The organism is Gluconobacter kondonii, from assembly GCF_002723995.1.
GTDB classification, from domain to species: domain Bacteria; phylum Pseudomonadota; class Alphaproteobacteria; order Acetobacterales; family Acetobacteraceae; genus Gluconobacter; species Gluconobacter kondonii.
Window position 1 is genome coordinate 286,659 of sequence record NZ_BEWP01000001.1, and the last position, 55,939, is coordinate 342,597.

Below are 55,939 nucleotides of genomic sequence, written 5' to 3' on the forward strand. Positions count from 1 at the left end.
GCGTTGCTAACGGACAAACGCCTCACCTGGCACGGCATCTGGCACGACTTGAAGAAGGGTGCGCGATCCTTCGCCTACCTTCGCCGGACCGGACGCTACTGACACAGGCCATATCCGACCTGCTCCATGCTACGAATCTGTCAGACGGATCTCTGCGCCTGACGGTCACGCGCGGCACCGGACCGCGTGGCCTTGTGCCACCCGCCACGCCGCATCCGACAGTTCTCATTCAGGGCACGGCTTCTACAATGAGTGTGCCTGCTCCGGTCCGGCTGGGTCTCAGCCGCTACCGGCGGGACGGAGCCTCTCCACTGGCGCGTGTCAAATCGCTGGCCTGTCTGCTCTCCGTTATGAGCCGCATGGAAGCCGTCGCAGCAGAACTGGACGATGCGCTTCTTCTGGGAACGACAGGGGCCGTTGCTGAAGCCAGTGCTGCGAACATCCTGTTTTTGCGGGAGGGGCGTTTGCAAACGCCTCTAATCGCTGACGGCGCCCTGCCGGGAACGTCCCGCGCCCGACTTCTGGACGGCGGCTTCTGCATGGAAGGCCGCCTTCTGCCGCAAGACATCAAAACGGTGACGGGGGCTTGGCTGGTCAATGCGTTGTCACTAACCGCCGTTTCAGGCATCGACAGCCATGATCTGTCCCTGCACGCAGAACTGGACCGTCGATTGAGAGCGTTTCTGTTCTCTGCCTGAACCTCCCCCGCTGACTGCTCTTATTTCAGCGCGGCAATCGCTGTCATTTCGACGCGCCATTCCGGAACGGCCAGCTTTGCTTCAACGGTGGCGCGGGCCGGTTTGCTGTCCGTATCCAGCCAAGCATCCCAGGCCCGGTTCATCGCCCCGATTTCCGCAATATCCGTCAGGAAGATCTGCACCGACAGGATCCGGCTCTTATCCGTTCCCAGCGAGGCCAGAAGCGCGTCGATCTGGCGCAGGATATCAACCGTCTGGCCTTCCGTATCGAGGGTGGCGTCGTCCGCGACCTGACCGGCCAGATAGGCTAGTCCGTTATGGACGACGACGCCTGCAAGGCGCTGTTCTTCAAGGTGACGGGAAATATCGGCGTTTTTGCTCACGGTTGCGGACCTTATGAAAGAGGTTACTGAAGAAGCGTCGGGATCATTTCATGCTCAAGGATAGCGTCGAGTGCGCTTTCCTCGTCTTCCGCAACGGCCATGGGTGTGCCGTCGGCAGCATGGATGGCCACGAGCATTTCACCCTCATGCATGACGGATCTGACATAGGCGAGGCGGGACATACCCAGCGTCAGTAACTGCGGCCCCGTGATGCGGCGCAGATCCGCAGGGAGTTTTTCGTCCGAACGATCACCGTTTTCGAAGGGATTGTTCAATTCAGGTTCCTTTTGGAGCCGCAGCGGCTTCTGCCACTCGGCTTTGGGTTCAGTCTGTAAAAATTGTAAGCGCGCGACCGGCCTTATTCGTCGTCGATATCGCGCGCAGGACGCGTCGTGCGCCGGGTCTTCACGACGGGCGGCACCACTTCGTGGTGAACCGTCGGAGCCGGTGCCGGGCTTCGCCGCCCCTGCGAAATCGCAATCCGCTTGACCCGAACTTCGGGCTCTGGACGCAGAAGATCGATATGCAGCAGGCCGTTATCAAGCCACGCTCCGCCGATTTCGATGCCTTCTGCCAGTACGAAGGCTTTGTGGAACTGCCGCGCCGCAATGCCGCGATGCAGAAAAATGCGCCCCTGACTGTCATCGGTCTGACGCCCGCGAATCACAAGCTGGTTGTCTTCCTGCGTGATCTGAAGGTCGTCCATGACAAAGCCCGCAACCGCCAGCGTAATCCGCAGGGCCGTGGAGCTGAGCTGCTCGATATTATAGGGGGGATAGCCGTCGGACGTCGATTTGGCAGCACGCTCAAGCATCTGCTCGAGGTGATCGAAGCCGAGAAACATCGGGGACGTGAACAGGCGACCGGACATAGGGCGAGAGCCTCCTCCATGAGCGAGACGTAAAACAGAGCCAGTCCCATTCTGCGGCAACTGGCTGGTCCTACGATATGGTGACCACCCCTAGGGATGCAAGCTCTGCTCCCGACCAAGCGCATGCAAAACCGACGTTCATGGCATGTTACACTGGCATTTGACGCCCGCGCTCGCTACATCGCAGGGCATGAGCGAATTCGATTTCCTGTCCGGCATCGACGATGTGCCCCCTACCCCGATCCTGATCGCCCCCCAGCCCGTGCTGCGGGAGGTCGCCCGTGAGGTCCGCCCCGAGGATATCGCCTTTATCCGCGATCAGCTTCCGGGCATGTTTTCCGCCATGTACAAGGCCCCCGGCATCGGCCTCGCCGCGCCGCAGGTCGGTCTTGGCATGCGCTTTGCTCTGGTGGACGTGGCCGAGGAAGACGCGCCGCGTGAGCCCATGCTGCTGATCAATCCGGAAATCGTTACGGATTCAGAGCAGATGGCGGCTCGCGAGGAAGGCTGCCTTTCGTTGCCGAACCAGTATGCCGAAGTCGTCCGCCCCGAATCGATCCGTGTGCGCTATCGCAACCTCGCGGGAGAGACGATCGAGCGTGATGCATCCGGCCTGCTCGCCACCTGCATCCAGCATGAGATGGACCATCTCGACGGCATCCTGTTCGTCGATCACCTCTCGACGCTCAAGCGCAACATGATCATGCGTCGCCTGGCCAAAGAGCAGAAGCTCGGAAGGCGCTGACCCACAATGCGGCTGATTTTCATGGGAACGCCGGACTTCTCGGTCCCGGCGCTGCACGCTTTGCTCGACGCTGGTCACGAGGTGGTTGCGGTCTACACCCAACCGCCGCGTCCGGCAGGTCGTGGCAAGGCGCTTCGTCGCTCGCCGGTTCATGAAGCCGCTGAAGCCGCCGGGATCGAAGTGCGGACGCCCGCCCGCGTTCGTCGGGACACGACGGAGCACGCCGCTTTTGCTGCCCTGAATGCCGACGCCGCCGTGGTCGCCGCCTATGGCCTCATTCTGCCCAAAGAGATGCTGGACGCCCCGCGTCTGGGGTGTCTGAACATCCATGCCAGCCTTCTGCCGCGCTGGCGTGGGGCCTCGCCCATCCAGTCCTCCATCCTCGCAGACGACACCCAAAGCGGCGTTTCCATTATGCAGATGGATGAGGGCCTCGACACCGGCGCGGTTCTGCTGGTGGAGGCTACGCCCATTAGCGCGACCGATACCGCCAGCACACTGCATGACCGTTTGTCGGAGATCGGCGGCCGTCTGGTCGTTCGTGCGCTGGCCGAGCGTCCGACACCCGTGCCGCAGCCCACAGACGGCGTGACCTATGCCGAACGCCTGACCCGCGATAATGGCCGTATCGACTGGACGCGCACGGCAGCCGAGATCGATCGCCAGATCCGCGGCCTCACGCCTTGGCCCGGCGCATTTACGACGCTTGACGGTATAGTGCTGAAAATCGGCACGGCCACTCCGCTGCCGGACGCAGTCCCCAACGCCTCCCCCGGCACCACGCTCGACGACGCTTTGACGATCGCCTGTGGCACCGGTGCGATTCGCATCGACCGCGTTCAGAAGCCGGGGCGCAGCATGATGTCCGCCGCCGATTTCCTGCGCGGTCAGCCCGTGCCGAAAGGGATGGGACTTGTCTGACGTACAGGCTCAGGACCATGAGCCTTCTGGCCTGAACCGCTGGGCTTTACGCATCGAATATGACGGCACCGGCTATCTGGGCTGGCAGAAGCAGAATGACGGCGTCTCCATTCAGAGCCTGATCGAAGCTGCCGCCTCGAAACTGGTCCGTAATCGTCCCGTGCCCAGCATCACTGCCGGACGCACGGATGCAGGCGTCCATGCCGCTGGAATGGTCATCCATCTCGACTTCCCGGATGACGCCCCGATCGACGCCCGCCAGATCCGCGACGGTATGGGATATCATCTCAAGCCCCACCGCGTTGTCGTGCTGGAAGCCGCGCAAGTCGGGCCGGAATGGAATGCGCGTTTCTCCGCCACATGGCGCAGCTACCGCTACACAATCCTCAACCGCCCTGCCCGTCCGGGTCTGATGGAAAACCGGGTGTGGCACATCAAGCGCCCGCTGAGTGTGGATCTCATGCAGCAGGCCGCGAACCATCTTCTCGGCCCGCATGATTTTACATCATTCCGCGCTGTCGCCTGTCAGGCCAGAAGCCCAATCCGCACGCTGGATATTCTGACCATCCGTCGCGAGGGCGAACTGGTCATGATCGACACGAAGGCGCGCTCCTTCCTGCATCATCAGGTCCGCAACATGGCCGGAACCCTGATGATGATCGGCGCGGGTCTGTGGCCGGTCGAAAAAATGATTGAGATTCTGGAAGCGAAAGACCGCTGCGCCGCAGGACAGACGGCCCCGCCGGAAGGGCTCTGTCTGATGGATGTCGGCTATCCCGACAATCCGTTCAGCAGGACCTAAAATGAGATCCCGAGCAGATCCACCATCGCATTGTAATGCGGCGGCAGAAGCCACAGAACCCAGAGGAATGCGGCAACCGGCAGGGTCTGAAGAAGCGTCATGACAAAAGCCTGCCACCCCGTCGTCAGAAGCCCGACTTTCGTAACGTACCAGGTCAGCCACAGCGTATAGAGCTGTGCTCCGAAGGCGAGGCCTGCCAGCGCCTGACTGGAGACCGCAGCCCCCGGAATTACGAGATGCAGCACACCCTGCGCCACAATAAGCATGACCAGCGGTAGCCAGCCACACCATAAAGAAGCGGTTGCGTAGCGCGTCCACAGCCCCTTCCGGCTCAGAAAAACCGCGTAAAGCTCTGACACCACAAGCTGCAAAAGCGTACAGACCAGCGGCACCACCGCCCGTACCAGCCCCATGACCCGTTCGGCAGGAGGCAGCATAAAGGCCATCCACACACCGATGAGCGCCAGCGCGATCGTGGGTGCCAAAGCCGCGAACAACGCACCTGCTCCCGGAGCGAAGCAGTTGATCCCTTCGGAGCGCCCGCGCCCCAGAAGCCACACGCCCAGCGGGATGGCCATGTTCCCGGAGGGAGGAAACGAACCCTGCCGTCCGGAATTCACAGCCCGTATCCTTCCATGAACGTCAGATAGATCCGCGTCAGATCCTCCAGCGTTTCAAGTCCCACATGCTCGTCCCGTTTGTGCATGGTCGCCCCCACAAGACCGAACTCCGCAACCTCGCAATAGCGCGAAATGAAGCGTGCATCGGACGTGCCGCCGCCGGTATCGAGCCGGGGCGTACGCCCCGTCACCTGACGCACGGCATCCGACAGGCACGTTACGGCCTCTCCGGGCTGCGTCAGAAAAGCCTCACCGCTGATGGACACTTGCACATCCGCTGAAGGTGCGTGACGCCGGACAACATCCTCGATCCACGCCATTAAAGCGGCCCCGGTGTGCAGGTCATTGAAACGGATGTTCAGCCGCCCGAGGGCCTGCGCCGGAATAATATTGGTCGCGGGATTGCCCACATCGATGCTCGTGACCTGAAGCGAAGACGGGTCAAACCATTCGCTGCCCGTATCCAGTTCCCGCGCCGTCAGTTCGGAAAGCGCTGCCAGAAGACGATGAACCGGGTTATCCGCCAGATGCGGATACGCCACATGCCCCTGAATGCCCTGAACAGTCACGACGGCATTCATGCTGCCACGCCGGCCGATCTTGATGACATCGCCCAGAGCTTCGGGATTCGTGGGTTCACCCAGCAGGCAGAAATCCGGGAGTTCTTCACGTTCCGCCAGCCATTCGATGACTGGCTTTGTCCCGAAATGCGCGGGGCCCTCTTCATCTCCCGTAATCAACAGGGAGATGGAGCCCTTCAGCGGCCCCTGCTTCAGACGCCGGGCCACGGCGGCCACGAAACAGGCCACGCCGCCCTTCATGTCCGCAATGCCGCGTCCATAAAGCCGACCGTCCTGAACCACAGCCGCAAACGGATCATGCGCCCAGCCTTCGCCGGGCGGCACGACATCCGTATGTCCCGCAAAGCAGAGCACGGGATGTCCCGACCCTAGCCGGGCATACAGATTGGGCGTCGGGGCCTCCGCGGGGCCGAAAGGAAGATGGACTGTCTCAAAACCCATCCCCTCCAGCACACCTGCCAGAAGCGCCTGCGCGCCTCCATCGGCCGGGGTCACGGATGGGCAACGCAGCAGATCCCGCGCCAGTGTCACGGGGTCTGTCGGCAGGTGTGATCCGCTCACGACACTCAGTCGCGTAAAAGGTCGTTGATGGATGTCTTGGAGCGCGTCCGCTCATCCACACGCTTGACGATCACCGCACAGGCCAGCGACGGCATGCCCGGCTCTTTCGGCGGCAGCGTGCCCGGAATAACGACGGAATAGGCCGGGACGCGGCCCATGAAAATCTCGCCGGTCGCACGGTCCACGATCTTGGTGGACGCGCCAAGGAATACACCCATCGACAGAACGGAGCCCTTCTCGACCACGACGCCTTCGGCCACTTCAGACCGCGCACCGATGAAGCAGTCGTCCTCAATGATGACCGGAGCGGCCTGCAACGGCTCCAGAACGCCGCCGATCCCTGCACCACCGCTGATGTGGCAATTCTTGCCGATCTGGGCGCAGGAGCCGACTGTCGCCCAAGTATCGATCATTGTGCCGCTGTCGACGCGTGCGCCTACGTTCACGAAGCTCGGCATCAGCACCACATTCGGCGCAATGAAGGCGGAACGACGCACGATCGCACCCGGAACAGCACGGAAACCGGCTTCTGCGAAACGGAACTGGTCCCAGCCGTCAAACTTCAGGGGGACCTTATCGAAGGCCGGTTCGCCGCCGCAACCGCGTTCCATGACGCGGCTATCGTTCAGACGGAACGAGAGCAGGACAGCCTTCTTCAACCATTCGTGAACAACCCAGCCATTTTCGGAAGGCTCGGCGACCCGCAGAGTTCCGGCATCAAGCCCGGACAGGGCTTTTTCCACGACGTCTCGGTCTTCACCTTCCGTACGGGCGCTGAGAGTCGTACGACGCTCCCACAGGGCTTCGATGGCAGTACGAAGAGGTGCATTCGGCATCAGGTCGGTCCGGTCAGAAAAGCAGAAATTCGCCGGAACATGCGGTTCCAGACGGTGCATGTCAACGGATCTTTGCCTCCGTTTCCGACCCGCACACATTCGTACGTTGTTCATGACTTCTTAACCTGCCAAGCTTATGAAAACCGAGGGCTTTGACTGGCTGGCCCGACCAAGAGCTTTCTGCGGGATATGTCACCCTTGCCTGATATGCGTTCCTTGATGTCCCAGTTCATGAATACGTCTGCGTCCGACAGGACTCCGCAGGAACTGCGGAACATGCTGGCCTCCACGCTGGAAAGCCGGGAGCGATGGCGTTCCCTGCTGTATCAGGCTGTGGATATTGTTTTCGAGACCGATAGTCGCGGCCGGATCATTCTCATTTCTCCGGATACCTGGCTCGGACAACCGACCACGGCCCTGATCGGACATCCCTTCAGCGCATTATGCGACTCTGTAGATATTCTACAGCCTCATGCAGGAACGCCCGCTTCCATCACACCCCCACAAGGCCCTCCTCTAACCGTCATCCTGTCCTCCTGTCCGTTTCATGATGACAAAGGGCGGGTTACCGGAACACGCGGCACACTCACGGCGGTTTCGGCGCCTCTTTCCAGCCTTACAAACGAAGCCGCCCCTCTTCCCGAACACGACGGAATTGCCATTCTTGCCGCCGTAACGACGGCTCTCCGCAAAGCCATTGTACCCCGGCTCGCTGCCGCTGCCGCCATGGAGGCTCTGCTTGAACCTCTCGCTGCCGAAGGTGCCCTTCTGGACACGACGACTCCTAATACGCCCCTGTACAGTTCTTCAGGTCTGACAGACGACATTCAGGCCGTTCTCTCTGCAAGCCTTGCGCAAACAGGAACTATCGTTTTCAGAGCCGGCACACGTTATGCCATGATCTGCCGAGAAAACATTCGCAGCCTCGAACAGATGTGTCTGATTGTCTGGCGTGCCACGCCATGGTCATCTCAGGAGAGGCAACTCTGTCAGGCCGTCTGTTCCCTGTTGGCAGGCTTCTGGGAGCTGGACAGCATTCACCGCCGGATCCTGCTCGACTCCGACTATGATATTTCGTCCAATCTGTTGAACTGGCAGGGTTTGAAAGCAGAAATAGAACGCCGCACCCGCCGCCTGGATCAGGAGGTCATGCCTGCAACCCTGATTATTGCGCGCGTCCCCGGCCTGACAGAACTGTCAAAAACACGTGGGTTTGAAGCTGGCGAAGAGGCCCTCAAACAATGCGTGGCACTGCTCCGCAAGGCGGTCCGTCCAACGGATGCGATCGGGCGTATCAGTAATAATATTTTCGGACTTTGGATGGATGGTGGAGACCGCTTCGCAGCCGCCGAACGGGCCGAACGCATGACAGCACACGGTATTCCCATTCTGATCGATCCTCCCGTCCATCTTCCGCTGCAACTCGGGCTCGTCTCCCGCGAAGCCAATGCCGAGGAAACACCTGAAACTCTGCTGGAACGCGGGATGCTAGCGTTACGGGAAGGTGTGGTCGAAAACAGAAAATGGCGCTTCTCACACGAAGCGCCATAATCCTTGACCCAACTAACTGTCAGGCCGATTAAGCCTTGATGAGCGTTCCGGGCCCTGCTCGCGTGAAAAGCTCCAGCAGACAGCTATGCGGCACCCGACCGTCCAGAATGACGGCAGCTTTCGCGCCTTTGCGAACGGCTTCAAGGCAGGTTTCGACCTTCGGAATCATGCCTCCTGAAATCGAACCGTCAGCAATCCGGCGCAGAGCCTCTTCAGCACTCAGTTCCTCAATCAGCTTGCCGTTCTCATCCAACACACCCGGAACATCCGTCAGCATCAACAGACGCGAGGCATGGACCGCACCGGCGATTGCACCTGCTGCCGTATCGGCGTTGATGTTATAGGTTTCTCCGTCCGCACCCACGCCAACCGGGGCAATCACGGGAATCAGCCCGGCTCCGAGCAGCGCATAGAGAACCCGCGGATCAATCTTTTCCGGCTGCCCGACGAAACCGAGATCAATAACCTTTTCGATCTCACTGTCTGGATCGCGCTTTGTCCGTGTGAGGCGCCGTGCCTGAATCAGGCCGCCATCCTTGCCAGAGATACCAACGGCAAGCGCTCCGGCACGATTGATCAGCTCAGCAACCTGTTTGTTGACGCTGCCTGACAGCACCATCTCAATCACATCGACCATTTGTTGGTCCGTGACCCGGAGACCGTCGATAAACTCGGAGCGGATTTTCAGACGATCCAGCATCGCACTGATCTGCGGCCCGCCACCATGCACCACGATCGGGTTGATCCCGACCAGCTTGAGCAGCGCGATATCATAGCCGAACGCATGCGCCAGCTTGCCCTCACCCATGGCATGACCGCCATATTTAACGACAATCGTATCCCCGGCATAACGCCGCAGGAACGGCAGCGCACTCGACAGGATGGCTGCCTGTGCCTGCGCTTCTTCCGCGTTCACGACCGGCGGCACGTCCGGCAGTTTGGAGCTGTGGGTCTTGCTGGTCATGATCCGGACTGTCCTTCCCCTGACGTCTCGAGTGGCACGGCAAAACGGGCTATTTCTGCCCGAAGATCCTCGATCCCGAAACCGGTCTCGCTGCTCGTGGAGATGATGCGCGGATAGGCGGCGGCATGCTTGAGCGCCAACGCTTCGACTTCAGCGGTCTTTGCTGCAAGCGCCTTGGGTCGTACCTGATCGCACTTGGTGAGCACGATCTGGAACACCACGGCAGCACGATCCAGCAATTCCATGACATCCTTGTCGGACGCCTTGAGCTCGATCCGCGCATCCAGAAGCAGAATGACCCGCTCCAGCGTGGTGCGTCCCCGAAGATAGGCGAACATCATGTCCTGCCAGTCTTCCTTGACTGACTTCGCAGCCTTGGCAAACCCGTAACCCGGCATATCCACAAGGGAGATCCGGTCAGCGAGATTGAAGAAATTGAGCTGCTTGGTCCGCCCCGGCTCGGAAGAGGCTCGTGCCAGCGCACGACGCCCCGTCAGCGCATTGATGAGGCTCGATTTGCCAACATTGGAGCGTCCGGCAAAAGCCACTTCGGGCCGACCGATGGGAGGAAGTTGGTCGATCCTCTGCGATCCGAAGAAGAATTCACATTCTCCCGCGAACAGAAGCCGTCCATCCTCGATCTGGGCCTCGGTCGGAGGCCCGGGTATTTCTTTCATCATGCCTCAGGTCCGGGACACCGGAACGGGGAGAGCGGTCCGGCGCTGTATGAACATCTGCTGCGCGACCGTCAGCAGGTTGTTCCATGTGTAGTAGACCAGAAGGCTGGCCGGGAAGCCGGACATGAAGAACACATAAGCCAGCGGCATGAACTGCATCACGCGTGCCTGCGCCGGATCAAGACTTGCCGTCGAACTGGTCTGGCGCTGCAGCAGCCAGAACGTCAGGCCGAGCGCCGCACCCCAGATGCTGACATGCAGAAATGAAGAATAATGCGTCGGATCGAAGGGCAGCAGGCCGAACAGGTTAAAGACGTTCGTCGGATCCGGCATCGACAGATCGCGGATCCAGCCGAAGAAGGGCGCATGACGGGCATCAATGCTGATGTTCAGGATTTTGTAGAGGCAAAAGAAGATCGGAGCCTGGATCAGCATCGGCAGACAGCCGCTGGCCGGGCTGACCTTTTCTTCACGATACAACGCCATGACCTTCTGGTTCATGGCCATCGGATCGTCCTTGTTCTTCTCCCGGATTTCCTTGACCTTGGGTGCCAGCAGACGCATCCGCGCCGAAGACTGGGCCGCCTTGGAGGCCAGCGGGAAGAGAACGATCTTAACGATCAGCGTCAGCGCCATCAGCGCGAGACCGAAATTGCCGATATGCAGATACAACCAGTGCAGAAGCGTCAGCAGCGGACGGGTCAGGAAGCTGAACCAGCCGAAGTCGATCGCCTTGTCCAGATCAGGAATCCCAAGCTGCTTGCTGTAAGCCTGCAACAGGCTGAGGACCTTGGCCCCGGCGAAAACATGACTTTTCTCGGTGATGGAGCCGTTCGGCATGATCTGCTGGGGAGCCTGTGTGGACATCCCAACCTGATAGGATGCCGGCGCACCCGGGACGTAAGCGAAGCTCGCCGTAACGGGCGTGCCGTCCGCAGGAGCCACGGCCGTCAGCCAGAACTTGTCACTGATACCATCCCAGCCACTTGTCCCCGTCGAGGACCAGGAGACATGGTCCGGATGGTCGGCGCCCTTGCGCAGGTTCTTATAGCTCTCGTCCTGCATCCGGCCACCGACGACCGCGATCGGACCTTCATGCGCGGTGAAAGCCCCTTCCGGCGCGTCATAGTCCCGCTGGACGCGCTGGAACGGAACAAGCGCCACGGGCTGCCCGGAGTGGTTCTCGACCGTCTGGTTGACCGCAAACATGTAGTGGTCGTCCAGCCCGATCTGGATGGAGAACACCAACCCCTGCCCGTTATCCCAGTGCAGCGTCACCGGATGGTCCGGCGTCAGCGTCTCGTCCGTGCTGTCCCAGACCGTATTTAGGTCCGGCACGCGTGCGTTGGAGCCGGGAGCATTCGTCCAGCCGATGACAACGAAATTCGGATGGGCACTTCCCGCCTTGTCCAGCAACCGCACGAGCGGGCTGTTTTTGGCAAGCATCTCGCGATATTTCGTGAGGATCAGATCATCCAGAACAGCGCCCTTCAGATTGACGGATCCCTGCACGTCCGGCCCGGATAGTGGGATACGCCGTGCGGCAACCTGCGTCTCCGCAGATGTTTCAGGCGCAGCAGCAGGAGCGCTGGACTGAACCTGCGCAGCGGGCGCATGAGGGACGGAATGGGGATCGTCCTGATGGGGCTTCGGCATGAAATAGTCGAAACCGATCAGAATAAGGGCCGAGAGAAGTGTGGCCGCAATAATGCGCTTGATGTCCATCGGGCGGATGCCGGTCTTTCGTCTCACTGAATGGGGCTTGCGCTTCAAGTGGCCGAAAACCGCATCCAAAACAATAGGTGGCGGGTGTTTTTAATGCCGGTGTGGCTTTGGAGGCAGATCCGTACCCCCTTCCGACCAGGGATGGCAGCGCCCGATCCGGCGCATGGCCAGCCAGCCACCACGAATGGGGCCATGCTCGCGGATCACCGTCAGCGCGTAAGTGCTGCATGTCGGATCGAACCGGCAGTTGGTGCCGATAAATGGACTGATGAAGAGCTTGTAGGCGTCAATGAGCGACAGCATCAGGACCGTGACGGTTTTCCTGATGAGGGACGCAATCATTTCGCCCGATTCCGGGCGTGGTTGAAATTTCCAGAAGGTTTTTCCCGGAAATTGGCATCCAGACCTTTGCGAAGGGCCTGCCGCAGATCGTCTTTGAGGAGGGAGAACTCGCGCCCCCGGGTCTTGTCCCGCCCGATGAGGACGAAATCGCCGGAAGGCAGGCCGTCTTCCCGTGCGACGAGGCGAAGAGCCTCGCGGAGACGACGGCGGGTGCGGTTACGGATGACAGAATTACCGACTTTTTTCGTGACCGTGAAACCAACGCGGGTTTCGGTCGCTGTGTCATCCGGCAGGATCTGCACAACCATACCGGGAGTGGCGACCTTGCGCCCTTTCCCGGCTACACGCAGAAACTGCGGCCGTTTTTTAAGACGGCTCGGTGTATGGGTCGTACCGATCTGGGTCGAACTCAGGCGGAGAGCTTCTTGCGACCCTTGGTGCGACGGTTGGCCAGTACGCGGCGGCCGCCGACGGTTTCGCTACGCGTACGGAAACCGTGACGACGCTTGCGAACCAGCTTGGAGGGTTGATACGTGCGCTTCATGACGTTGATCCTTAAAAACCAGGCGGACGCCTCAACTGCTGGACATCCGCGTCGATCGGGCGCACGAAACGCCCGGTGATTGAGACCCGGGCTTGTAAGCACGCAGGCCCTTCATGTCAATGCCAGAGCTACAGGAACTTGAACCTATGACCGAGTCCAGCAACACCCCGCTTTCTGGCACAGCGTTTCAGGACGCCGCCACCTTTCGCCACGACTTGCGCAACGCTCTGGCCCCTGCCCTGCTCTGTGCCGATATTCTCAGCAACCACAAGGACGGGACCGTCCAGCAAAACGCACAAACCATTATCGAGGCACTGGAAAAAGCCCTGAAGCTTCTGAAAAACTCTACTTTTTCTCGATAAGCTCGATTTTATAGCCGTCGGGGTCTTCAACAAAGGCGATGATGATCGTTCCGAATTTCAGCGGCCCGGCCTCTCGCGTCACTTTGCCGCCACCGATACGGACCGTTTCAACAAGAGCTGCCACGTCCGGAACGCCAATCGCGAAATGTCCGAAGCCGGTTCCGACTTCGTAGTCGGATTCCTGATCCCAGTTATAGGTGAGTTCGATTTCGGCCTGCCCGTGTTCGTTATCATCGAATCCGATGAAAACAAGCGTGTAGCGCCCTTCCCGGACCTCCTTGCGACGAAGCTCCTTCATGCCAAGGAGCTTGTAGAATGCCAGACTCCGGTCGATATCCCGGATTCTCACCATCGTATGCAGAAACGTACTCATCACTTGTCCTTCAGATCTTCCGGTGTCAGCCCATACAGAAACAGCCCGTAACGATCCGCCAGCTTCACGCAGCCGTCAGGGTCCGTCATGAGCGTTACTCCCGGCTGGAACGCAACGCCCCGCAATCCGTTCCGGGCTGCGTTTTCCAGTGTCTCCGGCCCGATCGTCGGCATATCCGCTCGAAGATCCTGTCCGGTTTTGGGCATCTTTACCAGAACGCCACCACTTCCTGCCTGCATCAGGCGTCCGCAGCGCCCCAGCATAGCGTCGGTGCCCTCCAGAGCCTCGACCGCCAAAACAAGCCCGTTCTGGACCACACATCCCTGACCGATATCAAGGACAGCCATCGCTTTGAGGACATCGACGCCACGCGCAATGTCCTGTCGGGCCTGTGCGTCAGGCAGAACACGTCCCAGTGTCCCTGAACGACCCGTAGCATGTTCGAGAAATTCGTGCGCGCCCCGGACAAGAAATCCTTCTTCGCCCAGGACACGGACGATTGCGCCGAGAAGCCCGTCATCGCCGGAAAAAATCGCCCGCCCGAGACGTGCTAGAATGCGCGCGCCCTCAGCGTCGGGACGCAGATCCCGCCATGCAGGGCGACGGACCGGTCCGATCAGGACCAGTTCGCGACAGTTGTTTTTCTTGAGAGCGCCGAGAATATCGCCTGCAGCAGCAAGGCGAATGATCTCGTGCGGGTAAGGATCAAGCAGCCCGCGATCGGCGAAATCACGGAAGCCAATGACGAAAACCTTGCGCCCCTTGGCAATGGCAGCAGCGGCGACCTGCGAGGGGAGCGGTCCCGAGCCAGCCAGAATGCCGATGCAGCCCCGATCGCCCACGCTCAGGCGCCTTCGGTTTCGGACTGCCCTTCCTGACGCGCAACCCGTGTCAGGCCACGACGACTTGGCGCTTCCATGAAGTCCAGCATCTCAGCAATGCGCGGGAGATGCCCGTATTCTGCCCTGACTTCAGCAATACGGCTTTCAAGAACAGCTTCCGTCGCAGCATGACGAGGGTAAAGCGTGCGGAACGCACGGCGCATAGCCTGCATTTCCTCAGGACCAACGCCCGAACGTTTCAGGCCGATCCAGTTCAACCCGACCAGACGAGCGCGATTGCCCAGAACGCTTCCGTAAGGAATGACGTCCATTTCCACACCGCAGACGCCACCGACGACAGCCCCGCGCCCGATGCGGACGAACTGGTGCAATGCCGCCGATCCCATAACCTTGGCATCATCATCGATCTCAACATGGCCGCCCATGACGACGTTGTTGACGATGATGACACGGTCGCCGAGGACGCAGTCATGCGCCACATGGGAGTTGGCCATGATCAGACAGTTAGCGCCGATGCGCGTAAGAGCATGACCCTGCGCCGTACCACGATGGATCGTCACATTTTCACGGATGACCGTATTGGCGCCCACTTCGCAGAGTGTGGGTTCGCCAGCATATTTCAGATCCTGTGGGGCAAGGCCGATCGTCACGAACGGATAGACTTCCACGTTTTCGCGCAGGGTCGTGTATCCATCCACAATGACTGATGCGTGCAGACAGACCCCGTCACCAATGGTCACGTTGGGGCCAACCAGACACCAGGGACCGATACGCACGTTTTCGCCGATGCGCGCACGCGGATCAACGAGAGCGGTCGCATGGATTTCGGCGGTTTCGGGACGCTTCCCTGCCATCTGCATCAACGTCAACCCATGATCATTGCACTGAAGGTCGCTTCGGCCATGGCCACGCCATCAACGCGGGCCACACCTTTGAACTTCCAGACATTGGCGCGGGAACGCTCCTTGTCCACATGAATGCGGAGTTGGTCTCCGGGGCCAACAGGGCGGCGGAACTTCGCGTTTTCGATCGTCATGAAATAGACCAGCTTACCTTCAAAGGCTTCCCCCAAAGTCATCACAACCAGCGTAGCTGCGGTCTGAGCCATGGCTTCCACGATGAGGACGCCCGGCATGACGGGATGAGAAGGGAAATGCCCCTGAAAGAACGGTTCGTTGACCGTCACGTTCTTGATGCCGATGGCGGACTGCCCGGCATGGATCTCGACCATCTTGTCGATCAGCAGGAACGGATACCGATGTGGGATCGACTGCATGATCTTGAGAATGTCGATGCTCTGCGGAAGCTGATGGCCTGCAGCGGCGGCGTCTGTCGCGGGAGTCATCTGTTCGGCTGGAGCGTCCACTCGGTCCATCGTTTCACCATGCCCTTCAAGCGGTGTTGTCTGTCAATTGCTACCCAGTGGCAGCGCGAATGGCTTCCCTTAGCAAACCTGAGGGGGAGTTACCATCCGCGCCACAGAGCGGCTAGTCACTGCTTTTGCGGGAAAGCTTCCGCAAGGTGGCGACATTCCGGAAAAACTCGCGGAACGGCATTGCAGGGCTACCGATAACGTCGGCACCTGCATCCACGTCCGACATGACGCCACACTGGGCGCCAATCCGGGCTTTGGAACCAATCTTGATATGCCCGATCAGACCGGCCTGGGCGGCAATAGTGACAAAATCACCCAGTTCCGTGGAACCGGAAATCCCCGCCTGCGACACCACGATGCAGCACCGTCCCAGACGGGCATTATGTCCGATCTGTACAAGGTTATCGATGCGGGTGCCTGCACCGATCAGGGTGTCCCGCATGGACCCGCGATCAATCGTGGAATTGGCGCCGACTTCCACGCCGTCTTCGAGAACGACCAAACCGAGCTGTGGAACGGTTTCAAATCCTTCCGGCCCGACGGCGAACCCGAAACCATCCTGTCCAATACGGACGCCGGGATAGAGTGTAACGCGATCGCCGATACGCGCATGAGAAATGGCGGCATTTGCACCGATACGGCACCGCGAACCGATTTCAACACTCTGACCGATGCTGACATGACTAGCCACGATGGTGTCACGACCAATACGGACTCCGCTTCCGATAACGGCAAAGGGACCGATTTCGACATTCTCGCCAATCTCTGCATCATCTGCAACGCAGGCTGTTGGATGGCGGATTCCGGTGGACTTGGGATCAGGATGAAACAATGTGGCGACACGGGCCCAGGCGAGGTAAGGCGCCTTGCAGACCAGTCCAGCCGTATCCGGCGGCAGCTTGTCGGAAAACGCTGGCGACAGAATGACAGCACCCGCTTTCGTTTCGGCCAGAAGCGGCAGGTACCGACGATTATCGAGAAAGCTGACCTCGTCGGGTCCAGCCACATGCAGGGGAGCCACGCCCCGAAACGCTGCTACATTTTTGCCTGAGGCTGACGCAACGATCTCGCTACCAGAGGCCTCAGCCAGTTGTTCCAGACCAAAAGGTCCGGAACGCTGGAAAAAACGGCTATCGCCGGGACGGGTCTCGTTTGTTGTCATCTCAGACACGGTCACTCGCTTCAGTGATGCTGACGAAGAACGGACTCGCTCGGTGCAGAGGCAGGAGCCTGCTGGGGCTGTGCACCCTGAGCCTGTGGTCCCTGTGCCTGTCGCTGTTCGTCAGCGGTCGTCGGCATCTTGCCAGAACGAGCGAGTTGCTCAGGGTCCACACCGTCGCCGGGGATGAAGACATGCGGCAACGCCTTGTTGAGTTGCGCACCCACTTCCTCGGTAATGTCCTGACCACCGACATGCAGTACGACCTGCTCGGCATGCAGGATCAGGTTCATGTTATGCGCGGCTGCAACGGCGGCGATGATGCCGTTGGGCTCTTCCAATTCGCGCTCGATCTGGTGCATGGCGACCTGAGCCGCTTCCTGAATAATCCGGGCCTGACCGCCGAAATCATGCTGGTCCTTGGCGCGACGTTCCTGAAGGTGACGCTCCCGCAACTGGATCTGATCGGATGTCAGGGTCCGGGCCTGAGCCTGCAGTTTTTGCTGCTCGCCACGCCATGCAGCCTCTTCACGCTGGACGGCCTGCGCCAGACGGTCCCGACGCGCACCCAGAACCTGCTGGATTTCCTGCCATGCACTGGAAATCTGCATGACGGCCTGAACATTGATCACGCCGATAACGGCAGCCGGAGGCGGAGCACCCTTGGCAATGCTCGGAGGCGCCGGAATCGGAGGCAGAGGCAGGACGGGAGGAGCCTGCTGCTGATCGGACGGAGCGGCTTCTTCTTCCTCTTCGGGAGCCGCTTCGGGAACGCGACGCTGGACAGGGCGCGGCGGCGGAGCATCAGGATGAGCGGCTTTGGGAACGAACCAGCCACCATTGCCGCCAGCAGCCTGAGCGTGGGCGCCCGGAGTAGAGACAAAAAGGGACGCGGCCAGAAGCGCACCAACCGAAACTGTGCGCATCAGGGAATTGAGGGTCATGACCACCTCTTGGCAAGGGGTTGGAAAACAGGATGGCAAAAGGTTCGCGCAGATCAGAACTGCTGGCCGAAACCAAAACGCAGCGGATACAGACGGTCGCCATGTTCTTTGCGGATCGGCACGGCGCCATCGATGTTGACGAGGCCAAATGGGCTCTTCCACGACACACCAAGACCGCCGGAAACACGCGGGATCAGATTGTCACCGGTGATCGGGGTATAGTTATCCCCGTCATTCGTACGGTTCGTGTAAAGATGCTTGACGCGCACACCCGCGAGACTACCGGCATCAATGAAGCCACGACCGGAAATCCCGAGATCGTCCCCCATAGGCAGCGGGAAGTTAAGCTGTGCGGAGGCCGTATACATGAAACGACCACCCAGAAGATCTTCCTGTCCCTGAGCCGGAATATAAACGCCGTTGATTTTAAGATGGCCTGAACGCGGTCCGACGCCACCCTGAAGGAAGCCTCGCAGGTTTTGACCACCGAGATAGAAGTTATCGATGATGTTGCGGTTCCCGTTAGAACTCCAGTCGCCCATGTAGCCGACGCCACCCTTGAACTGGAACGTCCAATCATGGTTTCCGGTCAGGTCATCGAGCGGAAGGTAATAGGCACCGTCAGCCTTAACGCGGGCATATTTGGAGTTGCCACCCAGACCTGCGAAATCGCCACCAACCTTAAACATATAGCCGGAATGCGGCTTTGCCCGTTGGTCACGACGATCATAGGTTATGGACGTGCTGAGCTGTGACAACAACGACCAGCCAGCAGACTGCTGGACATAGATCGATGGCACCCACTGGATCAGGCTTGGATCTTCTGCCACGGCAGAAGCATCGTAGAAATTACCGACCTGACGATCGACAAGAGTATAGTTCCAAGACTGCGACAGGTAGCGGTTATAAGCATAGCCCAGACGCAGGCTCATGCCGTACTGGGATTCCTTATAGCTCTGATACGTCTGATAGTTGTTCTGAATGAAGTAGAAATCTGCACCTGCCACGAGATTGCGGTTCAGGAAGTACGGATCCGTGATCGAGATGTCGGCCTGTTTTTCGTAATAGGCGACTGTTCCCGAAATACCAGCATCCACACCCGTTCCGAGCAGGTTATGCTGTTTGATCGAGGCGTTACCGAGAATGCCGACGTCCGTTGAATAACCACCACCCAGCGAGAATTCGCCAGTCGGCTTTTCGACCACGTTTGCGGATACGTTGACGCGGTCGGGCGCGGAGCCTTGCGTCTGATCAACGGAAACGGAGCTGAAATAACCCAGATCCTGAAGACCCAGCTTGGAATATTTGCGATCGAACGGGGTATACGGGTCCCCTTCCGCCATCGGCAGGTTCCGGCGGATTACGTCGTCATGAGTGATGGTGTTGCCGTTGATGTCGATACGCTCGACATACACATGCGGGCCTTCTGTAACGTCGAACAGCAGGTCAACAACATGCTTTTCTGGATTCCGGGCAATTTCCGAACGGACCATGGCGAATGGATGGCCTGAAGCCTGCAGCCATTCCTGCATGTTCTTCGTATTGTTCTGGATAGCCGTGCCATCATAGATCTGATGCGGAAACAGCTCGACATGCGGACGGAGCATCTCGGGCGTCACATGCCTCACGCTGGAGCGGACATCCATTTTACCCAGACGATAACGGTCACCTTCGTGAACAGTGAAGGTGATGTAGAAAGACTTGTGATCTGGAGCGAGTTCACCCGTCGCATCGACCATGTGAAAATCTACAAAGCCATTGTGCAGGTAGAAACGGCGCAGCAGCTCTGCATCGTATTTGATACGTTCTGGATTATATTCATCCGATGATGAGAAGAACCGGTACCAGTTCGACTCTTTGGACGAGATAACCTGCGCAAGCCGTGCTTCGCTGAAGGCATGATTGCCGACGAAGACGATCTTCTTGATCAGTGTCTGCTGCGCTTCGTTGATGTTGAACACCACATCAACGCGATTATGGGACAGCTTGACAATTTGTGGCGTGACGGTCGCGCCAAAGCGAGCCTTACCGGCATACTGGTTCAGGATCTTCTGGCGGTCGGCCGCTGTGGTTTCCGCCGAGAACACCGCGCGAGGACGCAGGCTGATTTCCTTACGGAGATCCTCGTCTTTCAGCGCATGATTGCCTTCGAACACGATGCGATTGACGATCGGGTTCTCGACGAGATCCACGAGCAGCGTATTGCCATCGCGGTGTAGCGTGACGTCCTTGAACAGGCCGGTAGCGTAAAGCGTCTTCAGAGAACGGTCGAGGTCGTCCTGATTGAACGTATCACCCGGCTGGGCGACCATGTAGGACAGCACCGTGCTCGTCTCGATCCGGGTGTTTCCCTTGACCGAGATCGCCTGGATGATGTTTCCGCCGGGGGCTGATGCCGGGGCCTGATGACGAACGGAACGCGCCTGAGCTGTTCCGAGGACGACCGGCAGCAGACAGGCTGATGCAAGAAGCATCAGACGCGTGTTCGAAGACCGGGAACCTCTTGACCGTGATCCTGACAAACCGGCTTTCCTTGTAACATATTTTTTGCAGGCGACTGACACGTTACGCCACTGGCCGAGGTATCCGATAACCCCTGCCCCGCGCAAGATGCCCTGACGTGTTCAACTGTATCACAAGTCTTTTCAGAATATTTAGCTTACTGCGTGAAAGATCCAGTGAAACAGTCCGATATTGGTCAGATCGTTGAATGTCGAAAAGAGGAAAAGAGCGCCGATCAGCGCCATTCCGACCTGCATGCTGATCTCCTGGACCCGGCGCGAAACCGGGCGGCCGCGAACGAGTTCGCAGGCATAAAAGACCAAACGGCCACCATCGAGCACTGGAATTGGAAAGAGATTGATCAAACCAAGATTGATCGAAAGCAGCGCCATAAAGGAAATGATGCTGGCCAGACCGTAGCTGGCGACCTGTCCCGAGAGCTGTGCGATGCGAATCGTACCTCCCAGTTCCCTCGCACTTCGCTGACCGCTGACGATCTGCCAGACGCCCTGCAACGTCATGACCGATTTGTCCCAGGTTTCCTCGATGCCCATGATGAACGCCGAAGGAAGCGAAACGGGATGTCCACGGGAAATGCCAAACGCAATTCCAAGGCTGCCCATCTCGTGGCCGCCGCTTTTCACGGTATCGAACGTGACGGGCAGGCTGAGATCCTCAGTCCCGCGATGGATGCCGAGCACGGTCTGCTGCCCCGGATGAGAGGCAACATTGGCCATCACATCTTCGGCTCCGAGGATGTGGGTCTCGCCAATCCGGGTAATCACATCGCCCGGTTTGACGCCTGCATGATCCGCAGGACTTCCCACGACAACCTGCGAGACATCACCGCGAATCTCTGGCTTGCCGATGACTGCGAACAGCACCGTGAACGCCAGAATGGCGAAGAGGAAATTGAAGACTGGCCCCATCAGAATAACGATGGCCCGTGATCCCACCGGCTTGTCGTGGAACGTCCGCCCCGGAATCCACGCGGCCTTTTGTTCTTCGGTCGCGTCTTCGGGGCCTTCAAACCCGTGCGGTTTGACGAAGCCACCCAGAGGAATGGCACTGATGCGCCACTCGGTACCGGACTTGTCATGCCAGCGATAGAGTGCAGGGCCGAAGCCGATCGAAAACGTATCGACCTTCACGCCACGCCAGCGCGCCGCCAGATAATGCCCGAGTTCGTGGATGAAAACGAGAATGCCCAGAATCAGGACATAGGCCAGAATGGTCCGCAGAAGATCATGCATTCAGAGCGGCCTCGCTGAGGTGGTTTCGCAGATGTCCGCTGGTCCGCAGGATATGAGCCTCGGCAAGCTCCCGCCCTCGCGCATCCCAGTGCAGGACGTCATCCAGACTTTTGAGCTCGGGATTTTCAGTCATGGCCTGAAGGGCAGCATCGATCGTCTCGCCAATACCGAGGAATCCGATACGGCGGTTCAGAAAGGCCTCGACGGCGACTTCGTTGGCAGCAGAAAACACGGCTGGGGCCGCGCCGCCTGCTCGCAGAACCTGTCGGGCAAGGCGAAGCGGGGCAAACCGCACTTCATCTGGCGCCTCAAACTCCAGACGGCCATAGGCGGCCAGATCCAGACGTCCGCAAGGCGTCTCCATCCGCTTGGGCCAAGCGAGCGTGTGGGCAATGGGAATACGCATATCGGCAGAGCCCATCTGCGAGACGAGACTGCCATCCCGGAACTGCACGAGACCATGCACGACAGACTGCGGATGAACCAGAACGTCGATCCGGTCTTCGGTCAGACCAAACAGACGTGCGGCTTCGATGACTTCCAGACCTTTGTTGGCCATGGACGCCGAATCGATCGTGATTTTGGCGCCCATCGACCATGTCGGATGCTTCAGAGCCTTTTCCGGGGTGGCTGCACGCATGTCTTCAAGCGTCGATTGACGGAACGGGCCGCCGGACGCCGTCAGGATAATCTTTTCAACGGTTTCCATATCGCAGCCACCCAGAGACTGGGCGATGGCGTTATGTTCCGAATCGACGGGCAGAAGGGTGGCTTTAGCTTCGGAGACGGCACGCAGCATGACATCCCCCGCACAGACGAGCGCTTCCTTGTTAGCGAGCGCCACGGCATGTCCGTTGCGAACGGAGGCCAGTGTGGGCTCCAGACCCGCTGCGCCCGTAATCGCAGCCATGGTCCAGTCGGCTTCCATGGCACCGGCTTCGATCACGGCCTGACGACCGGCCGCAGTCCGGATGCCAGTGCCTGCAAGCAGGGATTTCAGTTCATCGTGACGGCTTTCGTCATGTAGGACGGCCACTTCAGCATTCAAAAGACGTGCCTGCTCGGCCAGAAGAGCCGCGTTGCAGCCTCCGACCAGCGCCCGGACCTCGATCTCATCCGGGATCCGCGCGAGGAGATCGACTGTGGAGGTTCCGATACTGCCGGTGCTGCCCAGCACTGTGATGCGACGGCGTGTGGACCGTGCAGAACCGTCAGTCATGCGAAGAACTCCCGTAAGAAGTAGGTAAATGTGCAGGAAGGATGGACCAAAAAGGCTGCGTTGCCACCGCAAGCGATAACAGTGCCGCGGCAGGAGCCGCAGCAAGAAGGCCGTCAAAGCGGTCTAGAAGGCCGCCATGCCCGGGGATGAGGCGTCCTGAGTCTTTCACGCCCAACCGACGTTTGGCCGCGCTTTCCAGAAGATCCCCGCTTTGGGAAAAAATTCCCAAAACCGCACCGCAGATCAGACCGCCGATTTGCGTTCCCGGCACAGCCAGCCACGCAACAAGCCCACCTGCCAGAGACGCTCCAAGAAGCCCTCCGATCGCGCCGGAGCGGGTTTTGCCCGGAGAGATGGACGGAGCCAGCTTCGGGCCACCAAAAACACGACCTGTCAGATACGCGAAGCTGTCGCTGGCAATCACGACGGACAGAACGAAAAGAACGGACGCCATCCCAAAAGGCAGATGACGTAGCCACAGAAGCGACAGGCCCCCGACAATGGCGATTATGACAGGAACGCTAGCAGGAAAGCCAAAAATCAGCGTGGGCCAGATCATCCAGAAGGCGGTGCTCCACTCCCCTTTCAGGGCAGCAAGGCCAGCAATCACGGGCCAGGCGAGCAGCAGACCGCCTCGCCACGTTTTCAGAGGTTGGCGAATGAGCGTCTCGCCCTCCCAGACCAGACCGAACATCGCCAGCAGGATCAGGGCATCATAGACCAGACCACCGCGCCAGATGCAGAAAGCCGCAATCGGCACGAGGACCGCGGCCGATAGAAGACGCAATCTCAGATCGGACCAGCGTGCTGAAGCACTGCTCATGCGGGGCGTCCACCAAATCTGCGCTGACGACCGGCAAAACGTGACAGGGCATCCAGAAATTCTGACTCACCAAAATCGGGCCAGAGCACATCCATAAAAATCAGCTCGGCATACGCACTCTGCCAGAGCAGGAAATTGGACAGCCGGCATTCGCCGCTGGTCCGGATTACCAGATCGGGATCAGGCATATCTGCTGTCTGAAGCGCATCATGAAGCGTGTTTTCAGTGATGCTGTCAGGTGTAATCCGGCCTGCAACAGCATCTTCAGCGAGACGGCGGGCGGCCTGTACGATTTCCGCACGTCCTCCATAGGACAACGCGAGCGTGAGGGTCAGCGTCGTGTTGTGAAGCGTGAGGGTTTCAGCGCGACGGAGTTCTTCCCGCAGAGGCCCTTCGAACCGCTCCGGTTCGCCGATGATCCGCAGTCTGACACCCTGCGCATGAAGTTCGTTGATCTTGTGGCGCAGATAAAAGCGCAGCAGAGCCGTCAGATCCCCGACTTCTTTCGTCGAACGCCGCCAGTTCTCGGAAGAAAATGCATAGAGCGTGAGGTAACGCACACCCTGCTGGATAGCCGCACGGACGCATTTCTGCACGGATTCCGCACCCTGGCGGTGTCCTGCGATCACCGGGAGTCTGCGCGCACGTGCCCAGCGGCCGTTTCCATCCATGATCACAGCGACATGGACGGGAACAGCGTTCGCTCCTCCCCCGGCGGGAGAGGAGACCGTGCCTTCAGAGCGGGGAAAAGATCCTAAGGGCAAATGCGCAATCAGACCTGTTTGATCTCGCGTTCTTTGTCCGCGAAGATATCGTCCACTTTCTTGATGTACTGGTCCGTCAGCTTCTGAATGGCATCCGTCCAGGTTTTCATATCGTCCTGACTGATCTCGCTCTTCTTTTCCAGCGCTTTGGTCTGCTCCATACCGTCGCGACGTACGCCACGGACGGAAATCTTACCGTTCTCGGTATAGCGGGCAGCGGCACGGGCGAGTTCGTTACGGCGCTCTTCGGTCAGGGCCGGAATGGGCACGCGGACTGTTTGGCCGTCCGTGGACGGGTTGAGGCCGAGACCACTGTCGCGGATGGCACGCTCGACGGCACCAACGACCGTGCGGTCCCAGACGGAAACCGTCAGCATCCGGGCCTCAGGAACGGCGATGGAGCCGACCTGTGACAGCGGCACCTCGGAGCCGTAGGCTTCGACGCGAACCGGCTCCAGCAGGTTTGGGCTGGCACGGCCCGAACGCAGGCCGGAAAGGTCGCGGCGCAGGCTTTCGATCGCACCGTCCATACGGCGGGTCAGATCGGCGATGAGGTCATTCAGGTCAGCAGGCATGAGCTGTTCCTTTCAGTTCGACGTTGGTCTCAGGACAAAGCCTGAAGATTTCGTTGAAAATGCGAAGATCAGTCCGCTTCGATAATCTTGGTGAAACGCCCTTCCCCACGCATGACCGCGCTAAAAGAGCCAGGAGCATGCATGTTGAAAACCACGATGGGCAATCTGTTTTCGCGGGCCAGACTGATGGCCGCAGCGTCCATGACGTTCAGATCGCGGGCGAGAACTTCGAGATAGGTCAGGCGGTCGTAACGCTGGGCATCCGGGTTACGGCGCGGATCGGCGGAATAAACGCCATCCACCTGCGTCCCCTTGAAGAGCGCGTCACATTCCATCTCGTTGGCACGCAGAGCGGCCGCCGTATCCGTTGTGAAGAACGGATTGCCCGTACCGGCTGCAAAAATGACAACCCGGCCCTTCTCCATGTGGCGCACGGCACGACGACGGATATAGGGCTCGGCAATCGAGGCCATCTGGATCGCGGTCATGACGCGCGTTTCCATGCCACGGCGCTCCAGCGCATTCTGTAGCATCAGCGCATTGATGACGGTTGCCAGCATGCCGGCATAATCACCCTGCGCGCGATCCATGCCTTTGGCAGCAGCGGCCAGACCGCGGAAAATATTACCACCTCCGACGACGAGGCAGACTTCCACGCCCGAAGCCCGCACTTCAGCGATATCGGCGGCGACCATGTCCACCATCGCGGGATCGACTCCTGACGGTCCATCGCCCATCAGCGCCTCGCCGGACACCTTGAGCAGGACACGTTTGTAGGAGGAGCTCTGTTCTGGGTTTTCGATCGTCATGCCCGTCTCCGGCTGGATGTGGTGTCTTGATTTGCGCCCGTCATACAGACGCAACGGGATTGGAACAAGCGATGTCAGGATGCCGGATTTCAAACGCTCCGGCACCTGTGTTTTTCAGTCGTCCAGACCAATGGCGCGAAGCCGGGCCTTTTCCTCGTCCCATCCTGCACGCTCCTTGACGTTCAGGAAGAGATGGCACTTGCGGTCGAGAAGCTGTTGAAGCTCCATTCGCGCCCGTGCCCCGAGGGATTTGATCTTGTGACCGCCCTCGCCAATCAGAATGGCCTTGTGTCCGGGACGGGACACATAAATCGTCACCTCGATCCGCACCGAACCGTCCGGACGTTCCTTAAAGCTCTCGGTCTCGACCGTGGCCTGATAGGGAATTTCCTCATGCGTCTGCATGAAGATCTGCTCGCGAACCAGTTCGGCAGCCAGAAGGCGATCCGGCAGGTCGGTCAGGTCATCTTCAGGATACAGGAACGGACCTTCCGGCAGTTCGGTCGCCAGACGGGTCATGAGGTCGTTCACGCCTTCGCCTGAACGCGCGCTCAGCATAAAGACATGCTCCACGCTGATTAGACCGCCGATTTCCTGCGTGAGGGGAAGCAGTTCGCCGCGCTCCACGAGGTCCGTCTTGTTGAGAACGAGCCAGATTCGGCCCTTGCTCTCCGCAAGTTTCGCAATGATTTCGCGGACGTCCTCGCGCAGACCCGACTTCGCATCCACCAGAAGCAGCGTCAGATCCGCGTCCTGCGATCCCGACCAGGCAGCGTTGACCATGGCCCGGTCGAGACGACGGCGCGGTTTGAAGATACCCGGCAGATCCACGAGGATGATCTGGGCATTGTCCTGCATGACGATGCCCAGCGTCCTGAAACGGGTCGTCTGCGCCTTGGGGCTGACGATGGACAGCTTGGCTCCGGCAATCCGGTTGAGCAGGGTGGATTTCCCCGCGTTCGGAGCCCCGACGAGAGCCACGAAACCGCAGCGCGTGGTCATGTTCTGATCCTTTGTTGATGACATCTCAGGACGCCACATTCTGACCGAGACGTTTCAGCAGGGCGGTTGCCGCTGCCGTTTCTGCCAGCCTCTTGCTGCCGGCCTCTCCCGTTCCCGTCTGCCCGAGCGTCGTCACACTGACGCGAAAAACGGGCGCATGGGAGGGACCATCCGAAGACAGGAGTTCATAATTCGGAAGCGGCAGACCCTGTGACAGCATATATTCCTGTAGCAGGGTTTTGGGCTCCTTGTGCGGCCGGTCGGCAGTATCGAGCCGGTGCTGCCAGTACTGGCGGACCACACGACGCGCCGGTTCCAGACCGCCATCCAGATACAGCGCCCCCAGCAAAGCCTCCATCGCATCGGCCCGGATGCTGGATAGACGCCGGATCCCGGCATCTTCCTCATGCGGGGAAATCTGGAGGCAGCCGGAAAGCCCGACCTGATCGGCGATTTCAGCCAGAACCGTGCGGGACACCAGATGGGCATGACGCGGCCCGAGTGCGCCTTCCTGTTCGTCCGGGTAGCGTTCTAAAAGCCATTCCGCCATCAACAGACCCAGAACGCGATCCCCGATGAACTCGAGACGCTCGTTCGAACCTGTGCCCTTGGGTCGCTGACTGCGACGCGCGCGACGGGGATCGCGACCAGAAACAGCGGAGCGATGGGTCAGGGCTTCGCTCAGCAGTTCAGGCTTTGCAAAATCATGCCCGAGAGCAGCCTGCATCGACGCAAGGGCGTCTGTAGAGGAGAGCTTCATGTGACGAGATGCAGAAAACGGTTCCAGCGGATTTCGGTCGGCCAATACCAGAACTGCCATGCGGGATGACGCATATCCATCGAGAACAGAACGATCGGCGCACGACCAACGAGGTTCTGCATGGGCACGAACCCGAGATCGTCCGGGCCATCCCCCTGAAAACGGCTGTCAGCACTGTCGTCGCGGTCATCGCCCATGGCGAAGAACGATCCTTCCGGAACCACATATTCCGGTGTGTCGTTTGCGAAACCGTCATCCGTCAGCTTGAGAATATCATGCTCAACCGGCGGACGTCCGCCGCTGCCGGGAAGGCTCTCACGATAGAGCTCACCACTGAGGAGGCGGTTGTTCTCATCCAGCACCTTGTAATGACCAAGCGGCGTCCGGGGAACTTCGATTCCGTTCAGAATCAGATGCCCTCCGGTGACCTGAATATGGTCCCCGGGCAGACCGATGATGCGCTTGATGTAATCCACGGACGTATCACGCGTGAAACGGAAGACCGCAACATCACCACGATGAGGTTCGGAACCAAAAATCCGGCCGCTGAACAGGTTTGGCGAAAACGGAAAGGAAAAGCGGGAATATCCGTAGCTGAACTTCGAGACCAGAACGAAATCGCCGATCTGGAGCGTCGGGATCATCGAGCCGGAAGGGATGTTGAAAGGCTCCACCACGAGAGAGCGCACGGCAAACACCGCCAGCAGCAGCACACAGAAATAACGGATGCTTTCGCCAAGCGTCTCTTCGCGGTGTGCGGGCTTGTCACCCGTACTTTCTGAACCCTGCACGGGTCTGTTCTCCTTGATCATCAGACGCTCTTAACGCAGCTTGGCGGCGTTGGCGAGCGCTTCAATCGGCCCGGACTGTCCAGACAGCCCCGACGGAACAGATTGTATGATGACCTGCGCGAGTGCAAACGGAGGATCATCCGTCAGGCTGACCAGAAGCTGGGCGCTCTGTCCCGCAGGCGTCAACTGATGCAGGACTTCCTTTGCTCTTCCGGAGAGCTGCAATTCAGGAGCACCACTCGGGCCATTACAGACCCCGATATCCTGAAGCTGGACCCCTTGGGCAAATCCGGTCCCTAGCGCCTTGACGCAGGCTTCCTTGGCGGCCCAACGCTTGGCGTAGCTGCCCATGCGCGCCGCGCCCGAAAGGCGGTCGGCATAACTGCGTTCCGCTTCGGTGAAAACGCGCTTGAGAAAGCGATCGCCAAAGCGGTCAACGCTTTTCTCAATGCGCGAGATCATGCACAGATCCGTCCCCATTCCGAGGATCATGAAATCACCCCTTGGCGCGCTCGACCTGCATGACGCCCACAGCCGTTCTGAAGGCCGCGATCATGGACGAGAGGTGACGCAGATCTTTCACTTCCAGATCCACCAGAATTTCCATGAAATCGAGCTGGCGGTTTACGATCTTGAGGTTGAGGACGCTGCCATTGTGCTTTGCGGCCACGTTCGTCAGGGTCGCAAGAACTTCGGGTTCGTTGGCAGCCACCACCGACAGCCGGGCCGTATAGGGCTCGGCGCCCTGACGACGGCCAAGGGCTTCGTAATCCCAGTCCACTTCCAAGAAACGCTCGGGCGTATCGGCAAAGCTGGACAGGTTCTGACAGCCACGCCTATGGATAGTGACGCCCTTGCCCTGCGCGATAATGCCGACGATCGGGTCTCCCGGCAGGGGGCGGCAGCAGCCCGCAAAACTGATGGCAATCCCCGAACCGATTCCCTTGATCGTGCTCCCGGAATGCGCCGATGTTTTCGGGGTACCATGCCCCGATCCCAGCATGAGGGACTGCCCGAAACGGGGCGATAGACCCGGCACCATCCGGGGCGCACGAACGCTCTGACGCAGTTCGGGATAAGCGGTATTGACGACATCCTTGGGGCCAAGCTGGCCATTGCCGACCGAGACGTATAGATCTTCGACCGAAGCCTGACGAAGTTCCTTGAGGATGCCGTCGAGCACCTTTTCGGAACCGTCCACGCCTTCCTGACGGAAAGCCTTGGCGATGGCGGCACGACCGTTGTCGATATGGCCCTGCCGCTGCTGCTGCGTCACAAAACGCCGGATACGGGCGCGGGCCTTGCCCGTTGCGACGAAGCGCTCCCAAGACGGCGACGGTGTACCGCCACGGGCGGTCATGATTTCGACCTGATCGCCATTCTGCAATTCATGCCGCAGCGGCATCAGACGTCCATTCACCTTGGCGCCAACACAGGTATCACCGACCTGACTGTGCACCGCATAGGCGAAATCGACGGGAGTGGCACCACGTGGCAGGGAAATCAGCTGCCCCTTGGGGGTGAAGCAGAAAACCTGATCCTGATAGAGTTCCAGCTTGGTGTTTTCGAGGAATTCGTCAGGAGCCTGACTGTCCTCAAGGATTTCCAGAAGATCCTGCACCCAGCGCAACTTACGAGTCGGCGCGCCAAAGGCTGACGACAGGGCCGCAGCCTCGCGCTCGCTGGGAGTTGCATGTTCCTTGTAAGCCCAGTGAGACGCCACACCGTTTTCAGCCAGATCGTGCATTTCGGCAGTGCGGATCTGAACTTCGATTTTCTGGTTGCGCGGATGGCGCAGGGTCACGCCGGTATGAAGGCTCTGGTAGCCGTTGGCCTTTGGGGTCGAGATATAATCTTTGAAACGCCCGGCGATCATCGGATAGGCGCCATGGATAGCCCCGAGCGCCATGTAACAGGCGTCACGCGTGGGAACGAGCAGGCGGAAGGCCATGATGTCCGAAAGCTGCTCGAACGCCACGTTCCGACGCTGCATCTTTTCCCAGATCGAATAGGGCGATTTTTCGCGGCCCGTAACTTCGACCCTGTCGATCCCGGTTTCCGTACACAGGGCCATCAGTTCCTGACGGACCTGCTCAATGACGTCCGCCCCCTGCCCCCGCAGGAAGTTCAAACGCGCACGGATTGTCGCGTCGGCTTCAGGTTCGAGCTGGGCAAAAGAAAGGTTCTGAAGCTCCGTCTTGACGCGATCCATACCGATGCGCTCAGCGAGCGGCGCGTAGATGTCCATCGTCTCGCGGGCGATACGCTGCCTGCGGTCCGTGCGCTGCACATAATGAAGTGTGCGCATATTGTGCAGACGGTCAGCCAGCTTGACGATCAGAACGCGGATATCCCGCGACATGGCCAGAACCAGCTTGCGGAAATTTTCGGCCTGTTTGGTGCGGTCGGACTGGAGTTCGAGCCGCGTCAGCTTCGTTACCCCGTCAACGAGCGCTGCGACGTCTTCACCGAAGCGGGCTTTCAGGGAGTCACAGGAAACGCCGGTGTCTTCGACAGTATCATGAAGCAACCCCACCATAATGGAGGTCGCATCCATGCGGAAACCCGCAAGGATATTGGCGACGGCAATAGGGTGCGTGATGTAGGCGTCGCCATTATCGCGACGCTGCTCGTTATGGGCGTTGGCCGCCACATCATAGGCGGCCTCGATCTGCGCGAGATCGGCTGACGGATCGTAGCTTTCGATTCGTCGCAGCAGTCCGGCGATGGACGGCTTGAAATCTCCGCTTGCTACAGGCGGGGACGTAGTCGGAGGAGATGCTGCATCAGGCATGAAGCATATCCTCCCTTCAGTGAACGCGGGCAGAGATCAGCGACGACCCCGACCACCGAGTTCGGCTTCAATGGCAGCAGCTTCGTCAGCAGACATATTCTCGGCCATGTGAGCATGCTCTTCTTCTGTCGAGACATCCTGCAGGCCAAAGATATTCTGGTCTGTCGGGATCAGATCCAGCACTTCTTCGTCAACGGGCTCCGGCTCGGGAGCGCGCGCCAGAGAGCGGATGATGCCTTCGCGCAGAACGGGCAGACTCACCTTGTCTTCGGCGATTTCACGCAGGGCGACGACCGTATTCTTGTCGTTTTCACGATCGAGACGGATTTCCTCACCACGTGACAGGCCACGGGCACGCTGGGCGGCCAGCAGGACCAGTTCGAAACGGTTAGAAACCTTCTCGATGCAATCTTCGACGGTTACGCGCGCCATGCGACAGGCCCCCTTCGGGTAAGACAAAAGAATAAAATAAGAGAGAACGCTGGCAATAACATGCAGTTCATGCGAATGCAATCGGCGCCTGCCCTACCTTCAGAATTGAACCCGAGTGCCTCCAAGCCCATTTCCCATCGGAGGGCAGCGTCGGCCCCTGTCGCACGGGGCAACATATTTTATATACTCAGGATTACACACATGCTTTTGCGCCAGAACGAACGCACTGCCCTTTTTATCGACGGCGCCAGCCTCCACCATGCAGCTCGCAATCTGGGTTTTGAAGTCGATTTCCGCAACCTGCGTCAGCTGTTTGAGAATGCGTGCCTTTTCCAGCGCGCCTTTTATTACGCGGCTATGCCCGAGACGGAAGACTACTCTCCCCTGCGCCCCCTGACTGATTGGCTTTCCTATAACGGCTATCATCTCGTGCTGAAAACTGCCCGGGAGTTTACGGATCATTCAGGAAGACGGCGTATCAAGGGAAACATGGATGTCGAACTGACAGTGGATCTTCTGGAACAGGCGGGCCGCCTTGATCACGCCGTGATCATAAGTGGCGATTCCGATCTGCGCCGCGCCGTAGAGGCGGCGCAGGCGCGCGGTGTTCGGGTTACGGTCATTTCCTCAATGCGCTCGACCCCGCCCATGATCGGAGACGATCTGCGGCGCCAGGCGGATCTGTTCGTGGAACTGGCCGACATCGCGCCGTCGTTTACACGGCGTCAGGCTGAACCCCGCAATCTTCCCCGACAGGGGCCAGTTCGTCATCCTGCCGACATCAACAGTGACGAGACCAGCGATTCATGACCCTTCGGGCTTCTACCGGAACAATCTCCGCCCCTCCGCCCATCCCCACCTTCCTAGAAGGCGGCCGGTCAGGAACGGGGCCGCTTTCAGCCGAGATGCTGATTGTCTGCCTTGATCCGGAAGGTGCTACAGAAACACTGGCGTCTTTTCTGGACGCCAACAGCATCGTTTTCGACGCCGATGCTGGCGGCCCAGAAGCCATTCTGGGCCGAATTACCAGCGTCATGCAGCCTCTGTCGCCGCAACCGCTGGCGCTGCCGTCCGAACTCGAAGCCTGCAGCACCGCGCTCTGTACCGAACTCCAGAGCATGCCCAGACTAAAGCTTGTACTCACACTCGGAATCAGCGCGCATATTGCAGTTTTGGGAGCATGCGGCATTCCTCTGTCTCGCCTTGATTTCCGGCCCGGTGAAATTACCCATCTTCCCGATGGCCTACTTCTGGCCGATGGATGTCATTTCCCGACCAAACCATTTCCAGCCGAGATGATGGCACAGCGTCGTTCCGCACTGACTGAACTTGCGCCCAAGATCCGCGCAGCACTGCGTCCTGTTATCTGACAATCTAACGGTTTCTGCGGCAAAGCCCATTTATCTGGGTCTTTGCGGCAGAAACCGGGACATTAACAACACACCAAGCCCAGCAAGATAGGGCGCTGACACACCATTCAATGTTTTAAACGACAGAAAGAAATGGATGCCCGCCAGCACTGCGGCCAGGTAGATCAGCCTGTGCAGCACCTTCCATTGACGCTTCATCAGGCGCATGGAAAACGCATTCGAGGTCAGCGCGAGTGGGACCAGCAGAACCAGCGCGCTCATCCCGAGAATAATGAAGGGTCGGTGCGTGATGTCAGTCCACAGGACACCCCAGTCGAAGCCGTGATCCAGGCCGATATAGGCCAACACATGCAGACTGGCGTAGAAAAACGCCAGTAGTCCGGTGAGGCGGCGGTATCGGAGCAGGTTGATGCCCGCAAAGCGTTTCAGCGGAGCCAGTGCCAGACAGGCCAGCAGAAAGCGGAAGGCCCAGAGGCCCAGTGACCGCTCGAACACATTGACCGGATCGGCACCAAGCTCCCCATGCTGCCCCTGCCAGACCAGCCATGCAGCCGGCATCATGCCGATCGGATACAGAATGACGCGCCAGTGTCGTTTTACGGCTCTTAAGGCGGACGCAGGGTCTGAGGACATCAGAAGTTTTTCCGCAAATCCATGCCGCGATACAGATCCGCCACCTGTTCGCCATATCCGTTGAACATCAGTGTCGGCTGTCGTGTGGCGCCGAACAGGGAGTGTGCGCCTATGACGCGCTCTGTCGCCTGACTCCAGCGGGGATGATCGACCTGCGGATTGACGTTGGCATAAAAGCCGTATTCATCCGAGGCGAGACGGTTCCATGTCGTCGGCGGTTCGTGATCCAGCAGACGAATGCGCTGGATGGACTTGATGCCCTTGAAACCATATTTCCACGGAACGACCAGACGAATAGGCGCGCCATTCTGGTTCGGAAGCGTTTCGCCATAAACGCCGAGTGCAAGCAGCGTTAGCGGATTCATGGCCTCATCCAGACGCAGACCCTCCACATAAGGCCACTGAATCCCCGACAGACCATCGCTCTGTCCGGGCATCTCCGACGGGCGCAGAACGCTCTCGAAAGCGACATGGGTGGCGCGCGGATCGGGATCGGCATCCTTCAGCAGGCTCGCAAGCGGAATACCGTCCCACGGAATGACCATGGACCACGCCTCGACGCAGCGCATACGGTAAATACGCTCTTCCATCGCCGCAGAACGCAGAAGCTGCTCGACATCCAGACGGACGGGCTTGCGGACAAGGCCTGTAATTTCCAACGTCCATGGGAGCGGATGGAAATCCTGGGAGCGAGCCGCAGGATCGGCCTTGCCCATCCCGAACTCGTAAAAATTATTATAATGAGTCACGTCTTCGTGTGGCGTCGGCGTCAGATTGCCGGAATATGGACCGGGATGTGTTTGCAGGGAGGCAGCCTTTGCCGTAGTGGCAAGCGCGCTCAGGGCTGCGGCACCGCCGATCAGGGCCCGTCGGGAAAGATAGGCTTCTTTCGGCGTAATCTCGGACGGCTTGGGTCTGGGGTACTGAAAAAGTGCCATGATCAATTTCCGGACTTTGAGAAACTCTGGCACCTATGATGCGTGAGTTTGTCGTAACGCATCATAAGGAGCCAGTATCCATGTCCCGTCCTAAAATCGGTTTTATCGGCTACGGCGCGATGGCTCAGCGTATGGGCGCCAATCTGCGAAAGGCTGGCTACCCGGTTGTGGCGTTCGCGCCTTCAGGCGGCAAGGACGAGACGGAGATGCTGCCCTCACCCCGCGCAATTGCCGAAGCCGCCGAGATCATCATTTTCTGCGTGCCGAACGATGCAGCGGAAAACCAGTCTTTGTCTGGCGAGAATGGCGCGCTTGCAGCCCTGACGGCTGATAAGCTTGTCCTCGATACATCCACGGTTTCGCCGGATCAGGCTGACGCCTTTGCAAAACTTGCCGTCGAACACGGTTTTTCTTTGCTCGATGCTCCTATGTCCGGCAGTACGCCAGAAGCCGAGAGCGGCGATCTGGTCATGCTGGTGGGCGGTGATGAGGCTGTGGTAAAGCGGGCCCAGCCGGTTCTGGACGTCATCGGCAAACTGACGATCCATGCTGGCCCAGCGGGTTCTGCGGCACGCCTGAAGCTGGTTGTGAACGGTGTGATGGGGGCCACGCTCAATATCGTGGCCGAAGGCGTGTCTTACGGTCTTGCCGCCGGACTGGACCGCGATGTCGTGTTCGAGACGCTGCAACAGGTGGCGGTCGTCAGTCCGCATCACAAGCGCAAGCTGAAGATGGGCCAGAACCGGGAATTCCCGTCGCAGTTCCCCACGCGCCTCATGTCCAAGGACATGGGACTTCTGCTGGATGCCGGTCGCAAGGTCGGCGCGTTCATGCCGGGCATGGCTGTTGCCGATCAGGCACTGGCCCTTTCAAACCGTCTGCATGCAGATGAGGATTACTCTGCTCTCATCGGTGCGATGGAACACAGCGTTGCCAATCTTCCTCATAAATGAGAACGATACGCGGGAGCGGCCGTCTCTAAGGGCGGTCACCTCGCCTTATTCTGCCAAGGAGTGACATCATGGCCTTTGAACTTCCCACCCTGCCCTACGCCGAAAATGCTCTTGCCGATGCCGGCATGTGCCAGGAAACGCTGGAACTGCACCACGGCAAACACCATCAGGCCTATGTCACGGCTCTGAGCGATTTCGTGGAGAGCAAGCCGGAACTCGCAGGCAAGACGCTTGAGGAGATCATTACGTTCTCCTACGGCAAGCCCGAGATCGCTCCGGTCTTCAATAATGCGGGCCAGCACTGGAACCACATCCTGTTCTGGAAGAATCTGTCTCCGACGGGCGGCAAGATTCCGGCTGGTCTGGAAAAGAAGATCGCTGAAGATTTCGGCTCCGTCGAAGAGTTCAAGAAGCTCTTCAAACAGGCCGCCACGACGCAGTTCGGTTCCGGCTGGGCCTGGCTGGTACTGGACAAGTGCGGCAAGCTTGCCGTGACAAAGACGGCAAACGGCTCCAACCCGTTGGCCGAAGGTCAGGGCAAGGCCCTGCTTGGCCTCGACGTCTGGGAACACGCCTACTACCTCGATTTCCGCAACCGCCGTCCGGACTATGTCACGAACTTTCTGGACAAGCTCGCCAACTACGAATTTGCGGAAGCTGAACTGAAGTCTGCCTGATCCCTTTTCGGGTTCATCAGATCAAAAAAAGCCCCGTCCGGTTTTCCGGGCGGGGCTTTTTCGTGAACGGCTCTGCAAGTTCCAGTTCAGGAATCGTTGGCTGGCTTTTCACGCGACGTAATATTCGTGATCGTGCTGCGAACGATTTTCACGCGCACGCCCTGAGCGATCTCGACATCCACTTCATCGCTGTCATCGCGGGTCGCCTGCACGACGCCGACGATGCCGCCTGCTGTGACGATCCGGTCACCGCGACGCAGGGAGCCCTGCTCATCACGCAGTTTGCGCGCGCGCTGCTGCTGGGGACGGATCAGCAGGAAATAGAACACCACGAAGATGAAAATCATCGGGGCGAACTGAAGCACCTGCGGGTTGGAGAGCAGACCACCACCATCGGCGGCCTGGGCGGAAGAAATGAACAGACTGCTCATGGATGTCAGGGTCCAGTCTTGAGTGAAGCTGGCGGGGACCATATCGTCCGGGGGCTGCCCGTCAAGCGTGGCGCCGATGTCTTTTGATCTCAACTTCTTTCAGAGCGGAACCCTTTTCCATGACCGACCACGCCCTGCTCAGCGCTCTCGAACGTATTGCCGCCAGTCTGGAGCGCATGAGTCCGCCCCCGCCGAGCGCAGATATCCTTCACAAACACGACGCCTTTCTCTGGCAGGCCGCACTGGGTGTGCTGACGCCAGTGGAGAAAGTTTCTGGCGTTCCTCTGTCGCTGTTGCAGGGTGTGAAGCGGCAGATGGATCAGGTAATGGCCAATACACGGCATTTTGCCGAGGGATTCAGCGCCAATAATGTGATGCTGTGGGGCGCGCGCGGTATGGGGAAATCCTCGCTCGTGAAAGCCTCCGTTGCGGCAGTGAACGAGGAACAACGGGCGGAGGGGGGCGGAACACTGGCGCTGATCGAGATCCAGCGCGACGAGCTTGCTTCCCTGCCCAGACTGCTGGCCGTTCTGCGGACCACGCAGCGTCGCTGCATCCTGTTCTGCGATGACCTTTCGTTCGAAAGTCAGGACGCGGACTACAAATCTCTCAAATCCGTGCTCGATGGTGGCATCGGCGGTCGGCCAGAGAACGTCCTGATCTATGCGACGTCAAACCGGCGTCACCTGATGCCGCGGGAGATGATCGAGAACGAGACGGGCAGCGCGATCAATCCATCCGAAGCGATTGAGGAAAAGGTCTCGCTTTCGGACCGGTTTGGCCTTTGGATCGGGCTGTATGGCGCAACACAGGACGATTATCTGGCGATCGTGGAGGCGTATGCGGCGTACTATAAGCTGCCGGTTTCCAGTGAGGACCTGCGACGCAAGGCATTACAATGGGCCATGGCACGCGGCAGCCGGTCCGGCCGCGTAGCCTCGCAGTTCATCAGCAATCTGGCTGCGGAACTGGGTATTCCGCAGCACTGAAAGCGGATCTTTCTCACCATTAAAAAAAGCGGGGCTTAAACCCCGCTTTTTTTAATGATCCAGCTTCAAAAAGAGGCGCTGACGGTGCCGAAGAATTCGCGGACGGGGCCGCGTTCCATGGACTGATAATCGCCCACGGCGGGGTTGTCGTTCTCACCCATCATGGAGATGTATTTGGTGTTGAACAGATTATAGACGTTGAAGCTCGCCGTGACATCTTTGAGAACGCTGAGCTTACCGAAACGGTACTGCGCACCGGCATTAGCCAGCCAGTAACCGCCGATCGATGTGTCGTTCATGAAACTGTAGTAACGGCGGCTATAGTAGTTCGCATCGAAATGCGCCGTCATACCCTTCCAGCTATAGGCAACCGATGTTTTGTACATCCATGCCGGATAGTTGACGATATTCTTGCCCGCCAGCGCGTAATAGCCGCCGACCGTATCGACGTTCCGGTCGTAGGTGCCTTTGTTGTAGCTCAGATTGTTGCTGATGCTCAGACCATCGATCGGGGTGATGGTGATGTCACCATTGGCACCCGTCATGGAAATATGCCCGAAATCAATGACCTGCGAAACCGGATTGGTCAGGGAGCCTACGGCAGCGGCCAAAATCGGGTGGATCAGGCTAGCGTGATAGACGGTCGCATTCACCTGAAGGAGTTTGGACGAATAGCGATAGCCACCGAGATAGACCCAGGCCTTTGAGGGTTCGAGAGACTTCTTTTGCGCCTGGAACGTCGCTTGATCCTGCACGGAATAGACCGAGTTTGCCACGCCATAAGCCGAGACTTCATAGGCGCGCATGTTTTCGGCCACGTCCACATAGATCTCGTGGTGGCGGTTGATATGCCAGTCCAGATTGATGTGCGGCAGGAAGGCCTGAGACGCTGTCAGTGATCCGTTCGGCAGGGCGTCCGCACCCGTCCAGTCAGCATTGTTATACTGTGCGCCGCCGGATGTGGTGGCGGTCATGGACTTGAAACCGGCATGCAGGATCAGGCCTTCAGCAAGCTGGATACTGTCCTGAAGATGGAACTGCATGACGTTGGTGTTCCACTGGAAGTTGTAACCTTCCAGATAGGCCGGACCATAAACGCCATAGGGCCCAACGGCCTTGAGTGGTGCGCCCTGCCCCAGAATCGGCTCGCGGTAATTGAAGAGCCCGGCCTGCTGGTTATTGTTTTCGTACCAGACGCCGCCTTCGATCGTATGGCGGCCCCATTTGTAACGCAGGCTGGTATCAAAGCCGTAGCGTTCCTGACGGTTCTGCCAGACTTCCTCGGACAGAGGCGCACCACCCTCGACCTGATCGTCGGGGTCGCTGTCGGTATAGCTGTAATAGCCAGTCTGGCTATGACCGTAGATCGTACTGTTCCAGGTTAGATGATCAGTGAGGGCAAGGTCGAAATGCAGACCGCCCATGTAATTGGTTTCGGCCTGACCGCCATCATACATGGCGATATTGGAGCCATCGATACCCGGAACACTATCATAACCCGCCGGATAAGGGCGCGTGCCGTTGGCAATACCGTAAGCCAGCGCGTAATTCGGATAAAGATGCGGTGTGCGCCAGCCGAGATTCTTCAGAATCCCGATGGACGTATCGGGATAGTTCCACTGGGCAAGGCTGGACCAGTTGAAGAAAGCGGACATGCGGCTGCGTTCGTTGATCGGCTGTACGAGCTTCGCATCGACCTGCTGCATGAACTGGTCGCCGCTGCCCATCCACATACCTTCGTCGGTCCGGGCATAGGAGGTGTAGAGCTTCGTACCGGTCTGGTTCAACTTGCCGGAATCCAGCCGCACATAAGTGCGGTAGGAGCCATAACTGCCAAAGGACTGGCTCACCTTGCCGCCGCGTTTGTCGTCGGGGTCCGAAGAGCCGATCTGGATCGTCCCGCCCAGCGTGTTCATGGAGGGCAGTTCAACCGAGCCTGCGCCCTGCGACATCCGCATGGACTGGATGTCGTCTGGAATAATGGCGGAGGCCAGGCTCATGCCGCTGACGGACTGGTAAGTCTGATCGTTCAGGGGAACACCATCCACCGTCACGCCCATCTGGTTCATGAAGAAGCCACGGACGTAAAGATTGGCGCCGAAACTGTCGATGCCGAACGGATCGGTGGAGGTGAAGCTCACACCCGGCGTGCGATCCAGCATCTTGTAGGCGCTGGTTCCGGGGACGTACTGGCGCATGATGGCTTTTGAGACAGCCTGCTCGGCGTCACGACCCGTCAGCTGCCGTCCCGTGACGGCAACGCTTTCGGTCGCGCGGGATTCCAGAGCCTCGGTCTTGCGACGGGCCGGTGCGGCGCGCTCCACGCCATTCCGTGCAGATGCGCCAGAAACAGCTTTCGGAGCTGCTTTTGGGGCATGATGCTTCGCCGGGTGTGCAGAGACCGACACCGGTGAAGCATCATCAGCTGCCGGAAGAGGCTGATGCCCTGCCGCCAGAGCAGACTGGCGAACTGCGAACAGTGCGATGGAGGACAGCAGCAGGGATCTGGTTCGCACCGTGGACGAAACTCCGGAATCTGGGTTTTGTGAACTTTGGGAAGCGGTGTCCTAAACGTGCCTGCACACTGCGGAAAGCACCAGCATTGCTAGATGATGTTTCAATGACACGAAAAAGGTGGTTTTTGTGCCGCATGTTGCGGGAAAGACGCGCTCTGTGAGAGTGAATGATCGCTTCCTGTGGTGGGGCTTTGCCTGTTAGGTTTGTCCTTAGCAAGACAATGTCGCGGTTTCATCACGGATCAGGATACTCATGTCGCAGACGCTTTCTGTCTCTTCTGCTGCCGAAAACTCTCCTTCGGACACGGATCGGGTGATCGACCCGAATATCGGCGAATATTCTCCTGTGGAGGATGTGGTCCGCAAGACAGGAGATCTACGGCGCGTCCTGTCCAACCCCGACTACTGGTATCCGGTCGCATGGTCTCGTGAACTCAAGCGCGGCAAGACGATTGGCACGCGCTATGCCGGACAGCCGATCGCACTCGTGCGCCCGATGGATGGCAGCGTGTTTGCGCTAGAAGACCGGTGCGCGCATCGTCAGGTGCCGCTCAGTCTGGGCAAGGTCAGCGGTGAAGCGGTTCAGTGCTGTTATCACGGCTGGGCCTACGGACGCTCCGGGCGGTGCATCGACGTACCGTATCTGGGCAAGGGCAAGCTGCCAAACGGCGTGCGGACCTATCCGTGCCGCGAGGAAGGCGGGCTGATTTTCATTTTCCCGGGTGATCCCGCGAAAGCCGAGAGCGTGCCGTTTCCGCAGATGGGATCGGTCGGCAATCCCGAATACAAGACACGCCGCTTCGGCGAGACGGTCGCATGTCATTACAGTTTCATGCATGAAAATCTGATGGATATGAACCATCAGTTCATGCACATGAAACAGATGGGCCAGATGAAACCGCGCTTTCTGGGCGGGCGAGATGAGCCAACGCTGGTCGAGGCACGCTACAGCTTTGCCCGGACCGGCGGCAAGCAGCCTTGGGGCGAGACGTTTATTTTCGGCGAGCGCCGCGATGCGAGCGAGAAATACGCCCATAAAGACGTCATGACGATCCGGACGGAATATCCGTACCAGACACTGCGCATCGCCACGGGTGATGAACCGCCGGTCATGGATCTGTGGATTGTCTATGTCCCGCAGGATGCGGACCAGAAGACCTGCCGCGTCTTCGGACTGCTTTCGATCCGTCGCCCGAAGGCGAAGCTGGTTCTGGACATCGCGTGGCCGTTCCTCGTTGCGTTCACGGAGCGGATTTTCAAAGAAGACCGGGACATCGTGGAACTGGAACAGGCGGCGTGGAACGAACAGGGCGGCGACCGCAATCAGGAAGTCTTCCCAGTCATCAACATGCTGCGCCGGCTTCTGGCCCGATGCGGCGTTCCAGCCGACAAACCTACAGAACAGCAGGTTTCACAATCCTGACATGACACCTGAACTCAAGGCAGGGGGCCTCGTTCTGCGCGCCCTGCAGCCGGAAGACGCCCCGGCCGTCCATCGTCTGATCAATGACTGGAGCGTCGTGCGGATGCTCAGTCGCCTGCCCTTTCCGTATCCGCGCGATCTGGCGGAACAGTGGATCGATTCCACGCGCCATGACAGTGCACAGGGCAGTGCACATCATTTCGCCATTACCCGTGACGGATCGCTTCTGGGCGCGATCGGCCTCGTTCTGTCCGAGGACCGGCGCTCCGGCTCGCTGGGATACTGGCTGGCTCCGAGCGCTTGGGGACAGGGACTGACCACTCAGGCAGCCCGGCGCGTAATCGAATGGGGACTGACAGTTCTACGTCTGGAGAAAATCACAGCGGACGCGGCGCAGGATAATGCCGCGTCTCTAGCCGTTCTGTGCAAGCTCGGTTTTACAAAAACAGGCATATCCAGTCGACGCTTCGTGTCACGCGGGCAGGATTGTCCGATCGATCTGCTCGAACTCCCCCGGACGACATTTCTTTCTGAAATGCAAAAGCCAATTGAGGCTCCCGTGCAGCAGGCCGAAGTGACTCCTGTCGTTGTGGAGGCACCTAAGCCGCGGACACTGTTGGTAGTGGCAGCCGCACTTCTGGACGCACAAGGACGGATTCTTCTTGCCAAAAGACCGGAAGGCAAACGTCTCGCGGGGCTATGGGAATTTCCCGGCGGCAAAGTCGAACGCGATGAGACGCCGGAACAGGCGCTGATCCGGGAAATGCGTGAGGAGCTCGGGCTGGATCTGACCGGCTCCTGTCTGGCCCCCTTCACGTTCGTCAGCGAAAATGCCGGACCGTTTCATCTGCTGATGCCACTGTATGTGGTGCGGCGCTGGCGGGGCGTTCCCACCCCGCGCGAAGGCCAGACGCTGGAATGGGTTTCGGCATCGGATCTGGGTCGTTATCCCATGCCGGACCCGGACCTTCCGCTGATCCCGCTTTTGCAGGAGCTGCTGGACTAGTTCAGACGGAAGACCTGCTGGGGCGCTCCCGCAACATCCGTGCGGAACACGAACAGAGACCCGGCCTGTGGCTCCTTCGTCAGCGTTTCGGCATCCAGTCCCTTGCGGGCCGTTGTCACGAAGACAGTCTTCAGGTCGTCTCCTCCGAACGCAACCTTGGTCACGTTTGTAACAGGCATGGAAATGGATGGCAGTGCCGTGCCATCTGGCCTGAAACGCATCACGCGCGAACCACCCCACACGCCGCACCAGAGCGTGCCCTCGTTATCGGTCACGATCCCGTCGGGATATCCCTGTTCCAGACGGGCAAAAACCCGCTCGTTCGCAAGTTCGCCATCGGGCTGAATGTCGAAAGCGTAAATCGTCTGTTCTGGGCTGTCGCAGACGTAAAGCGTCTTTCCGCAAGGGGAGACGGCAGGGCCATTGGAAACGGTATAGCCTTCATCATGATGCGTCACATTCAGAACAGCCCCTTCGTGCACAACGCAATAGATCGAGCCGGAAGGCTGTTCCTCGCCATCATCCATCGTCCCGAACCAAAGTCGCCCCTGCGGATCGACACAGCCGTCATTCAGACGATTGCCGGGTTTCTCAGGCTCGACCAGCTTATGATCGGAAAAAGTGCCGTTCTTCGGATCGAAACGGCGCAGACCGTCGGGCATGCCCGCAAGGAATGTCCCATCTTCGACCGGCAGCAGAAAAGCCACACGGTCCGGCGCGCTCCAGCTTTCATGAGCCCCCGTCGCGGGCGTGAAACGGTGAATTCTCGCCTCCGGGATATCAACGAAATAGAGCGATTTTTCGTTGGCAATCCAGATCGGCCCTTCCCCCAGTGTTGCACGCAGGTCCAGGAGGCATTCGGGATGATGGAGCGGGTTGCTGGTCATAGTTCCTCCTGATGAAAACCAGAATTCGGGATGGGTTTGTTCTCGACAACGCGGGACGACCCGTTACGTTCTGTGGCGAAGACTATCAGGAGCGAACACATGCTTCAAAAAACTGCCTGTTTTCTCGTCATCGGCAACGAGATCCTCTCGGGACGCACACAGGATGCGAATACGCGCGTTCTGGCTCAGGCGCTCAATGCGCAGGGCATCCGGCTCATGGAAGTCCGTGTCATTCCCGACATTGCGGAACGGATCATTAATACGGTCCGTGAATGCAGCGCGGCCTTCGATATCGTGTTTACGTCCGGCGGAATCGGACCAACGCATGACGACATCACCGCGGAATGCGTCGCCACGGCCATGGGCGCCCCGCTGGTTCGTCATGAGGAAAGCTTCCGGTTGCTGGAGGCGGCGCTTGGGGCGGATCGCTTCAACGCAGCCCGACAGCGCATGGCCTATCTGCCGGAACGGTCAACACCCATCCTCAACACGGTGTCCGTGGCGCCCGGTTTCAGCATCGGCAATGTGCATGTGATGGCCGGAGTGCCGTCGATCTTTGCATCCATGGTCGCATGGTTGGTGCCGCAGATGGAAAAGGGCGCCCCTCTCGTTTCCGCAAGCTGGCATGCAGCGGGATTGAAGGAAGGGGATTTCGCCTCTGATCTGGCGACGTTGCAGGAAGGCTTTCCGACGATTGATCTCGGGTCTTATCCCTATCACTTGCCAGACGGCGCAAGTGGCGTAGCGCTCGTAGCCAAGGGCTATGACAGCGCGATCGTCGGGAAAGCCGCGCAGGCGATCCGTGATCTGATCATGGCGCATGGACGCGAGCCATTGGCGGGCGAACCGCCGCACCGACAGACAGTCTGAAAACACAAAAGCCGCTGCGAAGGAGCAGCGGCTTTCAGAAAGACCTCAGTGCAGAGGGGTGCGGGTCATGGACAGGAACTTGTCCCGACGCTTCTGGATCAACGCCGGGCCCGTCAGGCCTTTAAGGGTCTCGAGTTCTTCGGAAATCGCATTTCCGATCGCCATGACGGCTTCTTCCGGCGCACGCTGGGCGCCACCGATGGGTTCGGGGACGATCCGGTCAATCAGGCCAAGGGACTGAAGATCCTGCGCAGTGAGCTTGAGAGCTTCTGCGGCGGCAGGGGCCAGCTTCGGATCACGCCACAGAATAGAGGCCGCGGCTTCCGGCGAGATCACGGAATAGATGGAGTGTTCGAGCATCAGGATGCGGTCACCCGCGCCGATGGCGATGGCACCACCCGAACCGCCTTCGCCAATCACGGTCGCAATCAACGGTACGGGAGCCTTGAGGCACACGTCGATCGACTTCGCGATGGCCTGAGCCTGTCCGCGCGCTTCAGCATCGATTCCCGGCCATGCACCGGCAGTGTCGATAAAGCTCAGAACTGGCAGACCAAAACGTCCGGCCATTTCGATCAGGCGCTGCGCTTTGCGATAGCCTTCGGGACGGGCCATGCCGAAATTGTGCTTCAGGCGCGTTTCGGTGTCGTGACCACGTTCGGTCCCGACGATAACGACAGGCTCTCCGCGGAAACGGGCCAGACCACCAATCATGGCGTCATCGTCACCAAAGGCGCGGTCGCCGGACAGGGGTGTGTAATCCGTCGTCAGCAGACGCACATAGTCCAGAGCCTTGGGGCGCTGAGCGTGACGGGCCACCTGCACTTTCTGCAGCGGCGTCAGCTTGGAGTAAGTCGAGCGGAGCTGCTTGTCGGCCTTTTCGGACAGACGGGCAATCTCGTCATCGATATTGATGCCGCTGGTGCCGGAGGCCTTGCCCTGGCTGCCCATCTGGCGGAGTTCGTCGATTTTGGTCTCGAGTTCGGCGACCGACTTCTCGAAATCTAGGAATTGGCGCATGGCCGCCTGATAGCACGCTTGCGCGCCGGGAAACAGTCCCTGCGACAAGCGGAATGTTTCTGTCAGTCTTCCAGGACGTCAGGCACGCCTTTACGGGCCAAGGGATGATGCGCGCTCACAGCCTGTCGCAGGCGCTCGGACATGACCTGCGTATAAATCTGGGTCGTGGCGATATCCGCATGCCCCAGCAGCATCTGAAGCGCCCTCAGATCGGCCCCATGCGCCAGAAGATGACTGGCAAAAGAGTGCCGCAGAACATGCGGGCTGACGCGGTCGGGATCTATTCCGGCCTTCAGGGCACAGGCGAGCAGGATCTTGTCGAATCCCTGTCGCGTCAGCGGTTTTTGCGGATTGCGTCCCGGAAAAAGCCACGGACTGCCGAGATCGCGATCGAAATGCACAAGCTGGTCGGCCGCCTCGCGCGCAGTTTGGGACAGAGGCACCAGACGCTCCCGTCCACCTTTGCCTCGCACCAGCAGCATGGGACCACGCACATGCACACAGGTCGCGGGCAAAGCGAGCAGTTCGGAAATGCGTAGCCCGGTTGTGTAAAGCAGTTCCAGCGCGGCACGGGAGACGATATCCCGGCGTTCGTTTTCGTGTCCTCGCGTACCGACCTCAAGCAGAAGGCGGATTTCTGTCTCGTCGAGCGGTCTGGGCAAGGAGGACGCGATCTTCGGAGCCTGCTGCCGCTCGGTCGGGTCATCCTCACGCACCGATTCGAGCATCAGGAAACGATAAAACTGCCGCAGGCAGGACAACCGCCGCGCCGCCGTCCGTGCCGCCAGACCGGCGCGGGACAGTTCGGCCAGATAGGACTGAACCTCCCTCCCCTGAGCGTTGCAGAGGGAGACGGGTGCACAGTGCGCTGCGAAATCGGCGAGATCGGAGGCATAGGCCTGCCGGGTTTTCAGGGCCGCACCACGCTCTGCGGCCAGCATCTCAAGGAAAGCCTCGACATGTCTGCTGTCACCGGAGAGCGGCATGACAGGTTGGTCAGTGCGCGGGAGCGGGAGCGGGAGCCGGAGCAGCAGGCATGGGCTGCGCCGGGGCAGCCTTGGGAGCAGGCATCGTCGGCAGCGGAGTCGAAGGCGTCAGGGGCGCAGCGGTGGGAGCAGCAACCGGGGCTGCCGGAGTCGTGCCAGAAGCGGCAACAGGTGCGACAGGCGCCTGGGTTGTCGTCTGGACGGCGGTCTGGGTCGTCGGCACAGGCGGCATTGCCGGCAGTTCGGCCTGTGGCGCGGCGGTGCTTGCAAAAGCAGCGCCTGACAGATCCTTGTGCACCATGGTCTGTTCCGGCGGGGTAGCGGTCATGCCCAGACGCAGGAACGCTCCGCCAGCGCCCAGAACGAGAAGGACGGCAACAGCTCCGCCAATGAATGGCAGGCGGAAAATGGAACGATCGATATTGGCCATGAACTAAGGTCTCGAAGTGAGGGCAGGACGTGCCCCTTCTCCTATGATAGGTAGCAGGGCATGTCACGCCTGCCATTCTCCCTTTCAGCCAAGTCGGAACCCTTTTTCTCATCCGACGGCATCCCGTCACGCACGGTTGTCCTCGTCGGGATGATGGGTGCTGGCAAAACCACCATCGGACGGCGCCTCGCCCAGATCTGCGGCCTGCCTTTCGTCGATGCGGACGTCGAAATCGAACGCGCGGCCGGGTGCTCGATTCCCGAAATCTTTGCACGCCATGGCGAAGCGGCGTTTCGCGACGGCGAACGCCGCGTCATCCAGCGCCTGCTTGATGGACCACCCTGCATCCTTGCGACGGGTGGCGGGGCATGGATGGATGTCCAGACGCGTCGGCTGGTCCGTCGCCATGCCGTTTCGATCTGGCTGCGCGCGCCCGTGCATGTGTTGGTTAAGCGGGTTGCGGGCCGTCCGGGGCGACCGCTTCTGGCACAGGGACGTCCTGACGAAGTTCTGGAGCGCCTCGTCGGGCTGCGCTATCCGGTTTATGCCGAAGCAGACATCATTATCGATTGTGGGGATGAGACCGTGGAACAGGGCGTGCAGCGCGTACGGGAAGTTCTGGCCGAATATCGCAGACCGGAAACGGTCCATGTTTCGCTCAGCCATCACAGCTATGACGTGCTGATCGGGCCTGACCTCATCTCCCGTGCCGGTGCCCTGCTCGCCCCACATCTGCCGCAGAAACGCGTAGTCGTCATTACTGACAAGACCGTAGCGGAACTCCATCTGCCGCGCCTGCTGGCATCTTTCGAAGAAACAGGCATCCGTGCGGACGTGATTTCGGTTTCTGGCGGCGAGGAGAGCAAATCCCTCGCCTGTTACGGCGACGTGATGAACCGGCTTCTGTCTACGGGGATCGAACGCAAGACGACCATCGTGGCGCTGGGAGGCGGCGTAGTCGGGGATCTGGCCGGTTTTGTTGCAGCGACGGCCCTTCGCGGACTGCCTTTCGTGCAGATCCCCACAACCCTGCTTTCACAGGTGGACAGCAGCGTCGGCGGCAAGACCGGCATCAACGCAGCAGCGGGCAAGAACCTGATCGGGGCGTTCCACCAGCCTGTCGCAGTTCTGGCGGACACCTCCGCTCTGGCCACCCTGCCCCGTCGTCAGCGCATTGCCGGATATGCCGAGATCGTCAAATCCGGCCTGATCGCAGATCCGGACCTGTTCGCATGGTGCGAAAACTACGGACAGAATGTTCTGGAAGGCGATCCCGCGTCTCTTGCGGAAGCCGTACGCCGCGCCTGTGCCTTCAAAGCAGCCGTCGTGGCTGCCGACGAGAAGGAACAGGCTTCTGTCGGAGGACGCGCCCTACTCAATCTGGGGCATACTTTCGGTCACGCTCTGGAAGCGGAACTGGAATATGATGGGCGGCTTCTGCATGGCGAAGCGGTTTCGATCGGCATTCATCTGGCGATGGCGCTTTCCGTGGAGCTGGGTTATGCCCCCGTCGAAGACCTGCATCGACTGGACCGGCATCTGCGCAGTCTGGATATGCCGGTGAGCTTTGACTGGTTCAGAGACTCGTTCTCGGCAGAAATACTTCTGCACCACATGACTCGGGACAAGAAAATGCAGGACGGAAAGGTTGCGTTCGTCCTGTTGCGCGGAATTGGGAAAGCCTTCTCCACACGCGAAATTCCCGCAGAAACAGTGCGTAATCTGCTTGTAAGCGAGGGTTGCCGCCCGTGATGAATGTTAAAATTTCGTCATACCTCAGCTAAATAGCTGTTTTACAACTCCTTTTGCATAGCTGCTTTCTGCGGGAGGCTCTGGCGTCGGCTGGAACCTTGAGCTAAGGCAGCGTAGACGCGAGGCGTAGATCGTGAAGCGGGCGAAATGGATTGTGGCTTTTATGTCACTCCCCTTCCCCGAGTAGAGCCGGAACACCCTGAGTGGCTTTGTCGCCGGGAACTCTGAGTTCTATATGCGCTTATGCATCGCGCTGGGTCCGTTGGTGAAAGCATTTTCCAACGGCTCGAACGTTAGTCACTAAGAGGACGAAAACATGCGTCTCCGCACGGCACTCCTTGCCATGACGTCGATGGTCGCCGCACCGTCGCTTGCCATGGCCAGCACGATCACCGGTCCCTATGTCGACCTGGGTGGTGGGTACAATCTGGTCCAGAACCAGCACGGTCATTTCTCGCCGACGACACAGGCAGACGGTACGAGCAGCAATGCTGGCTCCAAGTCTCAGTATCGTCACCATGACGGCTTCACTGGTTTTGGTGCGTTTGGCTGGGGCTTCGGCAACGGTCTGCGCGTTGAAGTCGAGGGTCTGTACAACTACTCTCAGCTCAACCACCGCAACCACACGGCAGCAACGGGTTCCACCCGCGGCTCCGATCAGGCTTACGGCGGCCTCGTCAATGTCCTGTATGACATCGATCTCGCCAACTTCGGCCTGAACGTTCCTGTCACGCCGTTCGTTGGTGTTGGCGCTGGCTACCTGTGGCAGCACTACAACCCGACCACGACCCAGTACGACAATGGCAATGTGACCCGCATGGGCGGAACGCAGGGCAGCTTCGCCTATCAGGGTATCGTCGGTGCAGCCTACGACATCCCGAATGTTCCGGGCCTGGCAGTCACGACGGAATACCGTTTCATTGGCCAGACCTTCGCAGACGGTCCGTATCGCGCTACGTCCTACAACGCTTCCGGCGTTCACAAGGGCAACGTGAACTTCGACCAGCGCTTCTCGCACCAGTTCATCCTGGGCCTGCGCTATGCCTTCGACACGGCTCCCCCGCCGCCGCCGCCGGCTCCGGTCATCGTTCCGCCCGCTCCGACCCCGGCTCGCACGTATCTCGTGTTCTTCGACTGGGACAAGTCTGACCTGACGGGCCGCGCCCGTGAGATCGTTGCCCAGGCAGCCCAGGCTTCCACGCACGTCCAGACGACGCGCATCGAAGTCAACGGCTACACGGATAACTCCGCTGCTCACCCGGGTCCGCGCGGCGTGAAGTACAACCTCGGCCTGTCCAACCGTCGCGCTTCCAGCGTGAAGGCTGAACTGATCCGTGACGGTGTCCCGGCTGCTGCCATCGACATCCACGGCTACGGTGAATCCAATCCGCTGGTGCCGACCGGCCCGAACACCCGCGAGCCGCAGAACCGTCGCGTCGAGATCATCCTGAAGTAATTCAGACATGATCTGACGTCGGGGTCTTCGACTTCGGTTTCTGAGAAAGGCGTCCTTCGGGGCGCCTTTTTCTTTATGCGCTCATCCAGACTGAAGACAGAACGCCCTTGCATGTCTCTTTCCCGGCACGCTAGAGCCACTCCACCCCGACACACCGGAGACATGGTCCCTTGCGACGCAGCCGTATCTTTTATCCGCGCAGCCGCCCGGAAATCATTGACCAGTTCCTGCGTTTTGGAATTGTCGGGGCTCTCGGATTTCTTGTGGACTGGGGAACGGTGTCTCTGCTGCGCCAGCCAGCAGGGTTAGTCGCAGCAACGCTGATTGCCTATTTCGTGGCAGCGACCGGAAACTGGTGCCTCAACCGCTTCTGGACCTTTCGGCTCTCCGCCACCGACAACCAGCATATGATCCTGCAATGGCTTCGATTCCTGCTGGCCAATTCGTTCGGTTTTCTCCTCAACCGTGGAATGGTTTTCCTGCTTTACGCTACGGTTCCACTGACCGTGCATTTTCCTGCGCTGGCCCTGGCCGCAGGCGCGCTGTGCGGCATGGTCGCTAATTTCAATCTTTCGCGCCGCCTCGTCTTTCGCGCCCAGACACCGGAAACTCCGCTGGAACTCGTCCAGATGGCTGTAGAGATCCCTGCCGCCGGACTGACGGCACCGGAACCCGAACCGGATCTGTCGGGTCTGGAGAATAACACCTTCAGACTGCATGACCGCAATGACTGAAGGCTGCATTTCCAAGGCCGCCACAATAGTCTAGGACAGGCAGACGATTTCCCTGCTTTTCTGGAACTGACGCTCCCTTATCATGACCAGCACCAACGATATCAGATCGGCCTTTCTCGAATATTTCGGTGCACAGGGCCACCGCATCGTTCCTTCGGCATCGCTGGTGCCGCAGAACGACCCGACACTGCTGTTCACCAACGCTGGCATGGTGCCGTTCAAGAACGTCTTCACCGGTCAGGAAACCCGCCCCTACTCCCGCGCCACCACTGCGCAGAAAGTCGTGCGGGCAGGCGGTAAGCACAACGATCTCGATAATGTCGGCTACACGGCGCGCCATCATACGTTCTTTGAGATGATGGGGAATTTCAGCTTCGGGGATTATTTCAAACCCGAAGCCATTGAATTTGCCTGGACGTTGCTGACCCGCGACTTCGGGCTACCCAAGGACAAGCTGCTCGCCACCGTCTATGCGGAAGACGAAGACGCTGCGGAACTTTGGAAGAAAATCGCCGGGCTGTCCGATGATCGGATCATCCGCATTGGGACGTCCGACAACTTCTGGCGCATGGGTGATACGGGACCGTGCGGTCCGTGTTCCGAGATTTTCTACGACCATGGGGACAGCGTCTTCGGCGGCCCTCCGGGCAGCCCGGATGAAGACGGCGACCGTTTCGTCGAGATCTGGAACCTCGTGTTCATGCAGTTCCTCGATCAGCCGGACGGTTCGCGTGACTCCCTGCCCCGGCCTTCGATTGATACGGGTATGGGACTAGAGCGTTTTGCCGCAATCATGCAGGGCAAACGCGACAATTATGATACCGATACCATGCGTGCGCTCATCGAAGCTTCGGCTGATGTGATGCATCAGGACGCGGATGGGGCGTTCAAGTCCAGCCACCGCGTTGTCGCCGACCATCTGCGCTCTACTGCCTTCCTGATCGCCGATGGCGTGCTGCCGTCCAAGGAAGGGCGCGGCTATGTGCTGCGGCGCATCATGCGTCGTGCCATGCGCCATCTGCATATGATGGGCGCGAAGGAGCCTGTCTTCTATCGCCTGCTCCCGGCGCTGATCCAGCAGATGGGCGCGGCTTATCCCGAACTGGTCCAGCATCAGGTGCTCATCGCGCAGACGATGAAGGGCGAGGAAGAACGCTTCACAGCACTTCTGGAGCGTGGCTTGACGCTGCTCTCCGATGAACTGGGCCGTCTGGGTGAAACGGAAGCCCTCCCCGGCGATGTGGCGTTCAAGCTGTATGACACGTTCGGTTTCCCGCTCGATCTGACGCAGGACGCCCTGCGCGAAAAGGGTCGCACGGTTGACGAGGGCGGCTTCGAGACCGCCATGGCCGAGCAGCGCAAGCGCGCGCGCGCGGCCTGGGTCGGATCGGGTGATACCGCTGCCGAGACGGTCTGGTTCGATGCACGCGACAGGCACGGCCCCAGCGAATTCCTCGGCTATGTTTCGGAAAAATCCGATGCGGAAGTGCAGGGTATCTTCCGTGGCAATGACGAACTGGCTTCGGCGCCTGCTGGCGACGATACAGTTGCGATCCTGCTTAACCAGACGCCCTTCTATGGCGAAAGCGGCGGTCAGGTGGGCGATCATGGAACGCTGACAGCCGCAGGCCTGCGCGTCGAAATTACAGATACGCAGAAGCGCAACGGCGATCTGATCGTGCATTACGGCAGGGTTGTCGAAGGCACGCTGAAGCCGGGTATGGCGGTTCATGCCGAGATCGATCACGCCCGTCGTACGGCAGTTCGCGGCCATCATTCCGCGACCCATCTGCTGCATGAAGCCCTGCGCCGTCAGGTCGGAACCCATGTCACGCAGAAGGGCAGCCTGAATGCACCGGAGCGTCTACGCTTCGACATCAGCCAGCCACGTCCGCTGACGGATAAGGAACTTGCGGCAGTCGAGGCTGAGGTCAATGCCCGCATCCGCGAGAATGCTCCGGTTCAGACGCGCCTGATGACGCAGGACGAAGCCGTCGCGGAAGGCGCGATGGCGCTCTTTGGCGAAAAATACGGTGACGAGGTCCGCGTCGTCTCGATGGGCACGGGCGACGATGATCGTGCCGCCTATTCCATTGAACTGTGCGGTGGCACGCATGTGGGCCGTGTGGGCGAAATCGGGCCGTTCCGTATCGTCTCGGAAAGCGGTGTCTCGGCTGGCGTACGTCGGATCGAGGCGGTTTGCGGTCTGGCAGCGGAAGCGCTGGCACTGGAAACCGAAAACCGCCTGAAACAGATCGCGGATCTGCTCAAGGTTCCCGTCACCGATGCGGTGGCCCGTGTGGCCGCGCTGCTCGAAGAGCGCAAATCCCTGACGTCGCAGGTGTCCGATCTTCAGCGCAAACTGGCCACTGGCGAAGGCACCAGCGCGACGGAAAGCATCAACGGCATCACGCTTTCAGCGCGTGATCTGGGGGATGTCAGCCCCAAGGAACTCAAGGGGCTGGCGGAGAGCATTTCCCAGCAGATCGGTTCCGGCGTGGTGGCGCTGATGTCCAATGCCGATGGTCGTGGCAGCATTGTGATCGCCGTGACCAAGGACCTGACGGACCGTCTGGATGCGGTGAAGCTCGTCCGTGAGGCATCTGCTCTGATGGGCGGAAAAGGTGGCGGCGGACGGCCGGATATGGCTCAGGCCGGCGGCCCGGATGCCAATGCGGATGCGGTCTTTGCAATGCTGCGCACAACATTGGGAGCAGCATAAGCAATCGCATCATGATATGTCAGGGCAATGACAAAGCATGGGTTGACCGGAATCATGCTTTACCTGTCCTGATAAAGCCTTCTAACTGCCCGGTAGTTCAAGATGAAGGAGAACACCATGGCCTGTGGTCGTGATACTCTGGCGAAACTGCTGGGCGGCGTCCGGAAATTCGAAACGGACGTTTATCCCGAGAGTGCGGAACTGTTCGAGAGCCTGGCCTCCAGCCAGTCTCCGTCAACCCTGTTCATCACCTGCGCCGATAGCCGGATCAGCCCAAGTCTGATTACCCAGACAGAGCCGGGTGAGCTGTTCATCGTACGCAATGTCGGCAATATCGTGCCGGCTTATGGCGAAATGCTGGGCGGTGTGTCGTCTGCGATCGAATATGCGGTCGGCGCGCTCAAGGTAAAGAACGTCATCATCTGCGGGCACTCCAACTGTGGTGCGATGGGCGCCCTGATGGACCTGAACTCCCCGAAGCTGGACAATCTGCCGACCGTCAAAAGCTGGATGCGTCATGGCGAAGCCGCTCGCGCTGCGCTTGGGGATCTGAAGGCCGAAGATGCTGGTCCGGAAGATATCCGTTCGCTCGCCGAATATAACGTCATGCTCCAGCTTGTGCATCTTCGCACGCATCCTGCCGTCGTGCGGGCGCTGGCGCAGGGTGAACTGAAGCTGCAGGGCTGGTTCTACGACATTCCCAAGGGCGAGATCCTCATCATTGATGAGAGCACACGCAAGACACGCACTGTCGAGAGCGTGCTTGAAGAAATGTGCGCCACCGAAGGGCAGGCCGCCTGAAACAGGCCACGGCTTCCGTGCTGGCCGGTCTTATCGGGATCGCCAGCATGGGAACAGCTTCAGCGCATATTCTGAAGCTCTCGACTTGGAACATGGACTGGCTGACCCTTCGCCCCTCGGGCGATGGCGCATTGCCAGATGACGTTCCGGGCGGAGGGCATCGCGATTTTCCAAAACTCGCGGCCTACGCCCGGCATCTGGACTCAGATGTCGTGGCTTTTGAGGAAGTGGACGGCCCGATCGTCGCTTCCCGCGTTTTCAGTCCCAAAACATATCAGATTCTTCTGACGCCTGATGCGGTGGTGCAGAGAGTGGGCGTCGCCGTGCGTCGCGATCTGCATGTGACGGTCAATGAGGAACTCTCCGCCCTCAATGTCGCGTCACCAGATGCGCCCCATCAACTTCGCGGTGGTCTGGATGTCACCATCAGTGATGCGCACGCCAGCCTGCGTCTGCTGGTCGTGCATCTCAAGACGGGATGCTGGGACCAGCCGCTGAACCAGCGTCAGCACTCCTGCCCTACCCTGTATCAGCAGGTCCGCGTTATGCAAGACTGGATGCTCGAACGACAGGACGAGGGCGAAGCCTATGCCGTTCTGGGGGATTTCAACCGGCGCCTGACGCTGCATGATCCGCTGATGCAGCAGATCGAGACCGAAACGCCTGTCACGCTGACGACGGCGGCCAAGGCCAGTCCCTGCTGGGGCGGCGAATATTTCATTGACCATATCCTGCTGGGCAATGCGGCACAGAACTGGCTCGTGCCGGACAGCCTGCGGGTCATGACCTATAAAAACGATACGGCTCCTGCGGGTCTTTCGGATCACTGCCCTGTTTCGGTCCGGCTGGACATGCCCTGATAGAGCGTTGCGGGGCCGGAGGTTCCAGTCCATGAAGGGTACCCTTCCCGCTGTCCCGCCCGGAGCGATCAATGTCTGATTTTCGATCTGCATGGCCCGTCACCCCTTTGGCCCCTCAGGTCGTGGTTCGGGTTGAGCGGGCTATGCCAGAACTGCCTTCAGAAATTGAAAGTCGCGTAGCATCGCACTGGAATGCCGCGCTTGCGAAGCATCCCACGCTCTATAACGGACGCGTTTTCTGCGCGGATGTGATCGAAGCAGAAATCATCCGTGGGCACTGGTCGGAATACAGGCGGGTTCTGGCCCAGATGCGGGAGCCAGATCTGTATGGTGCGGGTTTTCTCCGTCCACTGGCGGTCGTGGGCCTGTTGCGGACAACCGACGGGATCGTCATCGGGCAGCGTTCGGAAACATCCATTTACCTGCCCGGATACTGGCAGGGCGCTCCGGCTGGCAATGTGGAAAGCCGTGATGGCGAAGCGCAGATTGATCTGGCGGCCCAGTTGATGGCGGAATGTCTTGAAGAACTGGGGGTGTCTGAGACGGAATGTCAGATCGGAGGTTGCCTTCTGGCCTGTGAACACCCGCAGACCCATATCGTGGATGTCGGCATGGACATCATCGCCACGCTGGATTTCGAATCTCTGAAAGAACGCTGCAACCGTCTGGGTAATGCAGAATACCAGAGGCTGATGTTGATCCGGCCCGATACGACACTGCCCACACCGCTCGTCCCTACATTATCCGCCATGCTGGAGCGAAACCGATGACCTACCGTATTCTGGATGCTTCAGGGCTACGGGACTGGCTCGCACAGCAGCCGGATCTGTCGGAACGACTGGGAAGCGAGGCTGCGGATTGGAGCATCCGGGAGGTCAGCGACGG

At 59.4% G+C, this 55,939-nt stretch carries 61 protein-coding genes (2 of these 61 only partly in view); 22 read left to right on the forward strand and 39 right to left on the reverse strand.

Going from position 1 to position 55,939, the window contains the following annotated elements:
- On the forward strand, positions 1-698 hold the 3' portion of the coding sequence (locus GKO01_RS01280; RefSeq protein WP_099285341.1) for an aminotransferase class IV. The gene continues 109 nt to the left of window position 1, outside the view; 698 of the gene's 807 nt are visible here — the last part of the coding sequence; its start codon lies off the left edge, out of view; its stop codon occupies positions 696-698.
- Positions 699-718: 20 nt separating this feature from the next.
- Here the strand turns inward: GKO01_RS01280 and GKO01_RS01285 are convergent, their stop codons facing one another.
- From GKO01_RS01285 to GKO01_RS01295, 3 genes are all read right to left on the reverse strand, one after another.
- Positions 719-1,081 (reverse strand): RidA family protein, encoded by a 363-nt coding sequence (locus tag GKO01_RS01285; protein WP_062033461.1) that lies wholly within the window; start codon positions 1,079-1,081, stop codon positions 719-721.
- 23 nt (positions 1,082-1,104) lie between these two features.
- On the reverse strand, positions 1,105-1,356 hold the full coding sequence (locus GKO01_RS01290) for a DUF1150 family protein (RefSeq protein WP_062033464.1): 252 nt from the start codon (positions 1,354-1,356) through the stop codon (positions 1,105-1,107).
- Between the two features lie 83 nt (positions 1,357-1,439).
- Positions 1,440-1,952, reverse strand: a complete 513-nt coding sequence (locus GKO01_RS01295) for an Hsp20 family protein (protein WP_077802432.1) — start codon at positions 1,950-1,952, stop codon at positions 1,440-1,442.
- 190 nt (positions 1,953-2,142) lie between these two features.
- Between GKO01_RS01295 and def the strand changes: the two genes are divergently transcribed.
- From def to truA, 3 genes are read left to right on the forward strand one after another with little or no spacing between them, the layout of a single operon-like run.
- Positions 2,143-2,697, forward strand: coding sequence for a peptide deformylase (gene def / locus GKO01_RS01300; protein WP_099285342.1), 555 nt, complete (start codon positions 2,143-2,145; stop codon positions 2,695-2,697).
- A 6-nt stretch (positions 2,698-2,703) separates the two neighbouring features.
- Positions 2,704-3,618 (forward strand): methionyl-tRNA formyltransferase, encoded by a 915-nt coding sequence (gene fmt, locus GKO01_RS01305; RefSeq protein ID WP_099285343.1) that lies wholly within the window; start codon positions 2,704-2,706, stop codon positions 3,616-3,618.
- Positions 3,611-4,420, forward strand: coding sequence for a tRNA pseudouridine(38-40) synthase TruA (truA, locus tag GKO01_RS01310; RefSeq protein ID WP_099285344.1), 810 nt, complete (start codon positions 3,611-3,613; stop codon positions 4,418-4,420). The genes fmt and truA overlap by 8 nt, the downstream gene beginning before the upstream one ends.
- On the opposite strand, the gene GKO01_RS01315 is transcribed toward truA, so the two are convergent.
- Genes GKO01_RS01315 through dapD form a run of 3 tightly spaced genes read right to left on the reverse strand, consistent with a single transcriptional unit; the run spans position 4,417 to position 7,018 of the window.
- On the reverse strand, positions 4,417-5,040 hold the full coding sequence (locus tag GKO01_RS01315; RefSeq protein ID WP_244901277.1) for a hypothetical protein: 624 nt from the start codon (positions 5,038-5,040) through the stop codon (positions 4,417-4,419). The two genes, truA and GKO01_RS01315, sit on opposite strands and share 4 nt — an antisense overlap.
- On the reverse strand, positions 5,037-6,182 hold the full coding sequence (gene dapE / locus GKO01_RS01320; RefSeq protein ID WP_099285345.1) for a succinyl-diaminopimelate desuccinylase: 1,146 nt from the start codon (positions 6,180-6,182) through the stop codon (positions 5,037-5,039). Before dapE ends, GKO01_RS01315 begins: the two co-directional genes overlap by 4 nt.
- A 5-nt stretch (positions 6,183-6,187) precedes the next feature.
- A complete protein-coding gene (dapD, locus tag GKO01_RS01325) occupies positions 6,188-7,018 on the reverse strand; it encodes a 2,3,4,5-tetrahydropyridine-2,6-dicarboxylate N-succinyltransferase (RefSeq protein ID WP_099285558.1) in 831 nt (276 codons plus the stop codon).
- Between the two features lie 207 nt (positions 7,019-7,225).
- On the opposite strand from dapD, the gene GKO01_RS01330 reads away from it, so the two are divergent.
- Entirely contained in the window at positions 7,226-8,569 is a 1,344-nt protein-coding gene (locus tag GKO01_RS01330) for a sensor domain-containing diguanylate cyclase (RefSeq protein ID WP_244901293.1), read from the forward strand.
- A 28-nt stretch (positions 8,570-8,597) separates the two neighbouring features.
- Here GKO01_RS01330 and argB read toward each other — a convergent pair whose 3' ends face one another.
- From argB to rpmH, 6 genes are all read right to left on the reverse strand, one after another.
- The gene (argB, locus tag GKO01_RS01335) at positions 8,598-9,533 is read right to left on the reverse strand and encodes an acetylglutamate kinase (protein WP_099285347.1); all 936 of its coding nucleotides are present in this window, start codon (positions 9,531-9,533) and stop codon (positions 8,598-8,600) included.
- Entirely contained in the window at positions 9,530-10,210 is a 681-nt protein-coding gene (yihA, locus tag GKO01_RS01340; RefSeq protein ID WP_099285559.1) for a ribosome biogenesis GTP-binding protein YihA/YsxC, read from the reverse strand. Before yihA ends, argB begins: the two co-directional genes overlap by 4 nt.
- 6 nt (positions 10,211-10,216) lie before the next feature.
- Positions 10,217-11,935, reverse strand: coding sequence for a membrane protein insertase YidC (gene yidC, locus GKO01_RS01345; protein ID WP_099285348.1), 1,719 nt, complete (start codon positions 11,933-11,935; stop codon positions 10,217-10,219).
- A gap of 90 nt (positions 11,936-12,025) precedes the next feature.
- Positions 12,026-12,277 (reverse strand): membrane protein insertion efficiency factor YidD, encoded by a 252-nt coding sequence (gene yidD / locus GKO01_RS01350; protein WP_099285349.1) that lies wholly within the window; start codon positions 12,275-12,277, stop codon positions 12,026-12,028.
- Positions 12,274-12,675, reverse strand: coding sequence for a ribonuclease P protein component (gene rnpA / locus GKO01_RS01355; RefSeq protein WP_099285350.1), 402 nt, complete (start codon positions 12,673-12,675; stop codon positions 12,274-12,276). The genes yidD and rnpA overlap by 4 nt, the downstream gene beginning before the upstream one ends.
- An 11-nt stretch (positions 12,676-12,686) precedes the next feature.
- The gene (gene rpmH / locus GKO01_RS01360) at positions 12,687-12,821 is read right to left on the reverse strand and encodes a 50S ribosomal protein L34 (RefSeq protein WP_062033507.1); all 135 of its coding nucleotides are present in this window, start codon (positions 12,819-12,821) and stop codon (positions 12,687-12,689) included.
- A gap of 146 nt (positions 12,822-12,967) precedes the next feature.
- Here rpmH and GKO01_RS01365 point away from each other — a divergent pair, with 146 nt between their 5' ends.
- A complete protein-coding gene (locus GKO01_RS01365; RefSeq protein WP_244901278.1) occupies positions 12,968-13,183 on the forward strand; it encodes a hypothetical protein in 216 nt (71 codons plus the stop codon).
- On the opposite strand, the gene gloA is transcribed toward GKO01_RS01365, so the two are convergent.
- The 19 genes from gloA to rpoZ all read right to left on the reverse strand — a co-directional run bounded on the left by gloA (position 13,167) and on the right by rpoZ (position 31,600).
- On the reverse strand, positions 13,167-13,556 hold the full coding sequence (gene gloA, locus GKO01_RS01370) for a lactoylglutathione lyase (protein WP_099285352.1): 390 nt from the start codon (positions 13,554-13,556) through the stop codon (positions 13,167-13,169). The genes GKO01_RS01365 and gloA overlap by 17 nt on opposite strands.
- The gene (locus GKO01_RS01375; protein WP_099285353.1) at positions 13,556-14,398 is read right to left on the reverse strand and encodes an LpxI family protein; all 843 of its coding nucleotides are present in this window, start codon (positions 14,396-14,398) and stop codon (positions 13,556-13,558) included. The genes gloA and GKO01_RS01375 overlap by 1 nt, the downstream gene beginning before the upstream one ends.
- 2 nt (positions 14,399-14,400) lie before the next feature.
- Positions 14,401-15,258, reverse strand: coding sequence for an acyl-ACP--UDP-N-acetylglucosamine O-acyltransferase (gene lpxA, locus GKO01_RS01380; RefSeq protein WP_099285354.1), 858 nt, complete (start codon positions 15,256-15,258; stop codon positions 14,401-14,403).
- Positions 15,259-15,263: 5 nt separating this feature from the next.
- Positions 15,264-15,743 (reverse strand): 3-hydroxyacyl-ACP dehydratase FabZ, encoded by a 480-nt coding sequence (gene fabZ, locus GKO01_RS01385; RefSeq protein ID WP_099285560.1) that lies wholly within the window; start codon positions 15,741-15,743, stop codon positions 15,264-15,266.
- Positions 15,744-15,885: 142 nt separating this feature from the next.
- The gene (gene lpxD, locus GKO01_RS01390) at positions 15,886-16,935 is read right to left on the reverse strand and encodes a UDP-3-O-(3-hydroxymyristoyl)glucosamine N-acyltransferase (RefSeq protein WP_099285355.1); all 1,050 of its coding nucleotides are present in this window, start codon (positions 16,933-16,935) and stop codon (positions 15,886-15,888) included.
- Between the two features lie 20 nt (positions 16,936-16,955).
- Entirely contained in the window at positions 16,956-17,876 is a 921-nt protein-coding gene (locus tag GKO01_RS01395; RefSeq protein WP_174694198.1) for an OmpH family outer membrane protein, read from the reverse strand.
- Between the two features lie 53 nt (positions 17,877-17,929).
- A complete protein-coding gene (gene bamA / locus GKO01_RS01400) occupies positions 17,930-20,350 on the reverse strand; it encodes an outer membrane protein assembly factor BamA (protein WP_099285357.1) in 2,421 nt (806 codons plus the stop codon).
- 180 nt (positions 20,351-20,530) lie between these two features.
- On the reverse strand, positions 20,531-21,631 hold the full coding sequence (rseP, locus tag GKO01_RS01405; RefSeq protein ID WP_099285358.1) for an RIP metalloprotease RseP: 1,101 nt from the start codon (positions 21,629-21,631) through the stop codon (positions 20,531-20,533).
- Positions 21,624-22,850 (reverse strand): 1-deoxy-D-xylulose-5-phosphate reductoisomerase, encoded by a 1,227-nt coding sequence (gene dxr / locus GKO01_RS01410; protein WP_099285359.1) that lies wholly within the window; start codon positions 22,848-22,850, stop codon positions 21,624-21,626. Before dxr ends, rseP begins: the two co-directional genes overlap by 8 nt.
- Positions 22,843-23,673 (reverse strand): phosphatidate cytidylyltransferase, encoded by an 831-nt coding sequence (locus GKO01_RS01415; RefSeq protein ID WP_099285360.1) that lies wholly within the window; start codon positions 23,671-23,673, stop codon positions 22,843-22,845. Before GKO01_RS01415 ends, dxr begins: the two co-directional genes overlap by 8 nt.
- Positions 23,670-24,437, reverse strand: a complete 768-nt coding sequence (gene uppS, locus GKO01_RS01420; RefSeq protein WP_264815901.1) for a polyprenyl diphosphate synthase — start codon at positions 24,435-24,437, stop codon at positions 23,670-23,672. Before uppS ends, GKO01_RS01415 begins: the two co-directional genes overlap by 4 nt.
- A gap of 8 nt (positions 24,438-24,445) precedes the next feature.
- Positions 24,446-25,012: a ribosome recycling factor gene (gene frr / locus GKO01_RS01425; protein WP_062033538.1), complete on the reverse strand. Its 567-nt coding sequence runs from the start codon at positions 25,010-25,012 to the stop codon at positions 24,446-24,448.
- Between the two features lie 68 nt (positions 25,013-25,080).
- On the reverse strand, positions 25,081-25,821 hold the full coding sequence (pyrH, locus tag GKO01_RS01430) for a UMP kinase (protein ID WP_099285561.1): 741 nt from the start codon (positions 25,819-25,821) through the stop codon (positions 25,081-25,083).
- A 114-nt stretch (positions 25,822-25,935) separates the two neighbouring features.
- On the reverse strand, positions 25,936-26,823 hold the full coding sequence (era, locus tag GKO01_RS01435; protein ID WP_099285562.1) for a GTPase Era: 888 nt from the start codon (positions 26,821-26,823) through the stop codon (positions 25,936-25,938).
- Between the two features lie 25 nt (positions 26,824-26,848).
- On the reverse strand, positions 26,849-27,583 hold the full coding sequence (gene rnc, locus GKO01_RS01440; RefSeq protein WP_099285362.1) for a ribonuclease III: 735 nt from the start codon (positions 27,581-27,583) through the stop codon (positions 26,849-26,851).
- Positions 27,580-28,395, reverse strand: coding sequence for a signal peptidase I (gene lepB / locus GKO01_RS01445; protein ID WP_301272315.1), 816 nt, complete (start codon positions 28,393-28,395; stop codon positions 27,580-27,582). The genes rnc and lepB overlap by 4 nt, the downstream gene beginning before the upstream one ends.
- Before the next feature lie 9 nt (positions 28,396-28,404).
- Positions 28,405-28,866 (reverse strand): holo-ACP synthase, encoded by a 462-nt coding sequence (gene acpS / locus GKO01_RS01450; RefSeq protein WP_099285363.1) that lies wholly within the window; start codon positions 28,864-28,866, stop codon positions 28,405-28,407.
- 4 nt (positions 28,867-28,870) lie between these two features.
- A complete protein-coding gene (locus GKO01_RS01455) occupies positions 28,871-31,168 on the reverse strand; it encodes a RelA/SpoT family protein (protein ID WP_099285364.1) in 2,298 nt (765 codons plus the stop codon).
- A 36-nt stretch (positions 31,169-31,204) separates the two neighbouring features.
- Complete coding sequence (gene rpoZ, locus GKO01_RS01460) at positions 31,205-31,600, reverse strand: DNA-directed RNA polymerase subunit omega (protein WP_099285564.1); 396 nt, start codon at positions 31,598-31,600, stop codon at positions 31,205-31,207.
- A gap of 201 nt (positions 31,601-31,801) precedes the next feature.
- On the opposite strand from rpoZ, the gene GKO01_RS01465 reads away from it, so the two are divergent.
- Both GKO01_RS01465 and GKO01_RS01470 read left to right on the forward strand, forming a co-directional pair.
- Complete coding sequence (locus tag GKO01_RS01465) at positions 31,802-32,410, forward strand: LabA-like NYN domain-containing protein (RefSeq protein WP_099285365.1); 609 nt, start codon at positions 31,802-31,804, stop codon at positions 32,408-32,410.
- Positions 32,407-32,970 carry a uracil-DNA glycosylase family protein gene (locus GKO01_RS01470; RefSeq protein WP_099285366.1) on the forward strand — a complete coding sequence of 188 codons (564 nt, stop codon included), beginning with the start codon at positions 32,407-32,409 and terminating at the stop codon, positions 32,968-32,970. Before GKO01_RS01465 ends, GKO01_RS01470 begins: the two co-directional genes overlap by 4 nt.
- A 30-nt stretch (positions 32,971-33,000) precedes the next feature.
- Here the strand turns inward: GKO01_RS01470 and msrQ are convergent, their stop codons facing one another.
- A complete protein-coding gene (gene msrQ / locus GKO01_RS01475; protein ID WP_099285367.1) occupies positions 33,001-33,603 on the reverse strand; it encodes a protein-methionine-sulfoxide reductase heme-binding subunit MsrQ in 603 nt (200 codons plus the stop codon).
- Positions 33,603-34,541, reverse strand: coding sequence for a protein-methionine-sulfoxide reductase catalytic subunit MsrP (gene msrP, locus GKO01_RS01480; protein WP_099285368.1), 939 nt, complete (start codon positions 34,539-34,541; stop codon positions 33,603-33,605). The genes msrQ and msrP overlap by 1 nt, the downstream gene beginning before the upstream one ends.
- Positions 34,542-34,621: 80 nt before the next feature.
- Here msrP and GKO01_RS01485 point away from each other — a divergent pair, with 80 nt between their 5' ends.
- Positions 34,622-35,494, forward strand: coding sequence for an NAD(P)-dependent oxidoreductase (locus tag GKO01_RS01485; RefSeq protein WP_099285369.1), 873 nt, complete (start codon positions 34,622-34,624; stop codon positions 35,492-35,494).
- A gap of 68 nt (positions 35,495-35,562) precedes the next feature.
- On the forward strand, positions 35,563-36,171 hold the full coding sequence (locus GKO01_RS01490) for a superoxide dismutase (protein ID WP_099285370.1): 609 nt from the start codon (positions 35,563-35,565) through the stop codon (positions 36,169-36,171).
- A gap of 86 nt (positions 36,172-36,257) precedes the next feature.
- Here GKO01_RS01490 and yajC read toward each other — a convergent pair whose 3' ends face one another.
- Positions 36,258-36,602 carry a preprotein translocase subunit YajC gene (gene yajC, locus GKO01_RS01495; RefSeq protein WP_099285371.1) on the reverse strand — a complete coding sequence of 115 codons (345 nt, stop codon included), beginning with the start codon at positions 36,600-36,602 and terminating at the stop codon, positions 36,258-36,260.
- A 119-nt stretch (positions 36,603-36,721) separates the two neighbouring features.
- Here yajC and GKO01_RS01500 point away from each other — a divergent pair, with 119 nt between their 5' ends.
- Positions 36,722-37,591 carry an ATP-binding protein gene (locus GKO01_RS01500; RefSeq protein ID WP_099285372.1) on the forward strand — a complete coding sequence of 290 codons (870 nt, stop codon included), beginning with the start codon at positions 36,722-36,724 and terminating at the stop codon, positions 37,589-37,591.
- Positions 37,592-37,656: 65 nt separating this feature from the next.
- On the opposite strand, the gene GKO01_RS01505 is transcribed toward GKO01_RS01500, so the two are convergent.
- Entirely contained in the window at positions 37,657-40,107 is a 2,451-nt protein-coding gene (locus GKO01_RS01505; RefSeq protein WP_099285373.1) for a TonB-dependent receptor, read from the reverse strand.
- A 253-nt stretch (positions 40,108-40,360) separates the two neighbouring features.
- Here GKO01_RS01505 and GKO01_RS01510 point away from each other — a divergent pair, with 253 nt between their 5' ends.
- Both GKO01_RS01510 and GKO01_RS01515 read left to right on the forward strand, forming a co-directional pair.
- Positions 40,361-41,530, forward strand: coding sequence for an aromatic ring-hydroxylating oxygenase subunit alpha (locus GKO01_RS01510; protein ID WP_174694199.1), 1,170 nt, complete (start codon positions 40,361-40,363; stop codon positions 41,528-41,530).
- Between the two features lies 1 nt (position 41,531).
- Entirely contained in the window at positions 41,532-42,536 is a 1,005-nt protein-coding gene (locus GKO01_RS01515; RefSeq protein WP_099285374.1) for a bifunctional GNAT family N-acetyltransferase/(deoxy)nucleoside triphosphate pyrophosphohydrolase, read from the forward strand.
- Here the strand turns inward: GKO01_RS01515 and GKO01_RS01520 are convergent.
- Positions 42,533-43,423, reverse strand: coding sequence for an SMP-30/gluconolactonase/LRE family protein (locus tag GKO01_RS01520; RefSeq protein ID WP_099285375.1), 891 nt, complete (start codon positions 43,421-43,423; stop codon positions 42,533-42,535). The genes GKO01_RS01515 and GKO01_RS01520 overlap by 4 nt on opposite strands.
- 99 nt (positions 43,424-43,522) lie before the next feature.
- On the opposite strand from GKO01_RS01520, the gene GKO01_RS01525 reads away from it, so the two are divergent.
- Entirely contained in the window at positions 43,523-44,293 is a 771-nt protein-coding gene (locus tag GKO01_RS01525) for a competence/damage-inducible protein A (protein ID WP_099285376.1), read from the forward strand.
- A 45-nt stretch (positions 44,294-44,338) separates the two neighbouring features.
- Here GKO01_RS01525 and GKO01_RS01530 read toward each other — a convergent pair whose 3' ends face one another.
- The 3 genes from GKO01_RS01530 to GKO01_RS01540 form a co-directional block, all read right to left on the reverse strand.
- The gene (locus GKO01_RS01530) at positions 44,339-45,313 is read right to left on the reverse strand and encodes an acetyl-CoA carboxylase carboxyltransferase subunit alpha (RefSeq protein ID WP_099285566.1); all 975 of its coding nucleotides are present in this window, start codon (positions 45,311-45,313) and stop codon (positions 44,339-44,341) included.
- A gap of 62 nt (positions 45,314-45,375) precedes the next feature.
- Positions 45,376-46,299 (reverse strand): tyrosine recombinase, encoded by a 924-nt coding sequence (locus GKO01_RS01535; RefSeq protein WP_099285377.1) that lies wholly within the window; start codon positions 46,297-46,299, stop codon positions 45,376-45,378.
- Positions 46,300-46,309: 10 nt separating this feature from the next.
- Complete coding sequence (locus GKO01_RS01540) at positions 46,310-46,729, reverse strand: hypothetical protein (protein WP_099285378.1); 420 nt, start codon at positions 46,727-46,729, stop codon at positions 46,310-46,312.
- A gap of 60 nt (positions 46,730-46,789) precedes the next feature.
- Here GKO01_RS01540 and aroB point away from each other — a divergent pair, with 60 nt between their 5' ends.
- The 8 genes from aroB to mtnK form a co-directional block, all read left to right on the forward strand.
- The gene (gene aroB / locus GKO01_RS01545; RefSeq protein WP_099285379.1) at positions 46,790-48,481 is read left to right on the forward strand and encodes a 3-dehydroquinate synthase; all 1,692 of its coding nucleotides are present in this window, start codon (positions 46,790-46,792) and stop codon (positions 48,479-48,481) included.
- 316 nt (positions 48,482-48,797) lie between these two features.
- Positions 48,798-49,937, forward strand: a complete 1,140-nt coding sequence (locus GKO01_RS01550; RefSeq protein WP_099285380.1) for an OmpA family protein — start codon at positions 48,798-48,800, stop codon at positions 49,935-49,937.
- A 170-nt stretch (positions 49,938-50,107) separates the two neighbouring features.
- A complete protein-coding gene (locus tag GKO01_RS01555) occupies positions 50,108-50,671 on the forward strand; it encodes a GtrA family protein (RefSeq protein ID WP_099285381.1) in 564 nt (187 codons plus the stop codon).
- 82 nt (positions 50,672-50,753) lie between these two features.
- Complete coding sequence (alaS, locus tag GKO01_RS01560) at positions 50,754-53,393, forward strand: alanine--tRNA ligase (protein ID WP_099285382.1); 2,640 nt, start codon at positions 50,754-50,756, stop codon at positions 53,391-53,393.
- 117 nt (positions 53,394-53,510) lie between these two features.
- Complete coding sequence (locus tag GKO01_RS01565) at positions 53,511-54,194, forward strand: carbonic anhydrase (protein WP_099285383.1); 684 nt, start codon at positions 53,511-53,513, stop codon at positions 54,192-54,194.
- A gap of 47 nt (positions 54,195-54,241) precedes the next feature.
- The gene (locus tag GKO01_RS01570; protein WP_099285567.1) at positions 54,242-55,054 is read left to right on the forward strand and encodes an endonuclease/exonuclease/phosphatase family protein; all 813 of its coding nucleotides are present in this window, start codon (positions 54,242-54,244) and stop codon (positions 55,052-55,054) included.
- 71 nt (positions 55,055-55,125) lie between these two features.
- Positions 55,126-55,824 (forward strand): NUDIX hydrolase, encoded by a 699-nt coding sequence (locus GKO01_RS01575; protein WP_099285384.1) that lies wholly within the window; start codon positions 55,126-55,128, stop codon positions 55,822-55,824.
- Positions 55,821-55,939: the start of an S-methyl-5-thioribose kinase gene (mtnK, locus tag GKO01_RS01580; RefSeq protein ID WP_099285385.1), read on the forward strand. Its footprint extends 1,069 nt past the window's final position; 119 of the gene's 1,188 nt are visible here — the first part of the coding sequence; it begins with the start codon at positions 55,821-55,823; its stop codon lies off the right edge, out of view. Before GKO01_RS01575 ends, mtnK begins: the two co-directional genes overlap by 4 nt.

Bases quoted from the DNA above. Each gene is read 5' to 3' on its own strand.
- GKO01_RS01295 (WP_077802432.1), bottom strand. From the start codon at position 1,952: ATGTCCGGTCGCCTGTTCACGTCCCCGATGTTTCTCGGCTTCGATCAC.
- def (WP_099285342.1), top strand. From the start codon at position 2,143: ATGAGCGAATTCGATTTCCTGTCCGGCATCGACGATGTGCCCCCTACC.
- fmt (WP_099285343.1), top strand. From the start codon at position 2,704: ATGCGGCTGATTTTCATGGGAACGCCGGACTTCTCGGTCCCGGCGCTG.
- dapD (WP_099285558.1), bottom strand. From the start codon at position 7,018: ATGCCGAATGCACCTCTTCGTACTGCCATCGAAGCCCTGTGGGAGCGT.
- GKO01_RS01330 (WP_244901293.1), top strand. From the start codon at position 7,226: ATGCGTTCCTTGATGTCCCAGTTCATGAATACGTCTGCGTCCGACAGG.
- argB (WP_099285347.1), bottom strand. From the start codon at position 9,533: ATGACCAGCAAGACCCACAGCTCCAAACTGCCGGACGTGCCGCCGGTC.
- yihA (WP_099285559.1), bottom strand. From the start codon at position 10,210: ATGAAAGAAATACCCGGGCCTCCGACCGAGGCCCAGATCGAGGATGGA.
- yidC (WP_099285348.1), bottom strand. From the start codon at position 11,935: ATGGACATCAAGCGCATTATTGCGGCCACACTTCTCTCGGCCCTTATT.
- yidD (WP_099285349.1), bottom strand. From the start codon at position 12,277: ATGATTGCGTCCCTCATCAGGAAAACCGTCACGGTCCTGATGCTGTCG.
- rpmH (WP_062033507.1), bottom strand. From the start codon at position 12,821: ATGAAGCGCACGTATCAACCCTCCAAGCTGGTTCGCAAGCGTCGTCAC.
- GKO01_RS01365 (WP_244901278.1), top strand. From the start codon at position 12,968: ATGACCGAGTCCAGCAACACCCCGCTTTCTGGCACAGCGTTTCAGGAC.
- gloA (WP_099285352.1), bottom strand. From the start codon at position 13,556: ATGAGTACGTTTCTGCATACGATGGTGAGAATCCGGGATATCGACCGG.
- lpxA (WP_099285354.1), bottom strand. From the start codon at position 15,258: ATGCAGATGGCAGGGAAGCGTCCCGAAACCGCCGAAATCCATGCGACC.
- fabZ (WP_099285560.1), bottom strand. From the start codon at position 15,743: ATGACTCCCGCGACAGACGCCGCCGCTGCAGGCCATCAGCTTCCGCAG.
- lpxD (WP_099285355.1), bottom strand. From the start codon at position 16,935: ATGACAACAAACGAGACCCGTCCCGGCGATAGCCGTTTTTTCCAGCGT.
- GKO01_RS01395 (WP_174694198.1), bottom strand. From the start codon at position 17,876: ATGACCCTCAATTCCCTGATGCGCACAGTTTCGGTTGGTGCGCTTCTG.
- bamA (WP_099285357.1), bottom strand. From the start codon at position 20,350: ATGCTTCTTGCATCAGCCTGTCTGCTGCCGGTCGTCCTCGGAACAGCT.
- rseP (WP_099285358.1), bottom strand. From the start codon at position 21,631: ATGCATGATCTTCTGCGGACCATTCTGGCCTATGTCCTGATTCTGGGC.
- dxr (WP_099285359.1), bottom strand. From the start codon at position 22,850: ATGACTGACGGTTCTGCACGGTCCACACGCCGTCGCATCACAGTGCTG.
- GKO01_RS01415 (WP_099285360.1), bottom strand. From the start codon at position 23,673: ATGAGCAGTGCTTCAGCACGCTGGTCCGATCTGAGATTGCGTCTTCTA.
- frr (WP_062033538.1), bottom strand. From the start codon at position 25,012: ATGCCTGCTGACCTGAATGACCTCATCGCCGATCTGACCCGCCGTATG.
- pyrH (WP_099285561.1), bottom strand. From the start codon at position 25,821: ATGACGATCGAAAACCCAGAACAGAGCTCCTCCTACAAACGTGTCCTG.
- era (WP_099285562.1), bottom strand. From the start codon at position 26,823: ATGACCACGCGCTGCGGTTTCGTGGCTCTCGTCGGGGCTCCGAACGCG.
- rnc (WP_099285362.1), bottom strand. From the start codon at position 27,583: ATGAAGCTCTCCTCTACAGACGCCCTTGCGTCGATGCAGGCTGCTCTC.
- lepB (WP_301272315.1), bottom strand. From the start codon at position 28,395: ATGATCAAGGAGAACAGACCCGTGCAGGGTTCAGAAAGTACGGGTGAC.
- acpS (WP_099285363.1), bottom strand. From the start codon at position 28,866: ATGATCCTCGGAATGGGGACGGATCTGTGCATGATCTCGCGCATTGAG.
- GKO01_RS01455 (WP_099285364.1), bottom strand. From the start codon at position 31,168: ATGCCTGATGCAGCATCTCCTCCGACTACGTCCCCGCCTGTAGCAAGC.
- rpoZ (WP_099285564.1), bottom strand. From the start codon at position 31,600: ATGGCGCGCGTAACCGTCGAAGATTGCATCGAGAAGGTTTCTAACCGT.
- GKO01_RS01465 (WP_099285365.1), top strand. From the start codon at position 31,802: ATGCTTTTGCGCCAGAACGAACGCACTGCCCTTTTTATCGACGGCGCC.
- GKO01_RS01470 (WP_099285366.1), top strand. From the start codon at position 32,407: ATGACCCTTCGGGCTTCTACCGGAACAATCTCCGCCCCTCCGCCCATC.
- msrQ (WP_099285367.1), bottom strand. From the start codon at position 33,603: ATGTCCTCAGACCCTGCGTCCGCCTTAAGAGCCGTAAAACGACACTGG.
- msrP (WP_099285368.1), bottom strand. From the start codon at position 34,541: ATGGCACTTTTTCAGTACCCCAGACCCAAGCCGTCCGAGATTACGCCG.
- GKO01_RS01485 (WP_099285369.1), top strand. From the start codon at position 34,622: ATGTCCCGTCCTAAAATCGGTTTTATCGGCTACGGCGCGATGGCTCAG.
- GKO01_RS01490 (WP_099285370.1), top strand. From the start codon at position 35,563: ATGGCCTTTGAACTTCCCACCCTGCCCTACGCCGAAAATGCTCTTGCC.
- yajC (WP_099285371.1), bottom strand. From the start codon at position 36,602: ATGAGCAGTCTGTTCATTTCTTCCGCCCAGGCCGCCGATGGTGGTGGT.
- GKO01_RS01500 (WP_099285372.1), top strand. From the start codon at position 36,722: ATGACCGACCACGCCCTGCTCAGCGCTCTCGAACGTATTGCCGCCAGT.
- GKO01_RS01510 (WP_174694199.1), top strand. From the start codon at position 40,361: ATGTCGCAGACGCTTTCTGTCTCTTCTGCTGCCGAAAACTCTCCTTCG.
- GKO01_RS01515 (WP_099285374.1), top strand. From the start codon at position 41,532: ATGACACCTGAACTCAAGGCAGGGGGCCTCGTTCTGCGCGCCCTGCAG.
- GKO01_RS01520 (WP_099285375.1), bottom strand. From the start codon at position 43,423: ATGACCAGCAACCCGCTCCATCATCCCGAATGCCTCCTGGACCTGCGT.
- GKO01_RS01525 (WP_099285376.1), top strand. From the start codon at position 43,523: ATGCTTCAAAAAACTGCCTGTTTTCTCGTCATCGGCAACGAGATCCTC.
- GKO01_RS01530 (WP_099285566.1), bottom strand. From the start codon at position 45,313: ATGCGCCAATTCCTAGATTTCGAGAAGTCGGTCGCCGAACTCGAGACC.
- GKO01_RS01535 (WP_099285377.1), bottom strand. From the start codon at position 46,299: ATGCCGCTCTCCGGTGACAGCAGACATGTCGAGGCTTTCCTTGAGATG.
- GKO01_RS01540 (WP_099285378.1), bottom strand. From the start codon at position 46,729: ATGGCCAATATCGATCGTTCCATTTTCCGCCTGCCATTCATTGGCGGA.
- aroB (WP_099285379.1), top strand. From the start codon at position 46,790: ATGTCACGCCTGCCATTCTCCCTTTCAGCCAAGTCGGAACCCTTTTTC.
- GKO01_RS01550 (WP_099285380.1), top strand. From the start codon at position 48,798: ATGCGTCTCCGCACGGCACTCCTTGCCATGACGTCGATGGTCGCCGCA.
- alaS (WP_099285382.1), top strand. From the start codon at position 50,754: ATGACCAGCACCAACGATATCAGATCGGCCTTTCTCGAATATTTCGGT.
- GKO01_RS01565 (WP_099285383.1), top strand. From the start codon at position 53,511: ATGGCCTGTGGTCGTGATACTCTGGCGAAACTGCTGGGCGGCGTCCGG.
- GKO01_RS01570 (WP_099285567.1), top strand. From the start codon at position 54,242: ATGGGAACAGCTTCAGCGCATATTCTGAAGCTCTCGACTTGGAACATG.
- GKO01_RS01575 (WP_099285384.1), top strand. From the start codon at position 55,126: ATGTCTGATTTTCGATCTGCATGGCCCGTCACCCCTTTGGCCCCTCAG.